13 protein-coding genes and 1 pseudogene (1 of these 14 only partly in view) are annotated in these 43,973 nt (G+C 61.5%); 8 read left to right on the top strand and 6 right to left on the bottom strand.

Going from position 1 to position 43,973, the window contains the following annotated elements:
- The 4 genes and pseudogenes from GVL50_RS14355 to GVL50_RS14340 form a co-directional block, all read right to left on the bottom strand.
- Positions 1-7,289 (bottom strand): amino acid adenylation domain-containing protein (locus tag GVL50_RS14355; protein ID WP_371925998.1); only part of this gene is annotated, 7,289 nt, incomplete at its 3' end.
- 165 nt (positions 7,290-7,454) lie between these two features.
- Positions 7,455-19,936, bottom strand: a pseudogene (locus GVL50_RS14350) (non-ribosomal peptide synthase/polyketide synthase); the annotation flags it as partial.
- Positions 19,937-19,938: 2 nt separating this feature from the next.
- Positions 19,939-32,388 carry a non-ribosomal peptide synthase/polyketide synthase gene (locus GVL50_RS14345; RefSeq protein ID WP_159813784.1) on the bottom strand — a complete coding sequence of 4,150 codons (12,450 nt, stop codon included), beginning with the start codon at positions 32,386-32,388 and terminating at the stop codon, positions 19,939-19,941.
- Between the two features lie 227 nt (positions 32,389-32,615).
- Positions 32,616-33,350 (bottom strand): thioesterase II family protein, encoded by a 735-nt coding sequence (locus GVL50_RS14340; RefSeq protein WP_178124191.1) that lies wholly within the window; start codon positions 33,348-33,350, stop codon positions 32,616-32,618.
- Between the two features lie 132 nt (positions 33,351-33,482).
- Here GVL50_RS14340 and GVL50_RS14335 point away from each other — a divergent pair, with 132 nt between their 5' ends.
- The gene (locus tag GVL50_RS14335) at positions 33,483-34,619 is read left to right on the top strand and encodes a cupin-like domain-containing protein (RefSeq protein ID WP_159813780.1); all 1,137 of its coding nucleotides are present in this window, start codon (positions 33,483-33,485) and stop codon (positions 34,617-34,619) included.
- A gap of 195 nt (positions 34,620-34,814) precedes the next feature.
- Here the strand turns inward: GVL50_RS14335 and GVL50_RS14330 are convergent, their stop codons facing one another.
- Positions 34,815-35,987 carry an MFS transporter gene (locus GVL50_RS14330; RefSeq protein WP_159813778.1) on the bottom strand — a complete coding sequence of 391 codons (1,173 nt, stop codon included), beginning with the start codon at positions 35,985-35,987 and terminating at the stop codon, positions 34,815-34,817.
- Positions 35,988-36,230: 243 nt separating this feature from the next.
- Between GVL50_RS14330 and GVL50_RS14325 the strand changes: the two genes are divergently transcribed.
- The 6 genes from GVL50_RS14325 to GVL50_RS14300 all read left to right on the top strand — a co-directional run bounded on the left by GVL50_RS14325 (position 36,231) and on the right by GVL50_RS14300 (position 42,318).
- Complete coding sequence (locus GVL50_RS14325; protein WP_159813776.1) at positions 36,231-37,241, top strand: Camphene synthase; 1,011 nt, start codon at positions 36,231-36,233, stop codon at positions 37,239-37,241.
- A gap of 129 nt (positions 37,242-37,370) precedes the next feature.
- On the top strand, positions 37,371-38,171 hold the full coding sequence (fabG, locus tag GVL50_RS14320) for a 3-oxoacyl-ACP reductase FabG (protein WP_159813774.1): 801 nt from the start codon (positions 37,371-37,373) through the stop codon (positions 38,169-38,171).
- Entirely contained in the window at positions 38,164-39,990 is a 1,827-nt protein-coding gene (locus GVL50_RS14315; protein ID WP_159813772.1) for a glycoside hydrolase family 15 protein, read from the top strand. The genes fabG and GVL50_RS14315 overlap by 8 nt, the downstream gene beginning before the upstream one ends.
- Before the next feature lie 381 nt (positions 39,991-40,371).
- Entirely contained in the window at positions 40,372-40,761 is a 390-nt protein-coding gene (locus GVL50_RS14310; RefSeq protein ID WP_159813770.1) for a hypothetical protein, read from the top strand.
- Between the two features lie 12 nt (positions 40,762-40,773).
- On the top strand, positions 40,774-41,406 hold the full coding sequence (locus tag GVL50_RS14305; RefSeq protein WP_159813768.1) for a BRCT domain-containing protein: 633 nt from the start codon (positions 40,774-40,776) through the stop codon (positions 41,404-41,406).
- Between the two features lie 12 nt (positions 41,407-41,418).
- Entirely contained in the window at positions 41,419-42,318 is a 900-nt protein-coding gene (locus tag GVL50_RS14300; protein WP_159813766.1) for an alpha/beta fold hydrolase, read from the top strand.
- Here GVL50_RS14300 and GVL50_RS14295 read toward each other — a convergent pair.
- Positions 42,287-43,270 (bottom strand): GlxA family transcriptional regulator, encoded by a 984-nt coding sequence (locus GVL50_RS14295; RefSeq protein ID WP_159813764.1) that lies wholly within the window; start codon positions 43,268-43,270, stop codon positions 42,287-42,289. The two genes, GVL50_RS14300 and GVL50_RS14295, sit on opposite strands and share 32 nt — an antisense overlap.
- A gap of 89 nt (positions 43,271-43,359) precedes the next feature.
- Here GVL50_RS14295 and inhA point away from each other — a divergent pair, with 89 nt between their 5' ends.
- On the top strand, positions 43,360-43,973 hold the 5' portion of the coding sequence (gene inhA, locus GVL50_RS14290) for an isonitrile hydratase (protein ID WP_159813762.1). It continues 73 nt past the right edge of the window; the window shows 614 of its 687 coding nt (coding positions 1-614); the start codon lies at positions 43,360-43,362; its stop codon lies beyond the right edge, outside the window.

Genomic DNA, 43,973 nt, shown 5'->3' with positions numbered 1-43,973 from the left:
TGCCCGCCCAGCCCCGACCAGCGTTGAATGTCCGCCAACGGTGCATGGGAAAACTCGCGAATATCGGTGTTGTAAGCCTGCAATTGCTGCAGCCACTGATCCAGCGGCTGTTCCGGGCGCAGGGTCTGGATCACCGGCAAGGTGTTGATGAACAGGCCAAGAATATTGTCGGCGTTGGCCAAACCGGCCGGGCGACCGGAAACGGTCGCGCCAAATACCACGGTGTTCTGCCCGGTAAAGCGTTGCAGCAACAGCAACCACGCCCCCTGAATCAACGTGTTCGGGGTGATTTGCAAGGCACGGCAAGCCTGCTGCAAACGCGCGGTTTGCGCCGCGTCCCACCGTGAATAAATCGCCTCGTGCCCCGGCAGTTCCTCGACATGCCGCGGGAACATCGCCTGATTCAGCGACGTCGCCTGTTGCAGCGGTTCGAGGCGACTGCGCCAGAAACTTTCCAGCGAACCCTGATCCTGGCGTTGTAGCCACTCGATGAATTCGCGATAGCGGCCATTACGGCCCTGCACCTGGCCGTGGCTGTAGAACTGCATGACTTCGCCGAACAACCGCGAACTGCTCCAGCCATCCATCAGGATGTGATGGCAGGTCCAGATCATCTGGTAGCGATCGTCTTCCAGACGCAGTAGCAAGACGCGCTGCAATGGCGCCTGACTGAGGTCGAAACCGGCCAGATAATCGGCGGTCGCCCGTTCGGTGACGGCGGCTTCACTGATGTCTCGCACGCGCCAGTCTTCCACCGTCAGTTGCAATTCGACCTGACGATGAACGATCTGCACCGGGGTATTCGAGCCTTCGGGGAAGTGGAAACTGGTGCGCAGAATGTCTTCGCGGCCGATCACGTATTGCCACGCCTGTGCAAAGCGTTCGGTGTCCAGACCGTGCACCGGCAGGCTGATCTGGTTGATGTACAAACCGGAACTGTCGTCGGCCAAGGTGTGGAACAACATGCCGTCCTGCATCGGCGACAGTGGGTAGATATCCTCCACCTGCGCCACGGGCACCGGCAGACGATCCAGCTGCGGCTGGGTCAGACGCGCCAGCGGGAAGTCGGACGGTGTCAGGCCCAAGTGCTCCTGGGTGCAGCAATGCTCAATCAATTGCTCCAGCGCTACCGCGTAGGCATCGGCCAGTTGCTGAATCACCGCTTCGTCGAAGACATCGCGGCTGAACGTCCAGTCCAGCGACAACTGTCCGTTGAACACCCGGCCATCGATGGTCAGCCAGTTGCTCAAGGCGACGTCGTCGCCGTGCCCGGCCCCGCTGCCCTCTTCGCTCGGCACAAACAGTGCCTGCTCATCGAAGCTCTGGTCGAACTGGCCGAGGTAGTTGAAGGTAATCCGCGCTTGCGGCAATTGCGCCAGACGTTGCTGGACAGCGTCCGCACCGAGGTAGCGCAACACGCCATAGCCCAGACCTTTTTCCGGCACCGCGCGCAGTTGTTCCTTGATGCGTTTGATCGCTTCGGCTGGCTGTTTCGCCGGGGTCAGCAGCACCGGGAACAGGCTGGTGAACCAGCCCACCGTGCGGCTCAGGTCGACGCCATCGAACAGCTCTTCGCGACCATGCCCCTCAAGCTGCACCAGACACGCCGGCTGCGCCGTCCACTGGCAAATCACTTGCGCCAGGGCGCTGAGCAACAGGTCATTGACCTGAGTGCGATACGCCGACGGCGCCTGTTTGAGCAGACGGTGGGTCTGCTCGGCGTCCAGACGCGTATTGACCGAACGACCATGCACCGACGCCTGACTGCCCTCAGGACGACTGCGCGGCAACTCCGGCAAGGCCTGATCGAGTTGACGGCTCCAGTAGTCGAGTTCCTTGTTCAGCGTTTCGCTGTGCGCGTAAGCCTGCAACTGCTCGGCCCAGGTTTTGAACGCCGTGGATTTTGCCGGCAGCGTCACCGGTTGATTCGCACTGAGTTGACGATAAGCATTCTGCAAATCTTCCAGCAGCACGCGCCACGATACACCGTCCATCACCAGGTGATGGATCGCCAGGTGCAGACGTTCGCTGCCGTCCTGCACGGCAATCAATGTGCAGCGCAACAACGGGCCGTTTTGCAGATCGAGACTGCGCTGGGCCTGATCGGCGATGGCGACAATTTCGTCAGCGCCCTCGGCTGAGCGTTGCCAGATTTCCGACACCTGCTCGGCCAGCGCCTGATGGCTGGCCTGCCAGGCGCCATTGCTCGCCTGCACAAGACGCAGACGCAAGGCATCGTGATGCGCCACTACATTTGCGAGGGCTTGCTGCAAGTGCGCGACGTTCAGCGCCTCTCGCGGCGTTAGCATCACCGACTGGTTCCAGTGCTCGCGGTGCGGGATATCACTGGCGAAAAACCACTGCTGCATCGGCACCAGCGGACTGTCGCCGGTGACCGGGCCTTGATCGATCACCGCATCCTCAGTCGCCGTGGCCACGCGCGCCAGCGCTTGAATGTTCTGATGCAAAAACAGGTCTTTCGGGGTCAGGCCTATGCCCTGCTGTCGGGCGCGGCTGACCACTTGAATCGAGTTGATCGAGTCGCCACCGAGGGCGAAGAAATTGTCTGCCGTACCGACTTGAGCCACGCCGAGCACCGCTTGCCAGATCTGCGCTAACGCTGTTTCGATCGCATTGATCGGCGCGACGAAAGCTTGCTGGGCTTCAGCCACGTCAGGTGCCGGCAGTGCCTTGCGGTCGAGCTTGCCATTGGGGCTCAGCGGCATGCTCTGCAGCAGGGTCAAGTGCGCAGGCACCATGTGTTCCGGCAGAGTCTGGCGTAAATGCGCCTGCAGGGTTTCGCGCATTGACGGCCAGTCCGTCGCGTCAAATTCCGTGGCGACGACATAACCACTGAGGACTTTGCCGCTGCGGCTGTCCTGCGCGACGACCACCGCTTCACGCACGGCGTCATGTTCCAGCAGGCGCGCTTCGATTTCGCCCAGCTCGATACGGAAACCACGGATTTTCACCTGATGGTCGATGCGACCGATGTAATCGATCACACCGTTAGGGCGATAGCGCGCCAGATCGCCGGTGCGATACAGCCGCTCGCCGGCCACAAACGGACTGGCGACAAAGCGTTCGGCGGTCAATTGCGGACGACGGTGGTAGCCGCGCGCCAGGCCCAGGCCGCTGAGGTACAGCTCGCCATTGACGCCGCTCGGCACCGGATTGAGTTCGGCGTCGAGAATGTAGGTCATCAGGTTGGCAATCGGTTCGCCGATCGGCACCGCATCGCGACCTTCATCGCGGCAGGTCCAATGGGTCACGTCGATGGCCGCTTCGGTCGGGCCGTAGAGGTTATACAAACCGGCATTCGGCAACTTGGCGAAAACCTGTTGCTGCGCATCGACCGGCAGCGCTTCACCGCTGCAAACGATGCGGGTCAGGCTGGTGCAGCGGCTGACATTGGCATCGAGGACAAACGCTTGCAGCATCGATGGCACGAAATGCAGGGTAGTGATCGCTTCGCGCTCGATCAGGCTGACCAGTTTCGCCGGATCACGATGGTCGCCCGGTGCCGCGACGACCAGACGTACGCCGGTCATCAACGGCCAGAAAAACTCCCACACCGACACGTCAAAACTGAACGGGGTCTTTTGCAGCACACTGTCGCCAGCGCGCAGCTCATAGGCCTGCTGCATCCAGCATAAACGGTTAGTCAGCGCGCCGTGGCTGTTGCCGGCGCCTTTTGGCTTGCCGGTAGAGCCGGAGGTGTAAATCACGTACGCCAGATTGTGCGCGGTCAGCGCCGGCGTCGGATTGCTTGATGCGGCGTCGCCCAGCCACGCGTCATCGGCGTCGAGCAACAGCGTCTGCACGCGATCGGGAATCGGCAAGGTGTCGAGCAGCGCCTGCTGCGTCAGCAGCCACTGAATCCCGCTGTCATCGATCATGTACGCCAGACGTTCGGTCGGGTACTCCGGATCCAGCGGCACGTAAGCGCCACCAGCCTTGAGAATGGCTAACAAGCCGATCACCATTTCCAGACTGCGATGCAGCGAAATGCCCACCAGCACATCCGCGCCGATGCCCCGTGCGATCAAGGCATGGGCCAAACGGTTGGCCCGCTCGTTCAGCTCACGGTAAGTCAGTGATTGCCCTTCGAACACCAGCGCCACCGCGTGCGGATCCCGCTCGACCTGCGCTTCGATCAGATGATGCACCGGCTGCTGATTCGGGTAGTCGGCAAACGTGTGGTTCCAGTCCTCGACGATCACTCGGCGCTGCGCCGCGTCGAGCATCGGCAGTTCGCCAATGCGTCGGGTCGGCTGCGCGACGATAGCGCGCAGCAGGTTGAGGAAATGTTCGCCGAGACGGGCGATGGTCGAAGGTTCGAACAGATCGCTGGCATATGACAGCGCCGCACTGATGCCTTCATCGAACTCGAAGGTGTCCAGCGTCAGGTCGAACTGCGCGGTGCCGGCGTCCCAGGTCAGTTCTTCGAGGCTCAGGCCTGGCAACGTCGAAACGGCGCGACGCGCATCGCTGGCATGGTTGAACATCACCTGGAACAACGGTGTATGACTCAGGTTACGAGCGGGTGCGAGCAATTCCACCAACTGCTCGAATGGCAGATCCTGATGCGCCTGCGCGCCCAATGCGCGCTGTTTGACCTGATCAAGCAACTGGTCGAAACGCAGGTTGCCGTCGATGTCAGCCTTGAGCACTTGAGTGTTGACGAAGAAGCCCAGCAGGCGCTCGGTCTCGACCCGGTTACGGTTAGCGATCGGTACGCCGACGCGAATATCGTTTTGCCCGGTGTAGCGATGCAACAGGGTCTGGAAGCTCGCCAACAACAGCATGAACAGCGTGGTGTTGCGCTCTTTTGCCAGACGCTTGAGGCCTTCAGCCAATGCCGGTTCCAGGCTGATCGGCAGACGCGCACCGCGATAGCTTTGCTGTGCCGGACGCGGATGATCGGTGGCCAATTCAAGAATCGGCTGTTCGCCGCCCAACTGCGCCGTCCAGTAATCCAGTTGCCGTTGCTGCTCCCCCGCCTCCAGCCATTGCCGCTGCCAGTGGCCATAGTCGGCGTACTGGATCGGCAACGGCGTCAGCGCAGCCGGTTGACCCTGACTGAAACCGGCGTACAGCTGCATCAGGTCATCGACCATGATTTGCATCGACCAGGCATCGGAAACGATGTGGTGTTGGGTCAGGATCAGCACATGGTCGTCAGCTGCCAATTGCAGAAGTTTGACCCGCAGCAGCGGCCCACGCCGCAAATCGAACAGTTGCCGGGTTTCGGCTTCGATCAACCTGCGCAGGCCTTGCGCGTCGAGCGCGGCATCGACCGATGCAAGCGCAATGGTCACGGCAGCAGCATCTTCGATCACTTGCACCGGACGTTCGTTGTCCAGCACGAAGCGAGTGCGCAAACTTTCGTGACGCTCGACCAGCGCATCGAAACTCTGTTGCAACGCCGCTGGATCCAGTGCGCCGCGCAAGCGCAGCGCCGCCGGGATGTGATAAGCGCTGCTGGTCGGATCCAGTTGCCAGAGGAACCACTGCCGCTGTTGCGCGAAAGACAAGGCCAGCGGCTGTTCTCGCGGAACGCGGCTGATTACCGATTCCTGCTCGGTCGACGCCGAGTCCATCGCTTGGACAAACCCTTGCAGACTGTTGTGGGCGAACAGCAGGCGCAGCGGCACTTGAATCTCGAGTTGCTGGCGGATGCGTGACACCACTTGCGTGGCCAGCAACGAATGACCGCCCAATTCGAAGAAGTTGTCGCTCAGGCCAACACGCTCGACTTTGAGGATCTCGGCCCAGATCGCCGCTACCGCCTGTTGCACCGGCGTCTCTGGTGCCACGTAGGTTTTGCGCCATTGACTGGCATCGGGTTTGGGCAACTGTTTGCGATCGAGCTTGCCGTTCGGCGTCCGCGGGAACCGCGCCAGCAGCACCATGTGCGCCGGCACCATGTAATCCGGCAGATTGATCTTGAGGCGTGCATTGAGGCTGTCGCGCAAACGGCTTTGTTCGTCGGCATCCAGTGTGTTGAGGTCGGCGGCCGGCACAATGTAAGCCACCAGCGCCTGACCACCCGGAGCATCCTGAGCCAGCACGGCGGCTTCGCGCACGGCGTCCTGTTCGAGCAGACGCGCTTCGATCTCGCCCAATTCAATGCGGAAGCCACGGATTTTCACTTGATGGTCGATGCGGCCGAGGTATTCGATGATGCCGTCGGCACGCTGCCGTGCGAGGTCGCCGGTGCGGTACAGACGCTCGCCCATCGCGGCATAAGGGTGCGGCACAAACCGTTCGGCCGTCAGCGCCGGACGCTGGAAGTAACCGCGCGCCAGACCTTCACCGCCGATCAGCAACTCACCGGCCACGCCATAAGGCACCGGCAGCAAATCGGCGCCGACGATGTACAGCGAGGTGTTGTCGATCGGCCCGCCCAGCCACGGTTGTGCATCTTGCGAGCGCAGCGGATGCAACGCCGACCAGATCGTGGTTTCGGTCGGCCCGTAGAGGTTCCACACTTCACCGCCGAGGGCGAGCATGCGCACCGCCAGTTCCTGAGGCAGCGCTTCACCGCCGCACAGGCACTTGCAACCGCGCAGTTGCGCGGCGTTTTCGTTGTCGAGCAGCATGCGCCAGGTCGACGGTGTTGCTTGCACCACGTTGACCTGCTCGGCAGTGATCAGCGCCAGCACTGCGTACGGATCCTGCGCGACTTCCTGCCCGGTCAGGACAATGCAGGCGCCAACCATCAGCGGCACATAGATTTCCAGGCCAAAAATATCGAAGGAGAACGTGGTCAACGACAGCGCGCGATCCTGCGCCACCATGCCCGGGGCCTTGGCCATGCTGGCGACGAAATTGGTCAACGCAGCGTGGCGAACCATCACCCCTTTCGGCTGGCCGGTCGAGCCGGAGGTATAGATCGCGTAGGCCAGATGTTCGCCGTGCAGACGTGTCGGCAGATCCTCGCCGGCAAAGCCGTCGAGCCAATCGCCCTGTTGATCCAGCACCAGCGTGGTGAGCGAGTCCGGCACGGGCAACTGGCTGAGCAGCGAGTTCTGCGTCAACAGCAAATCGATGCCGCTGTCGTCGATCATGTACGCCAGACGATCCTGCGGGAACGCCGGATCCAGCGGCAGGTAGGCACCGCCCGCCTTGAGGATCGCCAGCAGGCCCACCAGCATGTGCGGGCTGCGCTCGACCGAAATGCCGACCAGCACATCCGGCGCCACACCAAGGGTTTGCAGCTTGCGCGCCAACTGATTGGCCCAGGCATTGAGCTGGCCGTAGTTCAAGCGCTGGCCATCAATCACCAGCGCCGGGGCATCGGGGGTGCGCGCCGCTTGCGCTTCAAACAGCTGATGAACGAAGCCTTTTTCAGGTGCCGGCGCGACGCTGCGGTTACCGTGGTTGAGCTGCGCTTGATACTCGGCGGCGCTCAGCAGCGGCAGTTCGCCGATGGACTGGCCAGGGTTGGTGACAATCCCGCGCAACAGGTTCTGCCAATGCCCGGCCATGCGCGTAACGGTGTCGGCGCCAAACAGGTCGGTGGCGTAGATCAGCGCCGCCGACAGGCCGTCGCTGTGCTCTACGGTTTCCAGGGTCAGATCGAACTGCGCGCTGTGGCTGTCCCAACGCAAACCCTCGACTTTCAAACCGCCCACCGGCGCTGTAGTCGACAGGCCTTGGGTCTGGTGATTGAACATCACTTGGAACAGCGGACTGTGACTGAGGTTGCGCTCGGGTTGCAGCGCTTCGACCAATTGCTCGAACGGCAGATCCTGATGCGCCTGCGCGCCCAGCGCAGTCTGCTTGACCTGCTGCAACAATGCGCTGAACGCGTCCTGACTGTCGACCTCGCTCTTGAGCACTTGGGTGTTGACGAAAAAGCCGATCAGGCGCTCGATTTCCACCCGATTACGGTTGGCCGTCGGCACACCGACGCGGATGTCGTTCTGACCGCTGTAGCGATGCAGCAAAGCCTGGAACGAGGCCAGCAGGATCATGAACAGACTGACCCCTTCGCGCTGCGCCAGCTGTTTGAGGCCGCTGACCAACGCCGCGTCGATGTCCAGTTCCAGACGGGCACCGCGATAACTCATGACCGCCGGGCGGGCAAAATCAGTTGGCAATTCGAGTACCGGTTGCTGACCGCCGAGGCGCGCGATCCAGTATTCGAGTTGACGCTCACGCTCGCCCGCCTCCATCCAGTGGCGCTGCCAGATCGCATAGTCGGCGTACTGGATCGGCAACTCGGGCAACACCGGCGCCTGCCCTTGAATGAACGCGGCGTAGCCTTTGACCAGTTCCTCGACCATCACCTGCATCGACCAGCCATCGGAGACGATGTGGTGCAAGGTCACGATCAGCACATGATCGTCGGGTGCCAGTTGCAGCAGACGTGTGCGCAGCAATGGCCCTTGTTGCAGGTCGAACAGTTGGCGGGTTTCTTCTTCGATCAAGTGGCGCAGTTGCGTGTCGTCCGGCCTCTGCGCCAGCACTTGCGCTTGCAGTTGCACTGGCGAAACCGCGTGGACTTGCTGCACAGCGTGCTCGCCGTTGAGCACGAAGGTGGTGCGCAGACTGTCGTGGCGCGCCACCAGCGCATTGAAACTCTTCTCCAGTGCAGCGACGTCTAGCGGCCCGCGCAAACGCAGGGCCGTGGGCATGTGGTACGCCGCGCTTTCGGGATCCAGCTGCCACAGGAACCATTGGCGTTCCTGGGCGAAAGACAACGACAAGGTGTCGAACTCGGCACTGACAGGCGGAATCGGCAGGTTCGCCGGGGAAACGTCCTCTTCGAGCATTTTCTGCAAGTACAGGCGACGTTTTTCCAGCGGCAGCGTTATGAAGCGCCTGGCAATACGTTGTGCGACAGCGGTGTCCATCAAACCTCCTCAAATTCATCAAGCAGCGCTTCAAGCTTGCTCAATTTCGACGTGCTCATTTGCTCGCCGGACTGCTCGAGTTGCGCGACAAACGCACCCAGCACCGGGAATTGGAATATCAGTTGGGGCGTCAGCTTCAGGCCCAGTTCGAGTTGCAGGCGCGAGACCACATTGACCACCAGCAGTGAGTGCCCGCCGAGTTCAAAGAAGTCGTCAGCCAGCCCGACCTGGTCGATTTTCAGCACGTCCTGCCAGATCGCCGCGACCTTGCATTCCAGCTCGCTCTGCGGCGCCAGATAAACCGACTGATGCGCGCGAGTGTCCGGTGCCGGCAAGGCCTTGCGATCGAGTTTGCCGTTGGGCGTCAGCGGCAATTGGTCAAGGAAGATCAGGTGGGTCGGCACCATGAAATCCGGCACCTGCCGGGCCAATTGCGCTTTGAGTAGTTCGGCCAGAGGCGCCGCGTCGAGGCTGTTGTCGTGGCTGACCAGATACGCGACCAGGTTCGGCCCGCTCAGTTCTTCCCGCGCCAGCACTACCGCATCACGCACTTCAGGCAGCGCTTGCAAGCGCGCTTCGATTTCACCGAGTTCGATGCGCAGACCGCGAATCTTCACTTGATGGTCGATACGACCGATGTATTCGATCACGCCGTCTTCGGCATAGCGCGCCAGGTCGCCGGTGCGGTACAGACGACCGCCAAAACCGGCGAACGGATCAGGAATAAAGCGTTCGGCAGTCAGTGCGCCGCGCTGGTGATAACCACGGGCCAGAGAATCACCGGCGATGTACAACTCACCCGTCGCACCGATGGCGCAAGGTTGCAGCGCCGCGTCCAGCACGTAGGTGCGTACGTTGTTGATCGGGCGCCCGATCGGCATGATTCGCGCGTCGTCTGCGACCGTGCGCGGCACCGTGTGGCTGCTGGTGTCGATGGTCGCTTCGGTCGGGCCGTAGAGATTGCGCAACTCACCGTCGAACCGCGCCATCACTTCACGTGAAAGGTGCGCACTCAGCGCCTCGCCACCGCACAGCAACAGCCGCAACGAGGTCAGTTGTTCACGGCTCGCCAGCGGCAACAGCGCCTGCAACAGCGACGGCGCCATTTGCAGCACGCTGATGCGCAGTCGCGCGACGTCGGCCCACAGCGTGGTCAGGTCGAGATTGAATTGCGCCGAGGCCAGCACCAGTTGCGCGCCGTTCATCAGCGGCAGCCAGAATTCCCAGACCGACGCATCGAAGCTGATCGCGGTTTTTTGCAGGACGCGATCCGCAGGCGTCAGCTGCAGGCATTCCTGCATCCACTGCATGTGGTTGCTCAGGCCGCCATGGCGCAGGGTCACGCCCTTCGGCTGGCCGGTGGAGCCGGAGGTGTAGATCACGTAGGCGAGGTTGTGCTCATCGATCAGCACCTGCGGATCGCGCTCGCTGTAAGCATCCAGCCAATGCGCCGGCTGATCGAGCAACAGCGTGGTCAATGCGACATCGGCAAAACGTGGTTGCAGACTGGTTTCAGTCAGCAGCAGGACAATGCCGCTGTCCTCGATCATGTAGGTCAGACGATCCTGCGGATACGCCGGATCCAGCGGCACATAGGCGCCGCCAGCCTTGAGAATCGCCAGCAAGCCGACCACCATTTGCACGCCACGCGACATCGCCAGACCGACCAATACGTCGGGGCCGACGCCGCGCTCGATCAAGGCATGGGCCAAACGGTTGGCCTGGGCATTGAGTTGCGCATAGGTCAGCGTGGTCTGCTCGGTCACCAGCGCCACGGCGTCCGGCGTCAGCCGTGCCTGCGCTTCGATGCATTGCTGCACCTGATGGCGCTCGGCCGTTGCGACAGTCGTGGCGTTCCAGTCGCGCAACAACAGCGTGCGCGTGACATCGCCTAGCAAGTCGATCTCGCCAAGGCTGCGGCCGGCCGGCGTGCTCACCATCTGCGCGAGCACGTGTGCCACCTGCTCAGCCAGGCGCTCGACGGTGTGTGTAGGGAAAGCAGCGTGGGCATAAGTAAAGTGCAGACTCAGGGTGTCATTGTGATTAACGGCCAGGGTCAACGGGAAATTAGTCTGTTCCTGATTGTCCACGGTGCCGAAGCTCAACCCAGACGGTGCCTGCGCTTGCAACGCGTCCGACAGCGGGTAGTTTTCGAACACCAGCAAGGTGTCGAACAAGCCCTCGCCGCCCTGCCCGGCCCAGCGCTGAATTTCGAACAGCGGCGTGTGCTCGTGCTCGCGCAGGGCGACGTTTTGCGCCTGCACCTGTTGCAACAAGGCCGACACCGTTTGCTCCGGCCGAGGGCTGGCGATGACCGGCAAGGTGTTGATGAACAGGCCGATCTGCTGCTCGATGCCTCTGAGCTCGGTCGGCCGCCCGGACACGGTCGCACCGAAAGCCACGGTGGCATGCCCGGTGTAGTGCTGCAGCAGCATCAGCCAGGCGGCCTGGATGACGGTGTTGAGGGTGACTTTCTGCGTACGCGCGAATTCGCTCAGGGCTTGAGTCTGCGCCTTGTCCAACCAGTGGTAGTGACTGGCGTGGCTGCTGGCGAACGCCGCTTCGTCAACACCGAAACGGGTTTCGGCGAGACGGGTCGGCGCCTCGAACGAGCGCAGTTGCTCCAGCCAGAACGCTTCACTGACCTTGGCATCGCGCCCTTGCAGCCAACTGATGTAGTCGCGGTAGCGCCCGGCCTGACGCGGCAAGGTCTGGCCGTCATAACGCTGCAGCACTTCGCCGAGCAACTGCGAATTGCTCCAGCCATCCATCAGGATGTGGTGATGGGTGTAGATCAGGTGATAGCGCTGCGCGCCGGTCTGCACCAGCACCAGACGCAACAACGGTGCGCAGGCCAGATCAAAGCCCTGCGCCAGTTCTGCCGAAGCCAGTTCAGCGAGTGCTGACGTGACATCGGCGCGAGCGCTCCAGTCCAGCGACGTGAAGGGCACGCGCACTTGCTTGTGCACCACTTGCACCGGCCGGTCGCTGCCCTGCCAGATAAAACTGCTGCGCAGAATGTCGTGGGCATCGACGGCGGCCTGCCAGGCATTTTCGAAACGTTGTGGATCGAGGCCTTCGATGTCCAGGCACATCTGGTTGATGTAATGCCCGCTGCCGTTTTCATAGAGGCTGTGGAACAACATGCCCTGCTGCATCGGCGCCAACGGATAGATGTCATCCACCGCACGCGCCGGCAGTGCCAGACCATCAAGCTGCGCCTGAGTGAAGTCGGCCAACGGGAAGTCCGACGGCGTCATGCCCTGATTGCTCGGCTCGCAGCAATGCGCGATCAACAGCGCCAGTTCAGCGGCATAGTCATCGGCCAGTTGCTGGATCAGCGCCGGATCGAACTGCTGACGACTGAACGTCCAGCCCAGATTCAACGCACCGTCGAACACCTGACCATTGAGGGTCAGCCAGTTGCCGAGTATGGTTAGTGGGCTCTGCTCGTCGCCGGCGCCTTCGCTGGCCGGGCTGAACAACGCGCCCTGCGCTTCATCGAAACTGCCGTCAAACTGTCCCAGGTAGTTAAAGGTGATGCGCGGTTGCGGCAGCGCCTGCAACGCTGCACGAGTGGCGTCGTCACCGAGAAAACGCAACGCACCGAAACCGACGCCTTTATCGGGAATTGCGCGCAAGCCCTGCTTGATCGACTTGATCGAATCGGCGAGGTCAGCCGCCGGGGTCAATTTCACCGGGAACATACTGGTGAACCAACCGACGGTGCGGGTCAGGTCGATGTTGGCGAACAATTCTTCGCGGCCATGGCCTTCCAGCTCGATCAAGGTGCTGGCGTGCCCGCTCCAGCGGCAAATCACCCGCGCCAGCGCGGTCAGCAACAGGTCGTTGACCTGCGTGCGATACGCCGCCGGGGCTTCTTGCAGCAGTTGTCGGGTCAGTTGCTTGTCCAGTCGCGTATCGACGGTGACAGCCTGACTATTGAGCGCGCCCGCCTCTGGATCGAGGCACGGCAAGTCGCCTTGCACATCGCTCAACTGCGCCTGCCAGTAAGCCAATTGTTCTTGCAGTTCGGCGCTGCGGGCGTGGCCCTGCAACTGTTCGGCGAAGGCTTTGACCGAGCTGGTCTTGGCCGGCAGTTGCACAGTCTGCACGGCGTGCAGTTGGTTGTAAGCGGTTTGCAGATCGTCGAACAGAATCCGCCACGACACGCCGTCCACCGCCAGGTGATGGATCACCAACAATAGCCGTTGAGTACCATCGGCGAGGTTCGCCAACATCCCGCGCAGCAACGGCCCGGCTTGCAGATCCAGACTGCGCTGGGCCTGATTGGTCAGGGTTTCCAGCGCCGCTGCATCGGCGACTTCGCGCACCCACAGCAGGTTTTCCGACGCCGCTTGACGGTACTCGGCGCGCCAGCCTTCAGCGCTTTCGCTGAACGACAGACGCAAGGCATCGTGATGCTGCACCAGTGCCTGCAAGGCTTGTTCGACAAGCTCGGCTTGCAACGCGCTGGCCGGTTTCAGCAGTACCGACTGGTTGTAGTGGTGACGCTCGGGAATCGCCTCGGCGAAGAACGCTTGCTGGATCGGCAACAGCAACGCAGCGCCCTGAACCGGGGCCTGATCGATTGCTTGCTGGTCAGTGCCGGTCTGCGCCACTGAAGCCAGCGCCTGTACGGTCTGATGCTGGAACAGATCTTTCGGCGAGAAACGAATGCCCGCCGCACGTGCACGACTGACCACCTGAATGGAGATGATCGAGTCGCCGCCGAGTTCGAAAAAGTTATCGCTGAGGCCGACACGCTCAAGTTTCAGCACGTCCTGCCAGATCGCCGCGATCTGTTGTTCCAGCTCGCTTTGCGGCGCGACGTAATCCAGCTGAACTTGACTGGCGTCCGCTGGCGGCAGCGCTTTGCGGTCGAGTTTGCCGTTGGCGGTGAGCGGCCATTGTTCGAGGAACAACAGGTGCGTCGGCACCATGTAATCCGGCAGATCGGCCTTGAGTTGTGCCTTGAGTTGTTCGCGCAAATCGGCTTCGTTGTCGACGCTGTGCGCGGCAATCACGTAGCCGACCAGTTGCTGACCGCTCGGCCCGTCCTGCGCCAACACCACCGCTTCGCGCACGGCATCGAGGGCGTTCAGGCGTGCTTCGATTTCGCCGAGCTCGATGCGGAAACCGCGGATTTTCACCTGATGGTCGATACGTCCGACGTACTCGATCACGCCGTCGCTGCGGTATTGCGCAAGGTCGCCGGTGCGGTACAGACGCGCCCCGCTCTCGCCGAATGGATCGGGGATAAAGCGCAGTGCAGTGAGGTCGCCGCGATTCAGATAACCGCGCGCCAGACCGGCGCGGCCGACGTACAGCTCGCCGATGCAACCCTTGGCCACCGGATTGAGTTCGCCGTCGAGCACGTACCACGACAGGTCGGCGATTGGCTCGCCGATCGGGCTGTTGGCGTCCTGCTCAAGATCCGCCACCGACAATGGACGATACGTCACGTGCACGGTGGTTTCGGTGATGCCGTACATGTTGATCAGTTGCGGGGCAGCATCGCCGAAGCGTTCGAACCACGGGCGCAGGGATTTCACGTCCAGCGCTTCGCCGCCAAACACCACGTAACGCAAGGCATTCGCCCGTGTATCGGCGCAGGCCACGTGCATCAATTGTTTGAATGCCGACGGCGTCTGGTTGAGCACGGTGACCCCGGCGTCGCACAGCAGCGCATGGAAGTCCTGCGGCGAACGGCTGACGTCGTAGGGCACCACAAGTAGTTCGCCGCCGTGCAGCAACGCACCGAAAATCTCCCACACCGAGAAGTCAAAGGCGTAGGAATGGAACAGGCTCCAGACGTCCGTCGGGGCGAAACCGAACCACGGCTCGGTGGCTTCGAACAAACGCAAAATATTCTGGTGCGGCAGCAACGTGCCTTTGGGTTTGCCGGTGGAACCGGAGGTGTAAATCACGTAAGCGAGGTTCGACGACGCCATCGTCACCTGTGGATCGGTGTCGGCAAATGCGCTGACATCGCTGTCCAGCAGCAAGGTCTTCACGCCGCCCGGCACCGGCAGTTGACCAGCCAGCGCAGCCTGGCTCAGCAGCAGTTGAATGCCGCTGTCCTCGATCATGTAAGCCAGACGATCCTGCGGATAAGTCGGGTCGAGCGGCACGTACGCGCCGCCAGCCTTGAGGATCGCCAGCAGGCCGACGATCATTTCCACACCACGCTCGGCAGCCAGACCGACCAGCACGTCCGGGCCGACACCGAGGGCGATCAACTGATGAGCACGGCGGTTGGCCTGACGGTTGAGTTCGCCGTAGCTCAGGGTCTGCTCGTTGAAACGCACGGCGATGGCATCGGGACGCAGACGCGCCTGTTCTGCAATCAAGTGATGCGCGCAGGCTTCAGTCGGGAAGCTGCGTGGATTCGGATTCCATTGGGCGATGTTCTGTTGCTGTTCGCTGATGTCCAGCAACGGCAATTCGCCGATGCGTTGCTGCGGATCGGCGACGATGCCGTGCAGCAGGTTCAGCCAATGCCCGGCCATGCGCTGCACGGTGGCGGCGTCGAACAGGTCGGTGGCATAGGTCAGTGCGGCGCTGAGTTGGCCATCTGCCTCAAGAGTGTCGAGGGTCAGGTCGAACTGCGCGGTCTGGCTGTCCCAATCCTGCGCTTCGATGATCAGCCCCGGCAACGCCGGCAGGGCCTGACGCCCGGCACTCTGATGGTTGTACAACACCTGAAACAGTGGGCTGTGACTCAGATTGCGTTCCGGGCGCAGCGCCTCGACCAATTGTTCGAACGGCAGATCCTGATGCGCCTCGGCACCGATGGCGGCGTGTTTGACCTGCGCCAGCAGAGCACTGAAACGCTGCTGCGGATCAACCTCGGCCTTGAGCACTTGAGTGTTGACGAAGAAGCCAATCAGGCCTTCAGTCTCGACCCGGTTGCGGTTGGCAATCGGCACGCCAACGCGAATGTCCGACTGATTGCTGTAGCGATGCAAAAGGCTCTGGAACGAGGCTAGCAATAGCATGAACAGCGTGCTGCCCTCGCGCTGGGCCAGTTGCCGCAGTTGCTGGCTGAGCAGCGGCGGCAGGTCGATGGCCAGACGTGCGCCGGCAAAACTCTGCCGCGCCGGACGCGGACGATCAGTCGGCAGTTCCAGCAAAGGCTGCTCACCGCCGAGTACGCCAGTCCAGTAATCGAGCTGGCGCTCACGCTCGCCGGCCGCCATCAATTGGCGCTGCCAGACCGCATAATCGGCGTACTGAATCGGCAGCTCGGCCAACTCGACCGAGTGACCCTGGCTATACGCGGCGTAGCGCTGAATCAATTCCTGCACCAGCAGTTGCATCGACCAGCCATCGGAGACGATGTGATGCTGGGTCAACACCAGCACATGTTCTTCGCGCGCCACTTGCAACAAACCGACGCGTAGCAGCGGACCGTTTTGCAGGTCGAACGGCTGGCTGATCTGACGCTGCACATAGGCCTGAGTCTGCTCGGCAGCATTGTCCGAGGTGCAGTCAAGAATCTCCGGCAGCAGGATCGGCGCCTGTTCGGCATGAATCACCTGGAACGCTTGTTCATCGACCTGCACGAAGGTCGTGCGCAGGCTTTCGTGGCGCTGGATCAGCTCGGCAAAACTGCGTTGCAGCGCGTTCAGATCCAGCGCGCCGTGAATACGCAGCGCTGCCGGAATGTGGTACGCCGCGCTCGCTGGCTCCATTTGCCAGAGGAACCACTGACGCTGCTGGGCAAACGACAACGGTAGTTGTACTTGATCACGCGGCGCCCGAGGGATGCTCGCAGGCTTGGCCACTTGAGTTTGTTCCAGCGCTGCAACGCAGGCTTTGAGGCTGGCGTTTTCGAACAACTGGCGCAGTTGCAGGTTGAGGCCGAGGGTCTGGCGAATGCGCGAAACCATTTGCGTGGCCAGCAGCGAGTGGCCGCCGAGTTCGAAGAAGTTGTCGGTCAGGCCGACACGCTCAAGTTTCAGTACGTCCTGCCAGATCGCCGCGATCTGTTGTTCCAGCGCACTTTGCGGCGCCACGTAATCCAGCTGAACTTGACTGGCGTCCGCTGGCGGCAGCGCTTTGCGGTCGAGTTTGCCGTTGGCGGTGAGCGGCCATTGTTCGAGGAACAACAGGTGCGTCGGCACCATGTAATCCGGCAGATCGGCCTTGAGTTGTGCCTTGAGTTGTTCGCGCAAATCGGCTTCGTTGTCGACGCTGTGCGCGGCAATCACGTAGCCGACCAGTTGCTGACCGCTCGGCCCGTCCTGCGCCAACACCACCGCTTCGCGCACGGCATCGAGGGCGTTCAGGCGTGCTTCGATTTCGCCGAGCTCGATGCGGAAACCGCGGATTTTCACCTGATGGTCGATACGTCCGACGTACTCGATCACGCCGTCGCTGCGGTATTGCGCAAGGTCGCCGGTGCGGTACAGACGCGCCCCGCTCTCGCCGAATGGATCGGGGATAAAGCGCAGTGCAGTGAGGTCGCCGCGATTCAGATAACCGCGCGCCAGACCGGCGCGGCCGACGTACAGCTCGCCGATGCAACCCTTGGCGACCGGGTTCAATTCGCCGTCGAGCACGTACCACGACAGGTCGGCGATTGGTTCGCCGATCGGGCTGTTAGCGTCCTGCTCAAGATCCGCCACCGACAATGGACGATACGTCACGTGCACGGTGGTTTCGGTGATGCCGTACATGTTGATCAGTTGCGGGGCAGCATCGCCGAAGCGTTCGAACCACGGGCGCAGGGATTTCACGTCCAGCGCTTCGCCGCCAAACACCACGTAACGCAAGGCATTCGCCCGAGCATCAGCGCAAGCCACGTGCATCAATTGCTTGAACGCCGACGGCGTCTGGTTGAGCACGGTGACCCCGGCGTCGCACAGCAGCGCATGGAAGTCCTGCGGCGAACGGCTGACGTCGTACGGCACCACAAGTAGTTCGCCGCCGTGCAGCAACGCACCGAAAATCTCCCACACCGAGAAGTCGAAGGCGTAGGAATGCAACAGGCTCCAGACGTCTGTCGGGGCGAAACCGAACCACGGCTCGGTGGCTTCGAACAAACGCAAAATATTCTGGTGCGGCAGCAACGTGCCTTTGGGTTTGCCGGTCGAACCGGAGGTGTAAATCACGTAAGCGAGGTTCGACGACGCCATCGTCACCTGCGGATCGGTGTCGGCAAATGCGCTGACATCGCTGTCCAGCAGCAAGGTCTGCACGCCGTCCGGTACCGGCAATTGACCGGCCAGCGCAGCCTGGCTCAGCAGCAACTGAATGCCGCTGTCCTCGATCATGTAGGCCAGACGATCCTGCGGATAAGTCGGGTCGAGCGGCACGTACGCGCCACCGGCCTTGAGGATCGCCAGCAGGCCGACGATCATTTCCACACCACGCTCGGCAGCCAGACCGACCAGCACGTCAGGGCCGACACCGAGGGCGATCAACTGATGAGCACGGCGGTTGGCCTGACGGTTGAGTTCGCCGTAGCTCAGGGTCTGCTCGTTGAAACGCACGGCGATTGCATCGGGACGCAGACGCGCCTGTTCGGCAATCAGTTGGTGCGCGCAGGCTTCGCTCGGGAAACTACGCGGGTTCGGGTTCCACTCGGCGATGTTCTGTTGCTGTTCGCTGGCGTCCAGCAACGGCAGTTCGCCGATACGTTGCTGCGGGTCGGCGACGATGCCGTGCAGCAGGTTCAGCCAATGCCCGGCCATGCGCTGCACCGTGGCGGCGTCGAACAGGTCGGTGGCGTAACTCAGGGTGGCTGCCAGTGCGCCGTCAGCCTCATGTGTATCGAGGGTCAAATCAAACTGCGCGGTGTGCGAACTCCAGTCGAGGCTTTCGACTTGCAGCCCCGGCAGTTGCAACGCCTGCGCCGCCGTGCCGCCCTGGTGGTTGAACATCACCTGGAACAGCGGATTGTGGCTCGATTGTCGATCTGGTGCGAGGGCATGCACCAGTTGCTCGAACGGCAGATCCTGATGCGCTTGCGCGCCCAATGACGCCTGTTTGACCTGCGCCAGCAATGCCTTGAAGGACATGCTGCCCTGCACCTGAGCGTCCAGCACCTGGGTGTTGACGAAGAAGCCGATCAGGCCTTCGGTTTCGACCCGATTACGGTTGGCCACCGGCACGCCGACGCGGATATCCGCCTGACCGCTGTAGCGATGCAGCAAGGCCTGGAACGACGCCAGCAAGACCATGAACAACGTCATGCCTTCACGCTGGGCCAACTCTTTCAGACGTTCGCTCAGCTCGCTGCCAACGCTCAGATCCAGACGCGCGCCGCGATGACTTTGCACCGCCGGACGCGGACGATCCGTCGGCAATGGCAGAACTTCGCCGCCATCGCCCAGACGCTCGGTCCAGTACGCCAGTTGCCGCTCCAGCTCACCGGCCTCCATCCACTTGCGCTGCCAGATCGCGTAATCGGCGTACTGGATCGGCAAAGCCGCGAGGTTGGCTGGCTGGCCACTGCTGCGCGCGGCGTAGAGTTTGACCAGATCATCGACCATGATCTGCGCCGAAGCACCGTCGCAAATAATGTGATGTTGGGTCAGCACCAGCACATGATCATCCGGCGCGATTTGCAGCAGCTTGACCCGCAGCAATGGGCCTTGTTGAAGGTCGAACAGCGTGGCGATTTCAGCGTCGATCAACGCCTTGAGGCCTGCATCGTCGGGCGGCGTGTCCAGCACCTGCGGAGTCAGCGGCAGACTAAGTCGCGGCTGGACTACCTGAATCGGGCCGTCCGCGCCATCGACAAACACCGTGCGCAGCACTTCATGGCGTTCGAGCAAGGCATCGAAACTGCGCTGCAATGCCGACAGATCAAGAGCACCGCGCAAACGCAACGCCGTCGGCACGTGGTAAGCGGCGCTGTGCGGGTCGAGTTTCCAGAGGAACCACTGACGCTCCTGCGCGAACGACAAGCCAATCGTTTCGAACTCATCGCGCACCGGTGGAATCGGCAACGCCGCAAAGCTCATGTTCTTGCTCTGCATTTTTTGCAGAAACGCTTGCCGTTGGGCGAGCGGCAAACGGATGAATCGCTGAACCAGAGACAGGTTATCGAGCTGAGTCATTTTCAAAGGGTCTCCAGGTCTGCCAGGAAATCATGCATCTCACTCAGGTCTTCGCTGGAGTGAGGGGTCAGGTGAACAGCCAGTTGTTCGGCGTACTCCCGCAGCGATGCGGTGCGGAACAGCAGATCCAGCGGCACCGCCGCCCCTTGCTCCAGTTGCAGGCGCGCGGTGGCCTGAGTCGCCAACAGTGAATGTCCACCCAGTTCAAAGAAGTTGTCGTCGCGCCCTACCCGGTCGAGTTTGAGCACGTCTTGCCAGATGGCGGCGACGCTGTGTTCCAGCGCCCCATCCGGCGCCACGTAGGCGCGCAGCAGTTGGTTGGCGTCCGGCAGCGGCAGCGCCTTGCGGTCGAGCTTGCCGTTGGGGGTCAGCGGGAAACGTTCCAGCAGCATCCAGTGCGCCGGCATCATGTAGTCGGGCAGTAACGGTGCCAGTGCCGATTTCAACGCGTCGCGCAGGGCTGCGAGCTCGGCGTCCTGTGGCTTCGCCGCAATCAGGTAGGCCACCAGTTGCAAGCCACCCGGCCCTTCCTGTGCCACCACCGCAGCTTCGCGAATCGACGGCTGCGCCAACAGGCAGGCTTCGATTTCACCCAGCTCGATGCGGAAGCCACGAATTTTCACCTGATGGTCAACGCGCCCGAGGTACTCGATCACCCCGTCAGCGCGATAACGCGCCAAGTCACCGGTGCGGTACAGCCGCGCACCGTTGCCGAACGGATCGGGCAGGAAGCGCTCGGCGGTCAGCGCCGGCCGCTCGTGATAACCCCGCGCAAGACCATCGCCACCGATCAGCAATTCACCGATCACACCGGCCGGGTTTGGCGCAAAGTGTTCGCCGAGAATGTGCAGCGTGGTGTTGGCAATCGGCCCACCAAGGTAAGGCTGGCACTGCTCGGCCGTCAGTTGATAAGCCGCTGACCAGATCGTCGTTTCCGTCGGCCCGTAAAGGTTCCAGACTTGGCCGGCGACCTCGAGCAGACGTGCGGCCAGATCCTCGGCCAGCGCTTCACCGCCACACAGGCATTTACGCCCCGCGAGCCGTGCAGCCTGTGGATGATCAAGCAACATCCGCCAGGTCGACGGCGTCGCCTGAACCACGCTGACCTGCTGTTGATCGATGATCTGCAGCAGCGCCTGCGGGTCGTGCGCATTCTGCTTGTCCACCAGCACCACGCAAGCCCCGCTGAACAGCGCGCCGTACAACTCGAGCCCGAAAATATCGAAGGAGAACGTGGTCAGCGACAGCACGCGGTCAGTCGCCACAAGCCCCGGCTCACGGGCCATGCTCGCGACAAAATTGACCAGTGCCGCGTGGCGCACCATCACGCCTTTCGGCTTGCCGGTCGACCCCGATGTGTAGATCGCATAGCTGAGGTTATCGCCGTCGACCGCCACCTGCGGATTGGCCGCCTGTGCAGCGCTGATCGGCTCTTCGAGGGAGCCCGGCACCAGCGTCTGCACACCGGCCGGAATTGGCAGCACTTGCAGCAACGACGCCTGAGTCAGCAACAACTGCAAACCGCTGTCTTCGATCATGTGCGCCAAACGCTCGCTCGGGTACTGCGGATCCAGCGGCACGTAAGCGCCACCGGCCTTGAGGATCGCCAGCAAGCCGACAATCATCTCCACGCCGCGCTCCAAAGCGATGCCGACCAGACGATCCGGGCCAACCCCTTGGGCAATCAGGCGATGGGCCAGACGGTTGGCCTGCGCATTCAGCTCGGCGTAGGTCAAGCATTGCTCACCGAACACCAGCGCTGTCGCGTCAGGCGTCTGGCTGGCGCGCGTTTCGATCAACCGGTGGATGCAACGCGACTCGGGCCAAGGCGCTGCGCTGGCATTCCACGCCAACAATTGCTGATCGGTTTCGGCGGCGTCGAGCAGGTTCAATTCACCCAGTGCACGTTCGCTGCCGTCGATCATTTGCAGCATCAAACGTTGCAGGTGCAGGCCCATCTGCTCGACCGAAGCAGGAGCAAACTGTGCGCACTGATAGCTGAATTGCACCGCCAGTTCGGCAGCGAGACTGACCGACAGCGTCAGCGGATAGTTGGTTTGCTCCAGGTTATCCACGGCACCGAAACGCAGGCCTTGCGGCGAGCTCTGTTCCAGCGCCTCGGAAATCGGGTAGTTCTCGAACACCAGAATAGTGTCGAACAGCGCCTCACCGCCCAATCCCGCCCAGCGCTGAATGTCGAACAACGCGGTGTGTTCGAACTCGCGTAGCGCCAGATTCTGCGCCTGCACGCCGTGCAACCAGTCGCCGAGGCGCTGCTCCGGACGCGGGCTGGCGATGACCGGCAAGGTGTTGATGAACAGCCCGATCTGCTGTTCTACACCGAGCAGATCCGCCGGACGCCCCGACACCGTCGCGCCGAACGCCACGCAGGATTTGCCGCTGTAACGTTGCAACAGCAGCAGCCAGGCCGCTTGCACCAGCGTGTTGACCGTCACTTTTGCATCGCGGGCAAAGTCGCTCAAACGCTGAGTCTGTTCCGAATCCAGCTGCACCCGATGCTGCGCATAAGCGTGAGGCTCGACGTTTTGCGTCGGCGCCGCAAACACCTGCGCCAGACGCACCGGCTCATCCAGTTCACGCAATTGCTCGAGCCAGAAGGCTTGCGCGGCACCGGCGTCCTGTTTTTGCAACCAGCCAATGTAATCGCGATAACGCCCGCTCGGCCGCGCCACCGTTTCACCGCTGTAATGCTGCAACACCTCGCCGAGCAACTGCGCGCTGCTCCAGCCGTCCATCAGGATGTGGTGGTTGGTGTAGATCAAGTGATGACGATCGGCAGCAATGCGCACCAAGACCAGGCGCATCAGCGGTGCAGCGCTCAAATCCAGGCCTTGTGCGCGCTCGTCATCGGCGAGGGTTTGCAGTGCCGCGTCCAGATCAGCCTGCGCGCTCCAGTCGAGCACGCGGAATGGCACCTCCAGATGGCGCTGCGCAACTTGAACGGGTTGATCCAGATCGCCCTGCCAGAAGAACCCGGTGCGCAGAATGTCATGGGCATCGACCACCGCTTGCCACGCCGCGCGGAAACGCTGCGGATCAACGCCGTCGACGTCCAGACGCATCTGGTTGATGTAGTCGCCACCGCCTTGTTCGAGCAAGGTGTGGAACAGCATGCCCTGCTGCATCGGCGACAGCGGGTAGATGTCATCGACGGACTGCGCTTGTTGCACCAACACGTCGAGTTGCGCCTGCGTCAGCGTCGCCAGCGGGAAGTCCGACGGGGTCACGCCACGGTTGGCGCTGTCGCAGCAATGCGCGATCAGTGCGGTGAGCTCTTGCAGGTAATCGTCGGCCAGACGCTGGATCGTCGCCGGGTGAAACATCTCGCTGCTGAACGTCCAGCTCAGATCCAGCTCACCGCCGAAGACTTTGCCGTCCAGCGCCAACGGGCTGCCCAGCGGGCCGGCCATGTTGACTTCTTCGCCGCCGGATTCGCTGGTCGGCACGAACAAGGCGTCGTCGCCGGCATCGAAGCTGCCGTCGAACTGGCCGAGGTAGTTGAAGGTCAGGCGCGGTTTCGGCAAGGCTTGCAGCGCTTGCTGTGCAGCGGCGTCGCCAAGGTGCGCGAGGGCACCGAAACCGATGCCTTTGTTGGGGATCGCGCGCAGTTGCTCCTTGATCTGTTTCAGCGAAGCGCCGAGGTCGGCGACCGGCGCCAATCGCGCCGGGAACACGCTGGTGAACCAGCCGACGGTGCGGGTCAGATCGACGTTGTCGAACAGGTCTTCGCGACCATGACCCTCCAGTTGCACCAGCACACTGTCGTCGCCGGTCCAGCGCACCATCACTCGCGCCAGCGCGGTCAGCAGCAGGTCGTTGACTTGCGTGCGGTAGGCCGCCGGGGCTTCCTGCAACAGCTGACGGGTCAAGGTTTTGTCCAGTTGCGTGCGGATCGATTGCGCCTGATTGTGTTGCTGACCGGCGTGCGGGTTGTCGCAAGGCAACTCAGTCGAGGCGCCTTGCAGTTGTTGCTGCCAGAAACCCAGTTCGGCCTGCAGCGGCGCACTCGCGGCGTAGTCTTGCAGCGCCTCGGCCCAGGCTTTGACCGCACTGGTTTTGGCCGGCAGTTGCACAGTCGCACCCGCCAGAATCTGCCGATAAGCGCTCTGCAGATCTTCGAACAGAATCCGCCACGACACGCCGTCGACCACCAAATGGTGAACCACCAATAACAAGCGTTGAGTGCCATCAGCGAGGTTCGCCAGCACCGCGCGAATCAGCGAACCGTCACTCAGTTGCAGGCTGCGCTGAGCCTGATTGCCCAGCGCCTCAATCGCCGCGACATCGGCGACCTCGACTTGCCACAAAACGGTTTCGCCCGCTTGCGTCGCGACATCGCGGTACTGCGCCGACCAGCCTTGCGCCTGTTCGGCAAAGTCCAGACGCAGACTGTCGTGATGCGCTACCAGTGCGTCCAGTGCTTGTTCGAGCACTTGCGCGTCGAGTGCCTGGGTCGGTTTGAGCATCACCGACTGGTTCCAGTGATGACGATCAGGAATCGGCTGCGCGAAGAACCACTGATGAATCGGCAGCAGCGCCGTTGCACCGGTCACCGGTTGTTGATCGATCAGTTGCAGCGGCTCGCCGGTTTGCACCACGGCGGCCAGCGCCTGAATGGTCTGATGCTGGAACAGATCCTTCGGGGTAAAGCGCAAACCGGCCTGACGGGCACGGCTGACCACTTGAATCGAGATGATCGAATCGCCGCCCAGCTCGAAGAAGTTATCGCTGAGGCCGACGCGTTCCAGCTTCAACACGTCCTGCCAGATGGTAGCCAGTTGCTGCTCCAGCGCGCTTTGCGGCGCGACATAGACTTGCTGCAATTGGCTGACATCCGGCTTCGGCAGGTTCTTGCGATCGAGCTTGCCATTCGGGGTCAGCGGCATGCGCTCCAGACGCAAAACGTAGGCTGGAACCATGTGTGACGGCAGCGTTGCTTTGAGCTGCTCACGCAGTTGCTCGGCAAAATCTTCGCGCGGCGAATCGCTGACCACGTAGGCGACCAGGCGTTTGCTGCCGGCGCTTTCCTGCGCCACAACCACCGCTTCGCGCACGCCATCAAGGGCTTGCAGACTGGCTTCGATCTCGCCGAGTTCGATGCGGAAACCACGGATTTTCACCTGATTGTCGATACGTTCCAGATAGTCGAACGTGCCGTCAGCGCGCTGGCGCACCAAGTCGCCGGTGCGATACAGCACGCCGCCGCTACGGCTGAACGGGTCAGCGACAAAACGCTCGGCGGTCATCGCCGGGCGGTTCAGGTAACCCCGCGCCACACCACTGCCGCCCAGATACAACTCACCGGCCATGCCTTGCGGCAGCAGGTTCAGATCGGCGTCCAGCACATAGGCGCTGCGATCACCGATGCGGCTACCAATCGGCGCGTACGCGGCGCCGCACGGCTCGTCGCGAGCGGCCTTCCAGATCAGCGGCGTGACCACGGTTTCGGTCGGGCCGTAGCCGTTGATGATGTACTCGGGATTCAGCGCACGCTTGACCCGTTCAAAACTGGCATTCGGCACCGCATCGCCGCCGAAGCAGTAGATACGCACCTTGGGCGGATTGCCGACCCGTTCGGCGTGCTCGGCCAGTTGTTGCAAGTACACCGGCGGGAACGCGACCACGGTCACGCCGTGCTCGATCATCGCGTTGTAGGTCTGCTCCGGCGTCCACAAGCTGTCGTCGCGAATCAGCAGCGAGCCGCCGTGGGTCAGGCTGGTCAGCCAGCGCTCGTGGGCGCCGTCGAAGGCGAACGACATGAAGTGGAATTCGCAATCGCTGTCGCGCATTTCGTAGCGCTCACCGATGGCCAGACAGTGCATGGCCAGCGGGCCGTGGCTGACGCTGACGCCTTTCGGGTTGCCGGTGGAACCCGAGGTGTAAATCACGTACGCAAGGTTGTGCGGATCCAGCGTCACGATCGGTGCCTGCGCCGGGTTAGCGCTGAGGTCGAGGTGATCGAGTTCCAGCACGGTCAGGGTGTCAGCGATCGGCAATTGCGCCGTCACCCGAGAATCGGTCAGCAACAGCGCCAGACCGGAATCCGCCATCAGATACGCCAGCCGCTCGCGTGGGTAACTGGTGTCCAGCGGCACGTAAGCGCCGCCCGCCTTGAGCACCGCCAGCAGCGCGACGATCAAACCCTCGCTGCGCGGCAGCGCGACACCGACACGCACTTCGGCGCCAACGCCACGCGCCACCAGTTCATGGGCGAGACGGTTGGCGCGGGCATCGATGTCGCCGTAGCTGAAATGCTTGCCGTCGAAAATCACTGCGGTGCGATCCGGCTGTTGCGCCGCCAATCGGGCGTAGCGTTGATGCACAGCGAGGTCGACCGGGTACGTCTGTGGCTGGTTTTCAAGGATCTGCCGGGTGTGTTCTTCGACCGTTGCCAAGGCTATTTCACCGAGACGACGTTCGGCAGATTCGGCGAATTGCTCCAGCAGGTGCAGCAGTTGCGCGCTGAGACGCTCGACAGTCGTGACACTGAAATGCGTCTGATCAAAACTCATGTGCAGCGCGAGGGTTTCGCCAAGTGTCACGCCCAGGGTCAGCGGGTAATGCGTCTGATCCTGGTTGGCCACTTCGCCGAACACCACGCCTTGCGCGGTGCCATTTTGCAGCGCTTCAGAAATCGGGAAGTTCTCGAACACCAGCAGCGTGTCGAACAACGACTCGCCGCCCTGCCCGGCCCAACGCTGAATGTTCGCCAGCGGCGTGTGTTCGAACTCGCGCAGGCTGAGGTTCTGCGCCTGCACCGCCGCCAGCCATGCCGCTACGCTTTGATCCGGACGCGAACCGGCGATCACCGGCAGCGTGTTGATGAACAGACCGACTTGCTGCTCGATGCCAACCAGTTCCGCCGGACGTCCTGCAACTGTAGTACCGAACGCCACGCAAGCGCTGCCGGTATAACGCTGCAACAACAGCAGCCACGCGGCTTGCACCAAGGTGTTGGCGGTGACTTTCTGCTGCCGGGCAAACTCGTTCAGGCGTTGCGTACGCGCTGCGTCGAGCGCGTAATGCTTGAGCGCATGCCCGCGCTCGGCACGCACCTCACCACCGCCCGCCGCGGCTTGCGCGAGCACGGTTGGCTCATGGAAGTCGGCCAGTTGCGCCAGCCAGAACGCTTCGCTGACGGCGCCGTCCTGACGTTGCAGCCACTGGATGTAATCGGCGTAACGGCTCAGCGGACGCGGCGGTTGCTGGCCGGCATAACGCTGCAGCACTTCGCCGAGCATCTGCGCGCTGCTCCAACCGTCCATGAGAATGTGGTGGTTGGTGAAGATCAGGTGATGACGCTGATCGGCGATTTGAATCAGCGTTACGCGCAGCAGGCCGGCCGCGGTCAAATCGAAGCCCTGCGCCAGATCGGCAGCCGTGAAATCCTTCAGTGCTCGCGTGATGTCAGGGCGCGCGCGCCAGTCGAGCAAGGCGTACGGCAACTCGAGACGACGATGGATGATCTGCAGTTGTTCCTGCAATTCACCCTGCCAGATAAAGCCGCTGCGCAGGATGTCGTGGGCGTCCATGGTCGCTTGCCACGCCGCACGAAAACGCTCGGGGTCGAGACCGTCGACATCGACGCAGAGCTGGTTGATGTAAGTGCCGGTGCCCTGTTCGTACAAGGTGTGGAACAGCATGCCCTGCTGCATCGGCGACAGCGGATAAATGTCTTCGATGCCGGCGGCCGGCACTGCGATCGCATCCAGTTGTGCCTGAGCGATGTGCGCCAGCGGGAAGTCCGACGGCGTGATACCCATGCTTTCCGGCAGGCAGCAATGGTTGATCAGCGCTTGCAGTTCAGCGCTGTATTCGTCGGCCAGACGGGCGATGGTCGCCTCGTTGAACTGTTCACGGCTGAACGTCCAGCGCAGGTCGAGTTCACCGTCGTACACCTGGCCTTCGACGCCCAGCCAGTTGTCCAGCGGCGCATCGAGACTTTGCTCCAGCCCGGCGCGCTCACCGGCCGGGCTGAACAGTGCGCCCTCCTCGGCATCGAAACTGCCGTCGAACTGGCCGAGGTAGTTGAAGGTGATGCGCGGCAGCGGCAGCGTTTTGAGCGAGGCTTGCGCCGCGTCGTCGCCGAGGTAACGCAGCACGCCAAAACCGATGCCCTTGTTGGGGATCGCGCGCAGTTGTTCCTTGATCTGCTTGATCGCGTCCGCCAGCGAATCGGCCGGGGTCAGGCGCACCGGGAACAGGCTGGTAAACCAGCCGACAGTGCGGTTCAGATCGACGTCGTCGAACAGGTCTTCGCGACCGTGACCTTCCAGTTGAATCAGCGTATCGGCGTGACCGCTCCAGCGGCAGATCACCCGCGCCAGCGCCGTCAGCAACAGGTCGTTGACCTGCGTGCGATACGCCGCCGGCGCCTGTTGCAGCAGTTGTTGGGTGAAGGTTTTGTCGAGGCGACTGTGCAGCACCTGAGCGTGGCGACTTTGCAAGCTGCCCTGCGGGTTGTCGCACGGCAGATCCAGCGCCGCGCCGTCGAGTTGTTGCTGCCAGAAACGCAGTTCGGCCTGCACCGCGTCAGTCGCGGCATAGGCTTGCAGATGCTCGCCCCAAGCCTTGTACGAACTGGTTTTGGCCGGCAGTTTGATGCTCGTGCCTTGCACTGCTTGCTGATAAGCCTGTTGCAAATCTTCGAGCAGAATCCGCCACGAAACACCGTCTACCGCCAAGTGATGCACGGCCAGCAATAGACGCTGACTGCCATCGGCGACGGTCGCCAGTACCGCGCGCAACAGTGGGCCGTTTTGCAGGTTCAGGCTTTGCTGGGCCTTGGCGTATAGCGCTTGCAGATCATCAGCGTCGAGACGGTCAGCCGTCCACAACAGCTCAGGATCCGTCGCGACCGACGCCACTTCTGCACGCCAACCCTCAGCGCTTTCGACGAAGCGCGACCGCAAAGCATCGTGCTGCACCAGCAAGGCATTCAACGCCTGCCACAGTGCCTCGGTATTCAGAACTTGATGACTGCGCAGCAGCACTGCCTGGTTCCAGTGGTGACGCTGAGGAATGTCTTCGGCGAAGAACGTCTGCTGGATCGGCAGCAGCGGCAACTCACCGCTGACCGGGCCTTGATCGATGCTTACAGCGACGTTGCCTTGCTGGGCGACGCTGGCCAGACCTTGCACGGTCTGATGCTGGAACAGGTCGCGCGGGCTGAAATGAATCCCGGCCTGACGCGAACGACTGACCACTTGAATCGAGATGATCGAGTCACCGCCCAGCTCGAAGAAGTTGTCGGTCAGACCGACCTGTTCGAGCTTGAGCACGTCCTGCCAGATGGCTGCGATTTTCTGTTCCAGCGCACTGCGCGGCGCGACAAACGCTTGCTGCATCTGGCTGGCGTCCGGCGCCGGCAGTGCTTTGCGATCGAGTTTGCCGTTGGGACTCAGCGGCAATGCACCGAGGAACAACAGCTGCGTCGGCACCATGTAATCCGGCAGGCTGTCCTTGAGTTGCGCTTTGATCGCTTCGCGCGCAGCGCCTTGGGCTTCGGTTGAAGCGGCAACCACAGCGGTGTCTTTCGGCACCACATACGCCACCAGTTGCAGGCTGCTGCCGCCCTGCACCGCCAGCACCACGGCTTCTTTGACGGCATCGAGTTCTAACAGGCGCGCTTCGACTTCGCCCAATTCGATACGGAAGCCACGGATTTTTACTTGATGGTCAACGCGGCCAACGTATTCGATCTGGCCATTGGCGTTAAAACGCGCAAGGTCGCCAGTGCGGTAAAGACGCGCACCCGTGGTGGAAAAAGGATCTGGGATAAAACGTTCAGCGGTCAGATCCGCGCGCTGGAAGTAACCCCGCGCCAGCAACTCACCGCCAATCAGCAGTTCACCAACCACGCCAATCGGCGTCGGCTGAGCGTCGGCATCGAGCAAATAGGCATGACGTCCCGGCAATGGCTGACCAATCGGCATGGTCAGCGGCAGCGGCTGACGACCGAGCACGTAATCGCTGCAATCCAGCGTGGTTGCGGTGACGGTGGCCTCGGTCGGGCCGTAGGTGTTGAGCAACTTGACGTGCTCCAGCCCTGCCAGGCGCCAGGCCTGCACACCTTCCGGCGGCATTGCTTCACCACCGCTGTGAACCTGACGCAGCGCGGCGTAATCACGCGGGCCGGCGGCGGCGAATTCCTTGGCAATCATGTTCCAGTAGGCAGTGGTCAAGTCCATGACCGTGATGCCGTGCGCGACGATATTTCGGTACAGGGTTTCGCTGTCCCAGACTTCGTCGCCGCGCAGCACCACCGAGGCGCCGCAGGTCAGCGGGCCAAACAGTTGCTCGCCGAAGGCATCGAAGTTGAACGTGGCAAATTGCAGCGCGCAATCGGCGGCGCTCAAGGCGTAGTAATGCTGCGAAGCGAAGGCGTGTTTGCTCAACGCACGGTGGCTGATGCCGACGCCTTTAGGGCGGCCGGTGGAGCCCGACGTGAACATCACATAGGCGAGGTTATCCGCCCACACCGCGCGTTGCGGATTGCTGTCGTCGGTAAATTCCCACGCTTCGGCTTGATCGAGGCACAGGCTGCGCACGTTGTGCGGCACCGGCAGACGTTCGAGTAAATGGCTTTGCGTCAGCAGCAAACGACTGCCGCTGTCTTCGATCATGCACAGCAAGCGGTCGCGCGGGTATTGCGGATCCAGCGGCACATACGCGCCGCCAGACTTGAGCACGGCGATAATGGCAACGATCAGCTCCAGCCCGCGATCAAGCGCAACGCCGACCAGCACTTCCGGGCCGACGCCCTGCGCCAGCAATGTGCGAGACAGACGATTGGCGCGGGCGTTGAGCTGTGCATAAGTGAGTTGCTGACCGTCGAAAATCAGCGCGATGGCATCAGGTGTTTGCGCGGCCTGCGCTTCGAACAGCTCATGCACCGGGCGCTCGCTCGGCCAGGTCGTGTCGTGACGCCCCCAGTCCTGAGTCAGTTGCTCAAGCTCCTGCGCTTGCAGCAAACCGATCTCGCCAACCCGCTGTTGTGGATCGCTGACGATGCTGTGCAGCAGATGCGTCCAGTGCCGCGCCATGCGTTCGATGGTTGCGCCGTCGAACAGGTCGCTGGCGTAGGTGAACGCAGCGTGCAACTGGCCGCCCTTTTCGTAGGTGTCCAGGCTCAGGTCGAACTGGGTGCTGCGACTTTCCCATTCGATCACGCCGAGTTCCAGACCGCTGCCGACCTTGAGGGTGGTGACGTCAGCGACTTCCGGCTGATGGTTGTACATCACCTGGAACAGCGGGTTGTAACTCAGGCTGCGCTCCAGTTTCAGCGCCTCGACCAGCCGTTCGAACGGCAGATCCTGATGCGCCTGAGCACCGAGCGCGGTTTCCTTGAGCGCGCTGAGCAGATCCGCGAATGGTGTCTGGCCATCCAGTTGCACGCGCAGAACCTGAGTGTTGACGAAGAATCCGATCAGGCCTTCGATCTCGCGGCGGTTACGGTTGGCGATTGGCACACCGACGCGCAGGTCGGTCTGCCCGGTGTAACGGTGCAGCAAAATATTGAAGGTGCCGAGCAACAGCATGAACAGCGTGACGCCATGCTGCCGGGCGACGCCGCGCAATTGCTCGACCAGCGCCGCCTCCACTACGTGCTCATGGCGACGGCCGCGATTGCTCGGCAAGACTGGGCGCGGACGGTCGAGCGGCAGCTCCAGCACCGGATGCTCGTCACCCATTTGCGCCAGCCAGTAATCGAGTTGACGCTGCTGCTCTCCCGCCTCCAGCCAGCGCCGCTGCCACAGCGCGTAATCGCTGTACTGCACCGGCATCGGCGCCAGCTCGGCCACGTGCCCCTGATCGTGGGCATCGTAAAAGCGGCAGAATTCGTCGATCAACACGTTCATCGACCAGCCATCGGAAACAATGTGGTGCAGGGTCAGCAGCAGCACGTGTTCCTGCTCGGCCAGATGCAACAGACGCACGCGCAGCAGTGGGCCGTTGGCCAGATCGAACGGCAGCAGCGATTGCTCTTCGGCTGCTGCAGCTACGCGTAATTCACGTTCGGCAGCGGGTAAATCGCTGAGGTCGATGCGCTGGATCTCCAGCGGTCGTTGCAGCGGCACTTGCAGCAGGCTGTCATCGGGCTGCTGCTGGAACACCGTGCGCAAGGTTTCATGGCGCTCGATCAGGCTGGCGAACGCTTGCTCCAGCGCCGGCTGATTCAGCCGCCCGCTCAGGCGCACCGCCGCCGGCAGGTTGTACGCGCCGCTCTGCGGATCCAGATGCCAGAGAAACCACATGCGTTGCTGGGCATAAGACAGCGCCTGCCGATCCTCGGCCTCGACCCCGGCCGGAATCGGAAACCGCGAAAAATCCACCCCTTCCCTCTGCAAGGCAGCAAGGAACATCTGGCGCTTTTCCAGGGGCAACCCGATAAACCGGCGAGCGAGTTTCAGGGAGTCTTCTGCATTCATTTCTTGGCATCCGGATCAGTAGGCAGGCAGCACAAAGGCACGTCGTCCCTATAAAACGAATGCAGACCGGAAAAATTAGCGATTGAGAACAACTATCAGACAGGGATCAATACAGAACTGTAGGAGCAAAGCTTGCTCGCGAAAGCGCTGTATCAGTCACCTTGAAGGTCGACTGAGGGCCTCATCGCGAGCAAGCTTTGCTCCTACAGGTTTTGCGGGGAATGGGGTTAGGCGGTCGCGGCCATGGCGTGGCGGCGATGGTGTACGTCGAGCTGGTCTTTGATCACCTTGAGCACTTTGGCTTCGTGCTCATGGATGAAAAAGTGCCCGCCGGCGAGCATGTCTACGGAGAAACTGCCCGAGGTTTCCTTGCTCCAGCCGATCAATTGCTCGGTGGTGGCGCGGTCAGACTTGCCGCCGAGCACGTGCACCGGGCAGTTGAGCAGTGGTCGCTGCTGCGGCTCGAATTTGCCGCACAGCAGGAAATCGGCGCGCAGGATCGGCAGGGTCAGGCTCATCAACTCGTCATTGGCCAGCACTTCTTCGCTGGTGCCATTGAGCGTGCGCAGTTGCTCGATCAACTCGGCATCGGTCTTGGCGATGGCAAATCCGCGATCGTAGTCGGCGCGCTGGGTCGGCGCCGCCGTGCCGGACGCGAACAGCGCCACCGGCTCAGGGCAACCCAGGGCCCGCAGTGCATGGGCCATCTCACAGGCCAGCAACGCACCGAGGCTATGACCGAACAACGCATAGGGCGTCTTCAATGTTGGCTGTAACTCCCTGGCCAATTGCATGGCCAAGGCGCGCATGTCGGTCTGCAGCGGCTCGTCAAAGCGCGCACCACGCCCCGGCAGCTCCACCGGTTTGAGCTGCAGCCATTGCGGCAACTTCGGTCGCCAGCGGCTATAGACCATCGCACTGGCACCGGAATACGGCAGGCACAGCAAAGTCAGCTGGGTCACCACACTTCCCTCAAAAAAATTCGTCTGTAGAGAGAAACGGTTCACTGCCCGGGCAAATTAGTCGACGCCGGCTAAATCGCCCACACAGGTGCTCGTTAACCGTTCAGATAAAACCAATAACGAGGGTTCACCGTGGATCTGCAGAGCATCCTGAGCAAACTGTTCGCCAATGCCGGCGCCGTCGGCATTGAAGGTGTTTTCCAATTCGTTTTTAGCCCGCAGCTGGCCTATTGGTCTGAGGTCAAGGCCAGCAGCCGCACCGAGGTCGGGCGCCATGCGAGCCCGGACGTGACCATCGAAGTCGCGGAACAAGATTTCCTCGGGATCATGGCCGGCATGGCCAATGTCGAAGAGCTGTTCGCCAGCGGTCGCCTGAAGATTGGCGGCAACATGGGGCTGGCGACGATGCTGCCGCAGATCATCGACCATGCTCGAAACGGTGGCGGTGCGGTCGCTGAAAAAGTCGACATGAACAAGCGCTACCCGACACCACCGCGCTTCAGCGAAAAGCTCACCGCCAGCCTGCCGACCCAGGTCAACGTCGAACGGCGTGCCCGCGAGGAGCTACCGGTGACTGAGTTCAAAAGCCGTTATTTGCCCCACGGCATTCCCGTGGTGATCAGCAACGCATTGCACGACTGGCCGCTGTTCAAACTCAGCCGCGAAGAATCGCTGGTGCATTTCGCCGAGCTGCAAGGCATCACCCGCCATGGCGATTACGTGAAGAAAACCTTCTCCACCGAACGTGATTTTCGTTCGACGTCGATGGCCGATTTCATCGCCTCGCTGGACAGTCCGGCGGTCAAAGGTGCGGACGGTGAGCCGCCCGCCTACATGGGCAACAACATCTTGCCGGCGGCGTTGATGCAGCAGATCAAGTACCCGGCCTACTTCGATACGTCGCTGTTTATTCCGCCGCGAATCTGGATCGGGCCCAAGGGCACACTGACGCCGCTGCACCGCGACGACACCGATAATTTGTTCGCGCAGGTCTGGGGGCAGAAGACCTTCACCCTCGCCGCGCCGCATCACCGTGAAGCCCTGGGCACGTGGTCGACAGCTCCGGAGGGTGGACTCGATGGCTGCGATTTCAACCCGGATGCGCCGGACTATCAGCGCTTCCCCAAGGCGCGCGACGTGACGTTTTTGCGGGTGACGCTGGAGGCTGGGGATTTGCTGTTCTTGCCGGAGGGCTGGTTCCATCAGGTGGAGTCGGTATCGACGTCGTTGTCGGTGAATTTCTGGGTGAATTCGGGGCGGGGGTGGTAACCCAACAATCCACGCCTCTTACACCGTACTTGTGGCGAGGGGATTTATCCCCGTTGGGCTGCGAAGCAGCCCCTAATCCATGCAACTCATTTTTCCAGAAGTACCGAGCCCTCTGACTTCGGGGCTGCTGCGCAGCCCAACGGGGATAAATCCCCTCGCCACAAAGGCTCCCCCAACCATCCAGAGATCGCGGGGTTATTTAAGGTGGCGATAACTTTGCACGGCTGAGCCAAGCACCACTGCGCCCGCGACAATCGCCAGCCAGAACCCGCTGCGCGCGCCAAACGCATCGACCAGTGCGCCAGAACCCGCCGCACCAATCGCCACGCCGATACTCAACCCCGTCACCAGCCACGTCAGGCCTTCGGTCAACTTGGCCGGCGGCACGATGCGCTCAACCAGGGCCATCGCCACAATCAATGTCGGCGCGAAGAACAAACCAGCAACAAACACCGCCATGGCCAGCCCGACGATATTGCTCGCCAACAACAGCGGCAATGTCGTCACCGCCGTCGCCACGCCGCCGTACAAAAACAAGCGTGGCAGCGGCACTTTCGAGCGCATCGCACCAAACGCGATGCCGGCCATGCACGAGCCAATCGCGTATACCGACAAGACAATGCTCGCCGCCGCCGGCTGCCCCTGCTGCTGAGCAAACGCGACGCTGACCACATCGACCACGCCGACGATGATGCCCATGGCGATCATCAGCGCCAGCAACAATTGAATGTCGGTCGAGCGAATGATCGAACCCTGATGCTGCGACTCACGCGGATGCACCGCCGGTTCAGTGCTGCGCTGAGCCACGAATGCGGTCACACCAATCGCCAGCGCCAACAACGCCGCCAACGGCCCGGCCTCGGGGAAGACCGCGACGCACAGACCAACTGAAAGCGGCGGGCCGACGATAAAACACACCTCATCCAGCACCGACTCCAGCGCGTACGCCGTCTGCAATTGCGGCTGACCGCGATAGATCTCGGTCCAGCGCGCCCGCACCATCGCCGACATGCTCGGCATGCAACCGGCCAGCGCGGCAAACACAAACAGCGTCCAGACCGGCGCCTGCAACCGCGTGCACAGCAACAACAGCAAAAGCGCCCCGCCACCGATCAACGCCGACACCGGAAGAATCCGCCGCTGACCAAAACGGTCGACCAGCCGCGACACCTGCGGCGCGCAAAACGCCGTGGCCAAGGCAAACGTCGCCGCCACGCCACCGGCCAGCGCATAACCACCCTTCAACTGCGAAAGCATGGTGATCACGCCGATGCCCGTCATGGAAATCGGCATGCGCGCGATCATCCCGGCCAGGACAAAATTTCGTGCGCCGGGGGCGTTGAACAATTCGCGGTAGGGGTTTGCCATCGGTTACAGCCTCATCAAGGGCCGCCAAGTTGCCATAGGGTCAGGTGGCGTGGAAGTGGGGAATTGTTGGTGGAATGTGAAGGCTTTGCAGCTCATCCCGAGCGCCGTTGGCACCTCGACCATTCGTCGCAAAATCGTGCGCACCTGTCAGGTCTGACAGGTGCGCTTCTCGGGCAAAAAGCGCTTTTATAAACGCTGCTCAATGACAACGACTGATCGCTTTCACCGCCGAAGGAGTTCGCCATGAATCAGTCCACCAACACAGCTCAATCGCGCGCCGCCGTACCGCCCTTTGTTGTCCGCACACTTGTTTGCCCGCCCCCGACACGCATTGATGAAGCGCTGGGCCGGGACGTCAACAAGCGCCTGATGGCATGGATAAAGCGCATAGGTATCTTTGCCGGCAAACAGGAAAAAATTTGCGCGAGCGACTTTGGGCGCTACGCAATGTTGTGTCATGCAGACACCGATGATCCCGACAGATTGCTACTGGCAGCGCAATGTTTCGCGGCGTTGTTCGCGGTGGACGATCATTATTGCGACGATCAATCGTTGGGTGGCTGCCCCGAAAAAGTCGCCGAGAAGTTGTCATTTGCCGTCACCGGAATAGACCCGGTCTACTTGCCTCCCCCCTACAAAAAAGAACTGCTGCAACAGCAAAGGAACGATCCCGTGTTGAGAGGATTGCTCGCGTACATGAAGCGGGTTGCACATTTCTGCACGCCATCGCAGGTCGCCCGCGTGCGACAAATCACCATCGCCATGTTCGTCGCCATGGCGGCCGAGGGGCCATGGCGTCTCTACGGCACAAAGCCAACCATCGCCGAGTATCTGGCCAGCCGGCAGGTCAACAGCTTCTGGCCTTGTCAGGTGCTGATCGATCCCATCGGCGGCTATGAAGTGCCGGCCAATGTCTACGCCAAGCCAGAGATGCAGCGCATTTGTGCGCTGGCATCCTTGGTCACGACACTGCTCAACGACTTATATTCCGCTTACAAAGAACACCTCAACGAAACGGGCGATTTCAAACTGCCCTATCTGCTGGCGGCCAAACATGACTGCTCGCTGCAGGAAGCCATCGACAAAACTGCGGATATTCATGATGCGGTCATGCGCGAATACGTGGCGCTGGAACAACGGCTACTGAAAGACGCCGACCCTTTAGTGCGGCGTTACCTGACAGGTTTGACCACGTGGATTGCCGGCAATCAGGAATGGCATAAGCACAGCGCGCGGTATCATATTCAGGCGTGAGGAAGGTCAAAAGGATCGCAGATCTCCTGTAGGAGCTGCGGCACGCTGCGATCTTTTGATCTTGCCTCTGAACTCTCGGCGCCCCGGACCAGTCAGCTAAATAAGCCCTCACTCAAGGCGCGCCATCGCATGCACATCTCCCTCACCGGACAAGTAGCCCTGATCACCGGCGCCAGCTCCGGCATCGGCCACGCTGCCGCCAAAGCCCTCGCCGCTGCCGGTGCTGCGGTGGTCATCAATTACAACCGTCAATCAGAGCCCGCTGAAGCACTGGCCCGGCAGATCATCGCCGACGGCGGTCAGGCGCTGGCCATCGGTGCCGATGTTTCCAAGGAAGCCGACGTCGAACGACTATTCGCCCAAACCCTCGATGCCTTCGGCTCGCTGGACATTCTGATCGCCAACTCCGGGATGCAGAAAGACGCGCCGGCGGTGGATATGTCGCTGGACGACTGGAACGCAGTGATCAACGTCAACCTCACCGGGCAGTTCCTCTGCGCCCGCGCCGCGCTGCGGATTTTCAATCGTCAGGGCGTCCGCGAAGGCGTCTCCCGCGCCGCCGGCAAGATCATCCACATGAGTTCGGTGCACCAACGCATTCCTTGGGCCGGCCACGTCAATTACGCGGCGTCCAAGGGTGGCGTCGATCAGTTGATGCAAACCCTCGCGCAGGAAGTCAGCCATCAACGCATTCGCATCAACGGCATCGCGCCGGGGGCGATTCGCACGCCGATCAATGCCGCCGCGACCACCGGCGATGCTGAACAAGAGCTGCTTAAACTGATTCCTTACGGCCGTATCGGTGATGTCGAAGACGTCGCCAACGCGGTGGTTTTCCTCGCTTCCGACGCCTCCGATTACATCGTTGGCACCACCCTGTTTATCGATGGCGGCATGAGCCTCTATCCGGAGTTTCGCGGCAATGGCTGAGCATCACCTGGAACGACAAAGCCCCATCGACGCCCACGGCATCATCGGCGACATGCGCAGTGCAGCGCTGGTTAACGATCGCGGTAGCGTGGATTTTTTCTGCTGGCCGGAGTTCGACAGTCCGTCGATTTTCTGTTCATTGCTGGACACGCCGGAAGCAGGGATTTTCCAGATATCGCCGGACTTGCCCGATGCGCGTCGCGAACAGATCTACCTGCCCGACACCAATGTTTTGCAAACCCGCTGGCTGAGCGAACGTGCGGTGGTGGAAGTCACCGACCTGCTGCCGGTTGGCGACAGCGAGGATGATTTGCCGGTGCTTATCCGTCGGGTTCGTGTGGTCAGCGGCGAGGCGACTTTTCACGTGCGCTGTGCGGTGCGCCACGATTACGCGCGGGCCGACACGCATGCGCGGATGGATGAGCAAACGGTGATTTTCAGCGCCGAAGGTCAGCCGTCACTGCGCCTGGCTTCGGATCAAGCGCTGCAGATAGACGCCAATGCAGCGGTCGCTTCCTTCACCTTGAAGCAAGATCAAACCGCCGCATTCCTGCTCGGTGGCGAAGACGATCCACGCTTCGAGGAAGGCGCCGCGCAACTGTGCATGGAGCGCACGCTGAAGTTCTGGCGCGACTGGCTTGGCCAGTCGATCTATCGCGGACGCTGGCGAGAAATAGTCAACCGCTCGGCCCTCGCGCTCAAGCTGCTGACCTCGCGCAAACATGGCGCCATCCTCGCTGCTGCGACCTTCGGCCTGCCGGAAACACCGGGCGGCGAGCGCAATTGGGACTACCGCTACACGTGGATCCGTGATGCTTCGTTTACGGTCTACGCGTTCATGCGTCTGGGCTTTGTCGGCGAAGCCAACGCCTACATGGGCTGGCTGCGCGGACGGGTCAGCGATTGCCACGGGCAACCGATGAAACTCAACATTTTGTACGCCATCGATGGGCAACAGGAGTTGCCGGAAACCGAACTGGATCATCTGTCCGGGCACGGCGGCGCAAAACCGGTACGTATCGGCAATGGCGCTTACGACCAGATCCAGCTCGACATCTTTGGCGAGCTGATGGACGCGGTGTATCTGGTCAACAAGTACGGTGACGCGATTTCCCACGAAGGCTGGAAGCATGTGCGCGAAGTGGTCGATCAGGTCTGCGAAACCTGGCAGACCACCGATGTCGGCATCTGGGAAATGCGCGGCGAACAGCACCATTTTCTGCATTCACGATTGATGTGCTGGGTGGCGCTGGACCGGGCGATTCGTCTCGCCTCGAAACGCTCGCTGCCGGCACCGTTCGCGCAATGGGATCAGACCCGGCAGGCGATCTACGCCGACATCTGGGACAACTTCTGGGACGAAGAGCGCGGTCATTTTGTCCAGTACAAGGGCGGCACCGCGCTCGACGGCTCGATGCTGTTGATGCCGCTGGTGCGTTTCGTCAGTGCCAAGGATCCGCGCTGGTTGTCGACACTGGAGGCGATTGAAAAACATCTGGTGCGCGACGGCATGGTTTATCGCTATCGCAACGATGACGCCAATATTGATGGACTATCCGGCACCGAAGGCGCGTTTGCCGCGTGCTCATTCTGGTACGTCGAATGCCTCGCCCGTGCAGGGCAGGTGGAAAAGGCGCACTTGGAGTTCGAGCAATTGCTGAGATACGCCAATCCGTTGGGGCTGTACGCCGAAGAGTTCGACAGCCATGGGCGGCATTTGGGCAACACGCCGCAAGCGCTGACGCATCTGGCGTTGATCAGTGCGGCGAGTTTTCTGGATCGCAAGTTGAATGGGGAAAAGAGTGAGTGGCAGCCGTGATGTTCGACGGGGGCTGTAGGAAGTTCCCCCATGCTTGTAGGACTGAAACGCAAAAACTGATGTTTCACCAACCCCTGTGGCGAGGGGATTTATCCCCGATGGGCTGCAAAGCAGCCCCAAAACCTTCCAACTCATTCCCCCAGAAGTAACGAGTTTTCTGACTTTGGGGCTGCTGCGCAGCCCATCGGGGATAAATCCCCTCGCCACAAATTCGCATGGCTATGGACTACAGGAGCTCAACATCCGCCGCGTCATTCCTCCCCCACACCCCGCACTCACACCCTGAAATACCCTGTTGCCAGCCGTTACATCCCCCCCTACCATCAAACCCAACGGGCACAGCGGAGCTGTCCAACAAAACCCGAATTTCAAGGAACCGGAATGACCCAACACGTCCAGCGCCCCATCACCTCGCCGCTGCGCAGCGGCCTGACCCGCACCCAACTCTGGGAAGACGCCGACAAAGGCCTGATCAAATGCTGGGAAATCGGCCGCCAGCGCGCCACGCGCTTCCCCGACCTCGCCGACAAATGCCTCGCCAACGAACTCCCGGTACTCGGCTGGAAAGGAGGCGTCAGCCGCAGCCTGAAAAAACTCGAAAAATTCGGCTCACTGAAATACCTCGCGCAGTGGCAAGGCTTGCGTGGGGAGGATCTGGATATTGGCCTGGGTGAGGAACGCGCGCTGACGTGCTCGCGGACGAAGATGGTGGTGACGTTTACGCCGGATCGGACGAAGTATTTCAATCAGGTGGCGGAAGCAGAGGCTTAAGGAGAAGCATCGATGGTCGATTTACATCAGGAATTTCAAAACAGCCGTTTCTTTCACGAAGCGCGGATCGACAGGCGTTCGGCGGATGCGCTTGCAGGTATTGCTGCAGGGCTTGCCGCCGACGGCAAGATTAACCAGCAGGAAGCCGAGTTTCTAAAAATCTGGATCGAAACGCACTTGGTGCACCTGGAAGATCAGGTAGTCAATATTCTCTACAGGCGTCTTGAAGGCATGCTTAGCGATGGCGTGCTGGATGCCGACGAGTCTGTGGAATTGCTGGAGATACTTCACCAATTCGCCGGCCTGCCAGTGGACGCAGCACAAACCTTCAGCATGCCCAACAACCTGCCGCTCGATAATCCAGCCCCGTCGCTGGACTGTGCCGATCGCGTTTTTCTGTTTACCGGTGTTATGGCTTACGGGCCGCGCAAAGCGTGTGAATCATTGATCGTAGAACGCGGCGGACTGATTGGTGCAGGTGTCAGCAAGAAAATCCACTATCTGGTGATCGGCAGCATCGGCAATGAACAGTGGCTGCACAGCAGCTATGGGACGAAGATCAAAAAAGCCGTTGAGCTAAGAAACAGCGGCGTGCCGATCGCCATCATCAGTGAAGATCATTGGCAGAAGGTGCTGTTCGGATAACAGGAGCCCGGTATGAGTGGAAAAGCGATTCTGTTCTGCAAAACCGCCAGCCTGACCATTGCCTATGAGGTGCATGGCCCGGAAACCGGTGTGCCGGTGATCCTGCTTCACGGCTTCCCCTATTCCCCTCGCGCTTACGACGAGATCGCGCCGCTCCTCGCCGCTCAGGGTTACCGAGTCATCGTTCCGTACCTGCGCGGTTACGGGCCGACTCGCTTCAACGATGCAAAAACACTGCGCTCAGGCCAGCAAGCCGCACTCGCTCAGGATTTGCTGGATTTGATGGATGCACTCTCCATCGAACAAGCCACGCTCTGCGGTTATGACTGGGGTGGTCGCGCGGCATGCATCGTCGCGGCGTTATTTCCGGAACGGGTGCGCGGCCTGGTGACCGGTGATGGCTACAACCTGCAGGACATCCCGAACTCGATTCGACCGCTGGATCCCGAGACCGAACATCGGCTCTGGTATCAGTATTACTTCCACACGCCACGTGGCGTTGAGGGCCTGAAGCAAAATCGTCGGGAGTTTTGTGAATTGCTCTGGAAGCTGTGGTCACCGACCTGGTCGCGCAGCGCCGAGCGTTATCCTCTGAGTGCGCCAACCTTCGACAACCCTGATTTCGTTGACGTGGTGATCCACTCCTATCGCCATCGCTTTATGTATGTCGCGGGAGATTCGGCGCTTGAGTCGATGGAAGATTTGCTGACTCGACAACCGGCCATTAGCGTGCCGAGCATTTCTTTGTGCGGTGCCGACGACGGTGTCGGCCCTGCACCACAAGAGGATGAAGACGCGGAGCATTTCACTGGTTTTTATGAGCGGCGCGTGTTGTCCGGTGTCGGGCATAACATTCCCGAAGAAGCCCCCGAACAAACCCTCAAGGCATTACTGGATCTGTTGCAGCACTGACCGAAAACCGCTCGCGATAGGCTTGTGGCGTCACGCCGATGGCACGAAGGAAACTGCGGCGCAATGTCTCTTCACTGCCAAACCCGCAATTGGCGGCGATGCGTTTGACCGGCAAACCGGTGTCACTGAGCAATCGCCGCGCCGTCTCGACGCGGATCAATTCGATCGCCCGCGCCGGGGTCTGGCCGGTGTCGGCGCGGTAGTGGCGGACGAAGCTGCGTTCGCTCATCCCGGCTTGTTCGGCGAGGGTCGGGATGCCGAGGTCGCAGGTGAGGTTTTCCGCGATCCACGCGTGCAGTTCATCAAAACGATTGCCCTGATTTTGCAGCGACAAGGTCACGCTGAATTGCGACTGACCGCCCGGGCGTTTGAGGAACACCACCAGATGCCGGGCGACGTCCAGGGCGATGTCGCTGCCGAGATCTTCTTCGACCATCGCCAGTGCCAGGTCGATGCCGGCGGTGACACCGGCGGACGTCCAAACGGGGCCGTCGTTGATGAAGATCGGATTGGCCTCGACTTGCAGTTTCGGATGTTGCTGGGCCAATTGTTCACAACGAGTCCAGTGCGTAACCACGCGGCGACCATCCAGCCAGCCACTCGCCGCCAGCAGAAACGCGCCGGTACATACCGAGGCAACCCGCCGGCATTTCGCCGCATGCTCGCGCACCCAATCCACCAGCGGCACGTCTTCGGCGGCGGGATAAATGCCCCAGCCACCGGCGATGATCAACGTGTCGCTCGCCTCTTGCGGCAACGGTTCGGCCAACACCGCCAGCCCCGCCGACGACATCACCGCCCCGCCGCCACTGGCGATCACCGTTGGTGCATAGGGAATCGGCAAGCCGCGCTGGCGGGCGATGTCGTTGGCCGAGGCGAACACTTGCAGCGGCCCGGTGACGTCGAGGATCTGCATGTTGGCAAACGCGAGTACGTGAATGGCTTTGGGCATTTGGCGTAATTCGTGGGGTTATTGGCGTATGCGCCAGAACCTACGCGCCTACAGTGAAGCCGTCCACCCCTTTTCATGGAGCAAGAACGATGACGCTGCAGATCGGTTTTCTGTTGTTTCCGCAGGTTCAGCAACTCGACCTGACCGGGCCTTATGACGTGCTCGCTTCGCTGCCGGACGTGCAGGTGCATCTGATCTGGAAGGATCTGATGCCCGTCACCGCCAGCACCGGTTTGCTGCTGAAACCGACCACGACGTTTGAAGATTGCCCGGATCTGGATGTGATTTGTGTGCCGGGGGGTGGCGGTGTCGGCGTGTTGATGGAGGATGAAGCGACGCTGGAGTTCATCAAGCGTCAGGCTGCTCAGGCGAAATACGTCACGTCGGTGTGCACCGGGTCGCTGGTGCTGGGGGCGGCGGGATTGTTGAAGGGTAAACGCGCGACCACGCACTGGGCGTATCACGATCTGCTGCCGACGCTGGGGGCGATTGCGGTGAAGGATCGCGTGGTGCGTGACGGCAACCTGTTTACCGGTGGCGGGATTACGGCGGGGATTGATTTTGCCTTGGTGTTGGCGGCCGAATTGGTGGGTGCGGATACCGCGCAACTGGTGCAGTTGCAGCTGGAATATGCGCCGGCGCCGCCGTTTAACTCTGGCAGCCCGGAGACGGCACCGAGCGCTGTCGTCGATGAGGCCCGCCT

Source organism: Pseudomonas sp. 18058, from assembly GCF_902706155.1.
GTDB classification, from domain to species: domain Bacteria; phylum Pseudomonadota; class Gammaproteobacteria; order Pseudomonadales; family Pseudomonadaceae; genus Aquipseudomonas; species Aquipseudomonas rustica.
Note: the sequence above shows the minus strand (reverse complement) of the source record. Positions and strands in the feature narration are given on the sequence as shown.

Coding starts and splice junctions, on each gene's coding strand:
- GVL50_RS14345 (WP_159813784.1), bottom strand. CDS start 32,388: ATGAATGCAGAAGACTCCCTGAAACTCGCTCGCCGGTTTATCGGGTTG.
- GVL50_RS14330 (WP_159813778.1), bottom strand. CDS start 35,987: ATGGCAAACCCCTACCGCGAATTGTTCAACGCCCCCGGCGCACGAAAT.
- GVL50_RS14325 (WP_159813776.1), top strand. CDS start 36,231: ATGAATCAGTCCACCAACACAGCTCAATCGCGCGCCGCCGTACCGCCC.
- fabG (WP_159813774.1), top strand. CDS start 37,371: ATGCACATCTCCCTCACCGGACAAGTAGCCCTGATCACCGGCGCCAGC.
- GVL50_RS14315 (WP_159813772.1), top strand. CDS start 38,164: ATGGCTGAGCATCACCTGGAACGACAAAGCCCCATCGACGCCCACGGC.
- GVL50_RS14310 (WP_159813770.1), top strand. CDS start 40,372: ATGACCCAACACGTCCAGCGCCCCATCACCTCGCCGCTGCGCAGCGGC.
- GVL50_RS14305 (WP_159813768.1), top strand. CDS start 40,774: ATGGTCGATTTACATCAGGAATTTCAAAACAGCCGTTTCTTTCACGAA.
- GVL50_RS14300 (WP_159813766.1), top strand. CDS start 41,419: ATGAGTGGAAAAGCGATTCTGTTCTGCAAAACCGCCAGCCTGACCATT.
- GVL50_RS14295 (WP_159813764.1), bottom strand. CDS start 43,270: ATGCCCAAAGCCATTCACGTACTCGCGTTTGCCAACATGCAGATCCTC.